Below are 57,671 nucleotides of genomic sequence, written 5' to 3' on the forward strand. Positions count from 1 at the left end.
GCCATTGTTTATCGCCTTGGTGTAGCGACGCGCTTGCGGCAAACAAGATCCGTGAAAAATTGCGTCTTTCATCAATCACTAATTCTTTATCTTTCATAGTTTGTTAGTGCTCACCCCAGTCAATATGCCTAAGCATATGTCATATTCAGGTCGCTGTAAAAGCCCGGCAGTTTTTTGTGCAATAAAGCAACGCAGATCGCACATTTCACCTTTTCCTCATATGCAAATATGAAAAAGTATGAATAATTCAGTTAAGCAAAATAAGAGATGTTGAACATGGCCTATAGTGTGCTCGTTGTCGATGATGAAGCAGTGATTCGTGCGCGATTGAAAGGATATTTTGAAAAAGAAGGTTACCGCGTTGTCGAGGCGGCCGATGGCGAGCAGATGTGGCATGAGTTTAATCGTCAACATATTGATTTAATTATGTTGGACATTAATCTGCCTGGGGTGGATGGCTTAAGTTTAACTCGTGAGTTACGTAGCCGCTCCCATGTGGGGATTATCTTGGTCTCTGGCCGTGATGAATCAATTGATAAAATCGTTGGTCTCGAGATGGGCGCCGATGATTATGTGACTAAGCCCTTCGAGCTGCGGGAGCTATTGGTTAGGGTTAAAAATCTACTGTGGCGGATTTCTCTGGTAAAACAAGCCGAACAAGCGCTGGTGCAGGAATTATCCGAGCCCGACGATGTGATGAGTTTTGAAGGTTATCGGCTTGAATTAAACAGCCGTAAGTTGCGCCAAGGGGAGGAGATAATCAAGCTCACTAAGGCCGAGTTTGAGTTGTTAACCGCCTTTGCTTTGCATCCGCAGCAGGTACTTTCCCGCGAGCGCTTAATGCAGCAAACCAGTCATCGCAATCAGGATGTGAATGACAGAACCATAGATGTCATCATCCGCCGCCTACGTAATAAGCTTAATCCCGAACTCTTTGTTACTGTCCATGGTGAGGGTTATTTATTTGCCGCTAAGGTGGAGGACTAGGGTAAAGATTAAGGCCGTACTTGATATAAAGGATAAAAATCCGCTTCAGCGAGGCTAACGCTAAGATCCGATAGGGTATTTGGTGAAGTCGTGCGCTCAACGATAGCAGGACCTATATCGCCAAAAGGCGCAGCGCCTTCGAGCTGTTTTACCGTGACATCGATGGCGAGTTTGCCCTGTAACACGACCAAGTCATCATTGCTGTATACCACTTTTTGGCGTTTCAAGCCGCGTAGAATCGCAGGAGATAAGTAACTGCTCACCAGCTTAATGTCTTGCGTCAGCTGTTTTTGTTTGAGGGTGCTGACGGCGGCTTCTATCGCCACGGCACTGCCGAGAATATAGTTGGGGCGCTGGGCTTTAAGCAGTATCTGTAATTGGTCGCGGTAGAGATTGCGATTGTTATCGGCATGCTGAATCGCACTGATACTGACATTGCTGCCCTCGAGGGCATGGCGAATGCCTTGTTCGACTAAATCTGTGCCGCCTAGGTTTTCAGGGCCCGCTAAGAGGGCCAAGGTGGTCGGCTGGGTTGGGGAATGCGCCTTGGCATCTGCCTTTATAAAATTGCCCGCGCTCAGTCCCATTTGATACCAGTTAACACCGATATGGGTCTGCACTTGCTCTGCATTGAGTTTATTGACTAGGGCGAGCACGGGTTTGGTTAACGGCTCAGAAAACTGTTCGAGCAGATTGGGACTCACGGCGCCGAGCAAAATCGCGTCGTAATCACCCTTCATACAGGCGCTTAATTGCTCGAGCTGTTTATCTTGATGGTAGTAGCTGCCTGCTTCGAACAGGTCCAGCGACACACCTAGGTGTTTCGCCTGTTGGATCAGGCCGTAGTTGATGCCAATCCAATAGGCATCTTTAAGATGAGGCACTAAGGCACAAATGCGCCAAGCCTGTTGTGCTTTACTCAGGGGATGATAATCAAGCGCCTGCGCCTGTTGAATTTTGGCATTAAAGGGATGGCGTTGCTCTAATGGCCAAGTTTGGCTGTTGGCGTCAGCAGTCGGTAAACATAACAGGCCAAAAGTGGTGAGTGTGAGCAAAGCTTGCCAAAATTTTCCCATTGTCTCGTATCATCCACAGTGATTATCTCGAAGGCATTGTAACAGAAGGAACAAGTGTGGCGCCTTTATCTTTATCGCGAAGTAGTTTAACCGGCAGACTCATGCTCGCCTTCGGCGTGCTTGGGGTATTGCTGTTGCTACTGGTTAGCTTAGGTAGCCTGAGTTTGCATTGGCTCAAACAGGCCGACAGTTACCTGTATGAAGAATCCTTACCCGCCTCTCAAGCCGCGCGCCAATTAGTGCAGGCCTCTAATGCCTTATCCGATGGCGTGACCCAGTTAGGCCAAGTGGAGGATGAGCGGCAGCGAGAGTTTATCGGCCGTAAGCTCAGCCTTGAAAGCGCCACAATGTTAAATAGCATCAAAGTGTTACTAACACTGGATGTGAACGAAGATAATCATTTATCCGTATTAGCAGGGCAAATCATCGAGCAATTAACCTTACTTGGTAAGAGTGTGGGCCAGCGCCTTACCTTGGGCGATGAGTTGCAGCTCAGGGCCCGCGAATTATCGGTTGCCGCAGGCCGAGCCTCTGAGCTATTGCAATCCGAATTAGCGGTTGTCGATTCGGCTATTTTGGCAAAACTCAGCCAAGCCTATCCGGATATTGCGGGGAATAAGCGCAGTGGCCAATTGCTCGATGATGTGATTGAGCGAGAGTTAGATGTGCAGGAGCAGCTCAACCGTGCGCTCAAGTTAGTACATCAAATTGCGCTGCTCAGTCAGTTATTTGAGGCATCCGAACTACAGTCTGAGCTGCAATTGAGTGTTCCCCGTTTATTGGCCACCTTTGCCAGTACTGCACCATCGCACCCCATGGCGCAGCATCATCCAACGCAAGGGATGGCTATCGAGCTGGCGACCACTGAGGCGCCAGTGGCAGAGGTGAGTATCGATTTAATGGCGCTCACCACTGTGGCTGAGCTTATCCGCGACCCCGGCAGGCTCAATGCCCTAAAAACGGAGCTGGCTATTCTTCTCCATACCCCAAAAATCATTAAATTACAGCGAGAACTGAGCCAAAGCCTGCAGCGCCAACAGCGGCAGCAGCAGGAGTTAGCGGAAAAACTCTATAGCCTCAATACGCGGGTGGACAGTGCACTTAATCAACAGCAGCAGCGGGCGGAGCTGGCGCGCAGTGATTATTTAATGCAGTTGTCTTACGCCCGCTTGGGGCTGTGGGGCACGGGCATATTAATGTTGGTTATCATCGCTGTTGTGGTTTATCGGGTGATCTATCGCGGCATTGCCTTGAGGTTAAATCAGGCGACCGAAGCCATGTCGCGCTTAAGTTTAGGGGACACCAATGTGAGCCTCGATGCCCACGGTGACGATGAGTTGACTGCCATGGCCAATGCCATCGAGGCATTTAAGCGAAAAACCGCCCACAACCTGAAATTACAGACGGATTTACGTCAGGTCGCCGATGAGCTGACCGAGCATAAAAAGGCCCTCGAACAAACCGTGGCCACCCGCACACAGGAATTGGCCGAAGCCAACCTGCGCCTCGATGCGGAGGCTAAAGGCCACGCTAAGGCAAGAATCGTTGCCGAGGAGGCGAGTCAGGCAAAATCCCAATTCCTGGCGACCATGAGCCATGAGATTCGCACTCCGCTCAACGGTTTACTCGGGACACTTACCTTACTCGGCCATAGCCAGCTACCGCCAGCGCAGCAACAGATGCTCGCGCTGTCGCAATACAGCGGCACGCTGCTGCAAACTGTGCTCAACGATATTCTCGATTTCTCCCGCCTCGAGCAGGGCAATTTAACCAATGAGCCGCGGCCAACGGATATCAACGCCCTGCTCGATGAAGTGCTGGCGATCATGGTGGCGGGCGCCAATCTCGCGGGATTGAGCCTAAGGCTGAATCGTCCCCAGTTTCCCGCGTGTATTCATATCGATGGCCCTAAGTTGAGGCAGGTGCTGTTTAACCTGATTGGTAACGGTATTAAATTCACCCCAGAAGGCGGCGTGAGTCTCAATGTCAGCGTACGAGGCGATAAGTTGGCCTTTGTGGTAGCTGATACCGGGGTGGGGATTGCGCCCGAGGTGCGCGAGCAATTATTTATGCCTTACTGCGTATTGCCTAATCAGGGGCGCAGTCGTGGGACGGGATTGGGGCTTGCCATCTGCAAACAGTTAGTTGAACTGATGGATACCGAGGGGCTGGGAATTTGGGTCAAGAGCGAACCTGGCAAGGGCAGTGAGTTTGGTTTTGAGCTGAGCTTTACCCAATGTGATAAGGCATTGGATACGCAAACTCAGGAGCAAAAACAGGTTAATCCCCTACGGGTGTTAGTGATTGAAGACAACAAGGTTAATGCCATGGTCGCGCAGGGATTTTTGGCGCATTTAGGCCACAGTTCCTGCTTGGCCATCAGTTGTCAGCAGGCGCTAGCGCATGTAAGTGGCGACAAGGCATTCGATGCCGTGATGCTAGATATCCAACTGAGTGATGGCTCTGGACTCACACTATTACCCCAGTTAAAGGCGTTATTCGCCAATGGCAAGGTGAAGTTTGCCGCCTTTACCGCGCAGATGCAGACAGAGGATCTTAGCCTGTATCGGGAGGCGGGGTTTGATACTGTATTAGCTAAACCCTTGAGCCTGCAAACCCTGACAGAATGGTTAGGTGTTGCGCGTGTGCCAACTTCAATGCCGACTTCACTAGGTGAATCATCGCCGCAATCGGCACAATCACTTCAATCGGCGAACAATGCCGAATCTACCAGCCAGAGCCATCAAGCCGAAACCTTGTTAGATCTTAACCAGTTACAGCAAGATATTGAGGTTTTAGGCGTGAAAGCCGTGAGTGATATGTTGACGCTCTATCGAACATCCAGTACTGAGCAAATGGAGCGACTCTCGGCGCTAAGCTCTGTGGCGCATTTCAGCGATGTTGGAAAACTATTGCACGCGCTTAAGGGCAGTAGTGCCAGCATGGGGCTAAAAGCACTGACCCAGTGCTGTCAGCAGTGGGAGAAAGCACTCAACACCACAGGGGAAAATGTATTGGATAGCAAAGCGGTGACTGAATTAACCGCCTGCTGGCAGGCGTCGATAACAGCGATTGAGCAGTGGCTCGCAATACAGGATTAGCGACAAAGTGTTAGCAACAAAGGATTAACGACAAGACGTTTGCACTAGGCGAGAGTCGTCCTGAGTCGTACATAAGCAAAACGTATTTCTGCCTAATCAATGCAAATCGAGTGATAAAAAAGCGGCTCCCATGGGAGCCGCATTTCGTTAACTTATTCCAGGACGAGACATGAGCCATTACCTTGAGCCTTAATGCGACTCAGGTTTAACGCTACTTAGGTTTAACGCTAATCGGGCTTTATGCTTATGGCGATTAATGCATTGCCTGTTCTAACTGCTGTTTATCTTGCTGCACCCAAGCTAAGGTGAGTGTGGCGAGGGCGCTGTAAAAGCCATTGCTGTGCTTGCTATCGCACTCAACGACCTTGGCGACAAACTTGGCTAACCATGAGTCGATACAAGCATTGAGGAAGTTTAACTGGGCGGCATCTTCACTGTGACAAGTTAAGTGTCCCATATAGGCGAGGATCACGGCTAAGTGATCGGCAGGCTCAGGGAAGTGACTCTGCACTTGCAGCTTGCTCTGGTGTAAAAACTCGCTCATTTGTTGATGCTGCTGCCCAAAGAGCAAGGGTTCTTCCTCGCGACTCAAGTACAGGCTGGCATAGGGCGAGGCACTGTGCTTCGTGCCTACTAGGAATAAACCGCAATAATCGGCGGCAAGTTCGAGCAAGGCTTCATCGCTCGTTAAGTCATTTAGCACCTTCTGTATGCTGGCCACTGGCGCACTAAACTCGGGCGCATAGCCCAGTTGTGTCCAGAATTGCTGCGCTTGCTCACTGGTGAGTTGCTTAAGGCGCTGCTCATCAATTTCACGGGCAAACAGAGAAGACAGTAGCTGATACACTAAGGCTCTGGCATGATTGATATCGACGTTGCTCATCGCATGTTCCTCAAGATTAACAGTGTCATGCACCTAGTTAACTAGGCGCATCGCCTTGTGGGCTCGGTTAGATTTCGACTTCGATAGGGCCATCGAAGGAGCTGACCTTAGGGACTTTGCCTTGGTATTTCTCAAACTCGACCAGACAAGTATAGGCTGAGCAGGCTTGAGCTAACTTAGAGGTGCCAATGTCTAAGGTCAGAGTATTTGGGTCACCATAGCTACACAGGGCACCGATTTCGGCGCCACCTTCGACGCTGCCATCTTTACCCACTGGGCCATACCATGCGCCTTCATGAATTCGCACTACGCCTTTAGGGAAGCGATCCGATACCACGGCGCCCGCTAACAGTTGGCCACGGTCGTTAAAGACGCGCACTATATCACCATCTTTAATGCCGCGCGCTTTGGCATCCACAGGGCTGATATAGATGGGTTCGCGACCATTAACTGTGTAGGTTTCGCGGTATTCCTTCGACTCACACATCTGTGAGTGCAGACGCTTATCCGGATGGCAAGACTGTAGCCACACAGGATATTTGTCTGAACCTGGGCCACCATGGCTACGCTCGGCTTTTTCCATCCAAATTGGATGGCCTTGGCAGTCGTCATAACCGAACTGTTCAATCTTACGGCTGAAGATTTCAATCAAGCCAGAAGGCGTGCCTAGTGGGTTGATTTCAGGATCGTTTCTAAAGTCGGCGTGGCGCGTCCATAGCTCGCCTTCACCAAAGTGCACATAACCTTGCTTCCAGAAGGTGGCAAAATCTGGCATCTCATACTTACCCGCGTTCGCGGCTTTACACTCGTTATAGAGGGTTTCTATCCACTCCATTTCGCTCATATTGCGGGTGTATTCTTTCTCTTTACCCATCAGCGCGGCAAAGCGAGTGAAGATTTCAAAGTCTGATAAGCTCTCAAATAGCGGCTCGACCATCTTCTGCATCGCCAAAATACCGCGGTTAGCATAGGCGCCGTATACGTCGATATCGTTGCGCTCATAGGTGGTGCAGGCGGGCAGCACTATGTCGGAGAAGCGGCAAGTCGCCGTCCAGTTCACATCGATAGTGACCACGCATTCCAGTTTATGGAAGGCTTGCTTCATGCGGTTGCGGTCTTGATGGTGGTTCCATGGGTTATTACCCGAGAAAATCATCATCTTAATATCGGGATACACCACTTTCGAACCGTTGGCATCAATGGTTTTGCCGGGCTCGAGAATCGCATCAATCCAACGGGCGACGGGAATGGTGCTACTTGCACCTTTAAAGTCTGTGCTATCAAACAGCGGTTTTTGATTCTCGTCTAAGTTACGTGGGAAAGCGCCGGGCGCCGCCGCATTTGTCGCTGGCACACCAATACTGGAGTAGTGGTGACCATAGCTGATGCCGCCGCCGGGTAAGCCAATTTGGCCTATCATGGTCGCGAGTACTGCGGCCATCCAGTAAGGTTGCTCACCGTGTTGTTGGCGCTGAATACACCAACCCATCATGATTTGGGTGCGGCCCTTAACTAAGGTTTTCGCCAGATCGCGGATGATGTGTGGCTCAACCCCACAGATTGGCGCTGCCCACTCTGGGGTTTTGGCGATACCATCTTTAGTGCCCATCACGTAAGGCACAAACTCTTCGAAGCCTAAGCTGTAGCCTTGGATGAATTTATCATCGTAAAGCTTTTGGGTGATCATCTCATGGGCGATGGCCAGCATCAGCGTCACGTCAGTCTGTGGGTTCACATATAACTGTTCACAGCCAAGGTAGGCCTGGGTTTTGGTAACCACAGGGTCGATGCTGATCACGCGGATCTTGCCCTGTTTTACCTTCTCTTTTAACTGCGCGAGGTACGCGAAGGCCTCATGGGTTTCGGCGTTCCAACCCACTTGCAGGTTTTTGTAAGGATCGTTCGACCACAGCACTATAGTGTTGCTGTTTTCTAAGATCAGCGGCCAAGAGGTGCCTTGGGCATATACTTCGGTTGAACCTAACACATAGGGCAGAATGGTTTGGCCGGCACCGGTGGAGTAGTCACCGATTTTCTTCACGTAGTTGCCGTGCATCCCCACCGCACGCTGCATATGGCTGGTGCTGGAATGCAGTTGCCCGGTGGCGCGCCAGCCGGTTTGCCCCGCGTGTAAGCCCGATGGACCGTACTTGGTTTGGACTTCATCGAGTGAGTGTTTAAACAGCTTTAATGCTTTATCCCAGGTCACACGAACGAAGCGGAAGTCCCCCCGTTGCTGGGTATTGCTCTTATGGCCTTTGAGTAGAAAGTCTAAGCGAACCATAGGGTAACGCACGCGGGATGGGTTGTAGACCATCCCGCGGATACCGTTAATCATATCCGTTGGATATTTATCTAAATCGAAGGCTTTGACTTCGGCAATCACACCGTTTTTACGTTTGATTTTAAAGGCGCCAAAGTGTGAGCCCGTGGTTAGCCACTCGTCTTCATTTAAGCCCGTGCTGGCTAGCGCGTTTAAGGGCGCTAACACTGAGCTGCCACCTAAAGCAACGAAAGAGGTTGAGGCTAAGCCTTTTAAAAAGTCTCTTCTGTTCATGGTATTACTCCCGAATTAGTGCTCTTTTTTCACGAAGGTTGACGAATGTTCCTGCAGGTATTTCTGCACTAGCGCTTGGGTGTCTTGGTCCATGTTCACGAAGGCCAACATGCCTTGGAACATGCCAGGCCAGGTATTGGCATCGAAATGCGCTTCATCTGGCTGGGTGTGGCACACGCTACAGCTTGAGCGGAACGTATCGCGGGCATAGCCCCAGAGTGGTTGTAGCTCGGTGAGCAGGTAATCCTTATCGGTCCAGATTTGGGCTTCAACCCGTTGCCATTTCAGGCCTGTCATAGGGTCTTCTTTCTCTTCAAAGGTTTGGATAACACCTTCGGTTTCGGCGGCATCTTTGCTTAACTGCGCCGACAGAATATTTACCCCAAAGTCCATGTAGATCACGCGGCCTGCGCCGATTTTCTTACGCCAGCCATCGATGCCAATTTTGATGCGCTTACCTTGGGTTTCGAGCACTTTGACTTTAGTGGCGACGTTTAAGGTACCGGCTTCAACGTCACCTTTTTCACTAAAGAACAGTGGCTTAGTCAGGGCGCTGTAGTAGGTTTGGTTAGTTTCGACTGAGCTGACGCCAGCGCCCACTTCGGCGATGAGTTCGGGTGCACGGGCCGTGCCCATGTCAGGTAAATGGTGGGCAATGCCTTTGTGGCAATCGATACAGCTTTGGTCGATTTCGGCGGCGCGTTTCATCTGTTTTTGCGCCAGTGGTGACATGCTTTCCCACTTCATCGAGTTGTAGTTGTGGCAGTTTTTACAGGCCAGAGAATTGTCGCGATCGAAACGTTTCCATTCGCGGCTCGCCATTTCGAGGCGCTTAGCTTCAAATTTTTCAGGGGTGTTGACCGTGTTGAATAACCAGCCCCAAACATCGTGGGAAGCTTCCATCTTACGGGCAATCTTACGGCTCCAGTTGTGGGGCACGTGACAGTCGGGGCAGGTGGCGCGCACGCCAGAGTGATTCGACCAATGCACTGTTTCCTGTAACTCTTGGTAAGGCTTGCTTTCCATACTGTGGCAGCTAATACAGAAGGCTTCGGTGTTGGTGGCTTCCAGTGCGGTGTTAAATCCGCCCCAGAAGATGATGCCCATGATAAAAGCACTGATGCTGACAGCGCCTAAGGTGAGAGCTTTTGTGGGTTTGTTTAGTGTGCGCCAGAGGTTGGTTAACCACTTCATAATAGCGTCCTCAAAGTATCAGTGAATTAGTGGCCGACAACGCCGCCGAAGGCTTGGATCATCCAAATGATGAAACCGTAGAGACTGATCCCCGCGACAGTCAGTGCGGGAAAGAGTATGAAAATGATGAATCCCAGCGCCTTTAACTCATTGCTGCGTGAGGACTTATCCGATGTTTGCATGGTGGGCTTTGTCATTGGGAAGAGCTCCGTTCGAAAGCGATTTTTGATGGGAGCACTATAAAGGGGAGATGTGAATGGACTTGCCTGTAGGGATGAATGGGCTTTGACAATATATGAAAAATTATGAAAATTTTAAAAAGCCGATGACTTTTTGTTTTACTGACAGAGAGTTAATCTAATTTCTGTGATCGAACTCGGCAGTTTGCTGTGCGGTTTAGGCGTTTTTTTAAACACTGATTTTGAATTTTTTCGCTAATTATTTACTGAAGTGCAGGCGAGGTCTTAGCTATCTGGCGGCGTTTACAGTATTATCCGCGCCCAACAAAGGCTGCGTTTGTCTCGTTAAAGCCATTTTAACGATGCAAAGCGTCACTGCTTGCAGATCATGGATTTTTCCCGATGTAGGAGAATGATGTGGATCTCTCACCCAAGTCATTGGATTTGGGGCTCTAATCTGCCGCAGCCAGCGTCGCCAATGGTTAAGCCAATTGGTATCGACCCTATTTTAAGAGATCACAAGGTATAACAAGATATGTCTGAGCAATTGAGTTCAACAGCCGTACCCTCTGGTTCGTTTCTGGACCGTTTTTTTTCAATTCAACAACGTGGTAGCACAGTTCGCCAAGAAGTGATTGCAGGGTTAACCACCTTCCTCGCTATGGTGTACTCAGTGATTGTGGTACCCAACATGTTAGGCAAAGCGGGATTCGATCCCGGCGCCGTGTTCGTCGCCACCTGTTTAATTGCCTCCTTTGGCTCACTGCTGATGGGACTCTGGGCGAATCTGCCTATGGCCATTGGTTGTGCGATTTCACTCACCGCCTTTACCGCCTTCGGTTTAGTGTTAGGTCAGGGCATGAGTATCCCAGTGACCTTAGGCGCCATCTTTTGGATGGGCGTGATTTTTACCGTTGTGAGTGTCACGGGCGTGCGTCAATGGGTGCTGGCTAACCTACCCAAGGGGATTGCCCATGGCACAGGTATAGGTATTGGCTTGTTTTTACTCTTAATTGCCACTAACAGTGTGCAGTTGATTGTGGCCAATGACGCGGGTCTGCCTGTGAAGTTAGGCGACATTAACAGCCTGCCCGTTATCGCCACCGTGCTGGGCTTAGCGGCCACTATTGGTTTAGAGCGTCGCGGTGTACCCGGCGGGATTTTATTGGTGATTATCGGCCTGTCCCTGTTCGGTTTAGTGTTTGACCCAAGCGTGAAATTCCAAGGTTTCTTCGCCGTACCTGATTTTACCTCTGAGCACTCGCTGATTGGCCAAATGGATATTATGGGCGCTTTAAATCCTGTGGTATTGCCGATTGTGCTGGCGCTGGTAATGACGGCGATTTTTGATGCCACGGGCACCATCCGTGCGGTCGCGGGTCAAGCCAATCTGCTGGATAAAGACGATAATATCGTCGGCGGTGGCAAGGCATTAACGTCAGATTCTGTCAGTAGCATGTTTGCGGGTATCGTCGGCGGCGCTCCTGCGGCGGTGTATATCGAATCGGCGGCGGGTACGGCGGCGGGCGGTAAGACGGGCTTAACCGCGACCATAGTGGGCGGATTGTTCCTGCTGATGGTGTTTTTAGCGCCGCTTAGCTATTTAGTGCCAGCCTATGCGACGGCGCCAGCGTTGATGTATGTGGGGCTCTTGATGCTCAGCAATGTGACTAAGCTGGACTTTAACGACAAGGTCGATGCGATGGCGGGCTTAACCTGCGCCGTGTTCATCATCCTCAGCTGTAACATTGTGACCGGTATTATGCTCGGCTTTGTGACCTTAGTGGTTGGCCGTATTTTTAGCGGTGAAATCCGTCAGCTTAAGTTAGGCGTGCTCGCCATTACACTGGGCCTGGTGGCCTTTTATATGGGTGGCTGGGCAATTTAAGCGATTAGCTTACAAAGCGAGTGTACTTAACACTCGCTTTTATTTACCTCATTGTGTTCACAATAGGCTCGCAGTAAATCCTTCCAAGTCACTATCCCCACCAGATCGCCATTATCGAGTACTGGCAAACAGCCAATATTGTGTTCCAGCAAGGTACGGCTGGCTACATCGAGCGACACATGGGGCGCAACGGTCACCGGATTACGGGTCATCACCTGATGGACGCGTTTTTGTAGGGTTTCGAGATCTTTCGAGGTTTCGGCGCTGCTGCCTAGATTCGGGCTGATGGCACGCAGCAAGTCGCGCTCCGACAACACGCCTTCGAGTTTATATTCATCCACCACCAGTAGATGGTGGAAGTTTGCCTGCTCGAAAATCTCCTTCGCCACGGTTAAACGATCGTCCATTTCGACCGTAACGACTCGGGTACGCATAATATCGGCGATAATGATCGGCATGATAAACCCTTCCAAGGATATGTATCCTTAATGCACTGTATTACAGATACTTATAACAGACCGATGTTTATTTAGCCAATATCTTAGACAGGATTATTCCTAATCCTGCTCGTCGGTTTCGTCCTCTGCCATCAAAGGGTTGCGTAAGTCTTCGGGTAAATGGGCGCCGATATAACGTTGGTACTTTTTCCCTTTGAGTTTATGGGTATCGACCAGAACCAAACCATCGACACAGTCGCCGAAATCGGCATCGATCCCGAAGGCGAGAAACTTCACTCCATCCTGCTTGCACAGCTCGCCATACTGCTTGTACAGGGTTGGCACAGCGGCGCCCATACTCGCCAGCATTTGTTTGAGTTGCTTAAAGTGGCTTTGGTAATCCTCGCCCGAATACAGGGCATCCAACAGCTCTTTACGCTGTTTGGATAGTCCAAAGGGCGACATAGACACCGCGAGCGGCTCTGCTGGCGCAAACTCCTTGGAGTAGAAATGCACTAACATCTCCCGCGCGCTGCCAGGCAGTTGATTACTGATAGAAACGGGACCAAACAGGTAGCGATATTCGGGATGTTTAGCGAGGAAGGCGCCAATACCAAACCAGAGATAGTCGAGACTGCGTTTGCCCCAATATTTGGGCTGCACAAAGCTGCGGCCAAGTTCTAAGCCTTGTTTGACAAACGGCATAAAGCCGTCGGCATATTGGAACAGAGATTGGCTGTAGAGGGCGTTGTCGCCGTAGCGGTTTAGCACTTGCTCGCCGCTGGCGAAACGATAGGCGCCGACAATTTCAAACTGTTCTTTATCCCACAGCACCAGATGTTGGTAGTAGGAATCGTATTTATCGATATCGCGGCGCTTGCCTGTGCCTTCGCCGACGGCACGAAAGGCGATTTCCCGCAGGCGACCAATTTCACGCATGATGGGATTGCTGTCCTGATGCTGATACAAATAAATCAGCTTGTTATCTTGGGTTTCACCGAGGAGTTCACATTGTTGCAGCGCGGCTTGCAGCTCTCGGCGCGACTCAGGGTGAGCGATAGCGCTTTGGGTGATAAACAGCGGATCTTTATCTTTGCCGATGCGATATAGATGATTCTTCAGCAGTTTTATCTTGGTTTTTAGCGGGAAATCCATCGAGCGCACGGCTTCATTCGGGATAAGCTCGCCGATGCGGATAGGCATATTGCGCTTGGCCTGTTTAAACATTTCCTTGACCAGTAGCAGTGTGGCTAAGGGTTTGTAAATCATTGAGGCACCGTAGAAGGTGGCCGAGTTTTTGGCATCCAAAAAGATTGGCAGCAGCGGCGCATTACAGGAAATCGCCATCTTTAAAAAGCCCGAATGCCACTGGGTATCGCGCACGCCGCTCGGGCGCAGGCGAGAGACTTCTCCTGACGGGAAAATCAGCACCGCGCCTTCATTACGTAAATGCTGGTGGATTTTTTCGAGGTGCTGTTTCGGCGTGCCGCCCGTCATATTGCGCACTGGCAGCAGGATAGAATGCAAAGGCTCGAGCGCCATCAGGAGCTCGTTCGCTACAACCTTGATATCGGGGCGAATTTCGCTTACCAGTTTAATCAGGGCGAGAGCATCGAGGGAGCCAATCGGATGATTGGCGAAGATTACCACTCGGCCCTCACAGGGAATATTTTCGACCTCGTTGGCGGGTACGGTAAAACTAAAATCAAAACTGGCGAGCACTTGCTCGACAAAATCGACCCCTTGCAGATAGGCAAATTGATTGGCGATATCGTTACATTGTTTTTCATTCAACAGGTAGCGCAGCATGGCCTTAGTCGGCTTGGCTAACCAAGGTTTGTCCTTGAGGGCGGGCAGGTTTTGCTCCACCACATTATCGACGGTAAAGATCATCGAACTGGCTTTTAAGGCGGGTAGTGGCATGGCCGCCGATCCAGTAGCTGTGTTTTGCGTTAAAGCATTGGCGCTTAATGTGTTAGGGCTTAATGACTCGGTGTTTGGGGTATGAGGAGTTAATTGATTCATGATTAGGCGACATCCCTTGGTTGGATTTCTGCTTGTTTGGGGCTGTGTGTGGCCGTTTGTGGAATAGGTTTTGGGGCGTTAACAGGCGCTTTAGGCGGCGTTTGCGCCAGAACAATACTGTTCAGAATATCGAGGTTTAAGCTTTGCTCGTTCCAGCGGCAGAGCTGTAATTCCCCGCTTAAGGTTTCGGTGATTAGGCTGCAGTTTTCGACCCAGTCGCCATCATTGGCGTAGATTATCTGGCGCTTATCCGGCGTGCTGTATTGGTTCTCTCGAGGGTGAATCGATAGCTCTGGCTGGTGGATATGGCCGCAGATCACGCCATCTACATCATAGTGCTGGGCATAATTCACCACGGCTTGGCGGAAACGGGCGATCGCCGTCTGCGCCTTGCCAACGCGGGATTTGATATAGCTGGCGAGAGACCAATACGGGTAGCCTAAACGTTCACGCAGGCGATGGAGATTGCGGTTGAGGAACAGCAACAAGTCGTAGAGATGATCGCCTAAGATGGCATAGAAGCGCCCAACGCAAACATCGGCATCGAACTGATCGCCATGTAGCATCAACAGTTTGTGACCGCCAATACCTTGATGAATATGTTGGCGAGCAATTTTGATATTCAGCAGCGTCAGTTCGGCATAGGGCTTGATTAACTCATCGTGGTTACCCGGCAGATACATCACCTGAGTGCCGTTTTGTGCCAGTTCAATCAGCTTTTGCAATACCTTATTGTGGCTCTCGGGCCAGTGCAGGCGGCGTTTGAGCGCCCATAAATCCACAATATCGCCGACCAGATACAAGTGCTGACAACGCACGGTATTTAATAGGCTTAACAGATAGTCGGCTTTGCAATCCTTACAACCTAGATGGATATCCGATAGCCAGAGGGCGTTGACTGTGATGGTTTGGTTATTTGCAGCGCTGGCAATATGTGATGTTGTGAAGGAAGTTGTGTTAACACTGGATGGAGCATTGTCGGAAGAGTTGGAAGGAGTGTTACGGGAAGAGTTGCGGGGAGTCTTAAGTGCGTCGATAAGCGTGCGATCAAGTCCCCTGTAATTAGCTCCAGTCATCTCATATTCACCCTATGCGGCTGTTGACTGCCTTAGAGATTAGTGACGGGCTTTGACTGAATGATGAAGCTTAAGTGACATGCAGATGACAACAGGGTTGATTAGGCTGGAGTTAACCCAACAAGATTCCGTTCTGGGTGCATTGACTGTCGATAGATTGAGTTAACTCATTTTTGCCCCAAAGTGTGTTTCGGCTCGTTATCTCAATCGAAAATACCTACTCTTGTTGCCATACAAATTCTCATCTAGTTACCTATGTTTGGCCCTACCAGAAATCGGCTAATAATGTATGGCTATACAGTCATTTTTAAATTTAGATACTTTGGTGTGATTTTAAGACAATATAAGTGCGCATTAATTCCATCTGTAGCAAATAAAATTCTATAAAATCAAATAACTATAGTGGCTGAGTTTTAGTTAATAGGTTTGGAAAACGCGCATGCGCGTTTTTCCAGATGGTGTATTTTATAAAAAGCTGATAACTTCTGCATAAACAGATAGTTAACTGTGCGCATTTTTACTGGTCTAACGTGATAAACGCGCATGCGCACTAATAAAATGTTAGCCATACTTTATGACAGCTCGCAGATTTTCGTTTAGCAACAAAAAGCTTCGTGGCATACCACGTCGTTTACGCGCACTCGCGCGTTGGAAAGAGTCGTTTTCAGGATATTTTCCACGCCAAATAACGTCAGAGGAAAAGTACTGGAACTATAAAATTCCTGTGTATCGAAATCTTGTTGAGGGCAAGCAAACCACCAAGAGCATACAAGCATTTTGTGCACAGCAACTGATAGATGCCGCATACCATATATACAAAGCAAAACCACAAGACGCTGAGTATTCTAGAGTCACATGCGTTATTTCACTGCCCTGTATGTTCTCTAGTGAGCTGTGTATTTATACAAGTGAACAATATTTCAAAGAACACACAACCGAACAAACTGGACGCTTCGGAAAAATTGAAAAAATCCAAGGAAAAAGTCTTGCTCAAGAATTTGGACTAGTAATACCGGAGGGCTTTAATGAGCTTGGAGTTTTGCGTACTGACGAAGATGATGATGGAAATCCATATGTTTCTGAGCAGTGGTATTTTGGCGAAGTCCATCAGTACGGCTAACAAGTGGTTAAAATCGTTCGCTTCGCTCACTGGGACGGGCTAAAGCCCGCCCCTTAACCAAACGTTAGACGTCCATTTTTCCAAAGCTTGTTTTTGTAATGCGTACACCCGTTACAACGCACGTTTACTTTCGAGGTTTTACCGATTTGAAATGTGCATTGCCTGAACTGACGCCCGTTATATTTGTGGCATTTTTCAACACCGCGTTCAGGTCGTTACATTGCAAACATTGGATTTATCGCGTTTCATCCGTTACGTCATCGTTGTTCACAAGGCAGCACGATTGCTTTCGGTGCTTTTTCGGGTTTAGTCTTGCGGTTGCTGTGCTTACGCCGCTTGACATCGAGGCACGTTGAAATCGTGGTTTTTCAGTTGTATTGCAAACATTAAATTTATTGCGTTTCGCCAGAGTCATTGCGCAATGCGTTACAAACAAGAAAGCGGTGCTTTAAATTATGCGTACATCCGAGCGTCTAACAAATGGTTCAAATCGCTCGCTGCGCTCGCTGGGACGGGCTAAAGCCCGCCCCTTAACCAAACGTTACGTTTCTTGAGATATGTCTGAACTCGAAGTAAACGGCCACTGGCCCAAAGTTGAAAACAATCAACTCCAAGAGCTGATCATTCAGGAATTCTGGTATGACGGTGTACTAGAAGAGCCTGTTAATGTCGCTTATTTAAAGGTTTCAAATCTGTGGTACAAACTTTACTTTGACTGTGGCATTGTGTTTTGGCGTCAAGGTCATGAAGGCTTAGAAGACGAACTTGCATCAAGAAACAAGGATACCGAATACCCTATAAAAGATTTAGCTGAAGAACTTGGTATAAAGGGTTCAGAGATTACCTCCTGTTCTGGCAAGGTGATACTTGAAGGCTCTGAAGTTGAGCTTAAAATCAAAGGCCATAAGGCATTAGTTTTTCAATGTATCAACGATGTCACTACTGTAAAAACGTAACAAACGCATTAAAAACGACGCCAAACACTCCAGTTGCTTTGTGTTTCCGCTTCGCTCCAACTTAACACAAAGCAACTTCCGTATTCGGCTCGTTTTATGCGGGCGTTAGCCCATAGAAATTTTCATCTGAGAATGACGAGTTAGAGTTAATAACCTAACTCATTTATGTCCCCAATACGAGTTACATATCAGCTTTAAAACAAACAGGCTGTACCGATGTTAAACGGGTGAACCATGGTGATTAGCGAGACGACCGTCCGCCCCATGGATGGGGCGATCGAGCATCCACGGATGGACTTGCTGCGTGTCGGTGAGAGAATGCCATGGCTCACCAAAAGACAGCACTTAAAGAATTAAACGGCCAAACTTTATCCTTCAGCAGTAGTATCCAGAAATTCTAAATGACTTCCTGTAAAACTGAGTTATATGGTGGCGAGTGGAGTTTGTACGACTAACCCACACTCAACGAAGTAATCAAAACTACCTGTTAGTGTATGAGTTTGTGTTTGAATCAGTATAAAAAAGGGGAGTCAGTTAATCTGACTCCCCTTGATATTTAAGGTGATGTTGCGCTTAGAACAGCAGGTGAGCCACGCCTGCAATGACTGGCAGAGTGACTAAGGTACGCAGTACGAACACGACAAAAAGTTCAACAAAATTCACTGGGATCTTACTGCCAATCAGCAGCGCGCCCACTTCACTCATGTAAATCAGCTGGGTTACTGATAAGGCGGCAATCACAAAGCGGGTCATATCCGATTCGATAGAGCTGGCTAAAATCGACGGGATAAACATATCAGCAAAGCCAACAACGATGGTTTTAGAGGCTTCGGTCGCTTCAGGGATATGCAGCAGTTCCAGTAACGGAATGAATGGCATACCTAAGTAATTGAAGATAGGCGTATGCTCGGCGATGATCAGCGCCGTAGTACCAATGGCCATTACCACTGGGATAATGCCAAATACCATGTCGATAACGTTTTTAACGCCTTCATTTAAAACGGCTTTCACACCACCAGCACTGGCAGCTTTCTCGAGTGCTTTATCAAAGCCCCAAGAGAGTGCGCCGTGTCCAGCGGGGATCATCTCATCATCGGGTTGACGTGGCGTATCGTCGATATAGTTATCTTTTTTCCACGACAGTGGTGGCAGCTTAGGCACAATCACGGCTGCCGCAAAACCCGCTAAACATACGGTCAGGTAGAAGGGGACAAACATTTGCTCCAACTTCACCTGTGAGATCACCACTAAGCTGAAGGTAATTGACACCGCCGAGAAGGTGGTTCCGATAACCGCGGCTTCCCTTTGGGTGTAAAAACGCGCTTCGTATTGCTTGCTGGTCAGCAAAATCCCAACGCTACCATCACCTAACCAAGAGGCCATACAGTCGATGGCGCTGCGACCAGGCAGGTTAAATACGGGGCGCATGACCTTGGTCAGCAGGGTGCCAAAAAGCTCTAATAGACCGAAGTTTAACAGCAGCGGCAGTAACATACCGGCGAAGATAAACACCGAGAAGAGTACCGGTAACAGGTCGTTCAGTACTAAGGCGCCAGTGCTTGAAGAGTTAATGGCTTCGGGGCCAATACCAAAGTAGGTCAGCACGATAAAGACGGCGCCGACGACGCGCGTCGCAAGCCAGAGTGGGCTGATGTTGAGTAAACCATTGAGGAAGTGATTGTTCAGCACAAATTTAGGTTTGAGTAACTTCGTCAGCACAGAGGCCAAGGCCATGGCGACAACAATCACAGTCACGATTAAGGTTAATACATCGCTTAACACGCTTTGCAGTGCTTTAGAGATGATTGCGATGGGAATAGTAATCGCATCGTTGTAGCTGATAGGGGTCATAAACAGCAGCAGACCGATCAGCGAAGGGACGATAAAGGTGAGTATCGTCTTAATGTTGCGGTTTTTATGTTCAGTAGCCAATGGTGTACACCTTAAAAGTACGAGTCGCACAAATAAACTTGAACAAATTGCCCCTCAAAGCCGCATGTTAGGCGGATGTTAGGTGCATTTTCATTCAACTCAAAATCGAGAAGGGGGAAGATTACTCGCTTAGCGCCGCTATGTAAAACGATTCGGAAATTTGTTTGAGATAAGCAGCAAAATAGCATAGTTATTTGAGGGGCTATCTGTGGTTTACCTTTTGATGTGACTGTATGCTATTGTTGTTTTTGCATTTAAAATCAGTGTATTATGTTTATTTGCTGCGATGGGTTTATCGAGTTGTGTTATTCTTGATGTTGTTAGCATCCTTACGCTTATTTGTATAAAACTTTCTCTTTAAATCTTGCCTTATGATCTTTAAGACGCTTTTTTAGCCATTGTTGGTTAAAAGACCTCATCAGTACCTGCTTGTTGTGAGCCAGTTAACATTCGCTGTTAAGGAGAGGTTAAAGCCGAGCCCCAAAAGGCACTGCTTGAGTAATTTGTGCGTTTTTATGCATTTTTGAATCGATATTTGCATATGATGTGTTGAAAAATGACTAAGCCAAGTATTCCATCAGTAATGACTAAAAAATCGTTTAGAGTGGAGAAATAAAATTTTACGCTAAAGAGGATGCAGCCCGCTTTAATTCTTTTTAATTCCATGTAAGTTAGTACTACTTTTGTTTAGCTAAATTTTCCATGACAGTTACAAAAATGAATCTGGCAGTTAGGAGTTCTGCACTCGCGACTAAATTTGGGTTTCTTGGTATTTTTGGTTTAGTGCTGGGGATTAGTGTAGCGGTGTTGGGCTTTGATTATTCTGAATCAAAATCTTTCAATTTTTTAAACCACACCCTAAGTGAGTTGGGCACTTACGGACATTCTTCTTTTGCGGTTATTCTTAATGGTGGTCTATTTTTTGGTAGCTTAAGTATTGTTTTTTATTGCTTATCTTCTTTGCAGAGCGCGAATAGCTTTTTAGGATATTTGTTTTTCACCAGTTTGGCCTTAACCTTTTTAGCCTTAGCTTGCGCGGGGTTATTTCCGGTCAATGTGTATCATCTGCATATCCTCGCCCTAAAGTGGTTTTTTTACTTTGGTAGTTTAAGTGCTATCTGCTATTTGCTCTGGGCTGGATTCTGCGGCTTGAGTATCCGACGCTGGACTGTCTTGTTAGCCTTGATCGTCCTCATTAGCATGCTGACATTTCTTTATGCACCGCAGCTGGAGTTAGGCCTTACGGAAGGTGACAGGCCCTTTTATCAAGAAATGGTGCTGCAATTGCCAAGGCCCGATTTATGGTGGCCTGCATTGTTAGAGTGGATTGCGCTTGGGAGTTTATTAAGTTGGACGGCGGCGCTACTGCTTACTCCACAGTCACTCGCTCAGGAGCCAGCTCCCGAGTGAGTGATTAAGCTGATAGCCCATAAAGCTATCAGCTTAAGGATTTTAGTAGCCTAAGGATTTCAGTCCTGCCTCGCCAAACCAGTAACCGTTACAGTGCTCATCGCTGCGAGTAAACTGAGCGTCTGTTGCCCTAGTCTTTAACGCCTCGACCAGTGCATCGGCCTTAGTGATACAGGCTAAGCTGCTGGGCGAAACCCGAAATACATCGACGCCCATCTTTATCATTTCATTGATTTCGCTGCGTAAATCGACACAGCTGGCCGACTGGGTTTGGATGCCGTTTAACCTGAGCAAAGGTTGCGCCTCCTGCGTCTGTGCCAGTAAGCCCTTGCTGTATTGGCGGCAAACGGTTTCGCAGCTGTCCTTCGACAAGTGTTGATGCCTAGCGGTAAAGCAGCGTGCAGAGTGGGCGAGTGGCAAATAGCCATGGCCAAGCACTTCGACTTCGAATGCAGGCTTGTTTTCTATCACTTGGCTTAGCCAAGTCTTCGACAGTTCAACTGGCATCACAAAGCGCTGCATACCAAAGCGCTGCAAAATATCTAAACTGGCGCGGTTGTAGTTATTGATGCTGGCGCCGCAGACAAAGGGCAGCTTGTGCTCCTTGGCGAGATACACGGCCGCCATGTCGTTGGCCTCAATGCTAAATTCGCCATTGTCGACTTGGCGTTTAAGCTCAGTGTATTCAGAGGGCGCTTCGATTAGGGCGAGCGTCGACAGCACCACCTCTTTACCCGCAGATTTAAGCATTTTGGCCAGTTCGAGATAGTCGCCAAACTTGAGTTCGCGTCGACGGCTACAAACGGCTTCACCCACATAAACTAATGGGATCTGACTATTGGCCACTTGCTGGTAAAAGTCGATGACCTGTTGTTTTTCCCAGCAATAGAGCAGTGGGCCGAGGGAAATTTTCATAATCGTTTCTTCTTCGTGGTTATTGCTAGGGCTATTGCCAGTCACGCTCGTAGGCGCCTAAGGTGGTAATTTGACCTTCGGAGACTTTTGCTAGAGCTTGCTCCCAATGGGCCTGCGTCTGGAATTTATCTGGCTGTTTAAGATAAGTATCAATCGCTTGACGCCAAACTTTAGTCACTTGCTCCACATAGGCTGGGCTGCGTTGACGCCCCTCAATCTTGAGTGACACTATGCCCGCCTTGGCAAGCTCAGGCAGCAAGCTAAGGGTATTTAAACTGGTGGGGGATTCGAGCAGATATTGCGGTTTATCATCGTCTTGGGTGAGATAACGGCCCTTACAGACCACAGGGTAACCCATTTGTTCATCGAGCCCAGACTTATCAATTAAGACTTCGTTGAGGCGAGTCAATCTGTCTTTCCCCTGTTCTTGCCAGCGCACGTGTTTTGCCGGAGAGCAAGAGCCGCCAGTGTTTGGCGATTGGCCGGTAACATAGGAGGATAAGTGGCAGCGGCCTTCGGCCATGATGCACAGGCTGCCAAAGGCAAAGACCTCTAAATCGACTGGGCTGACTTTCGCGAGGTCGCGCACTTGTTTCATCGACAGCACTCTGGGTAATACCACCCGCGCGATATTAAACGCCTCTTTATAAAAGCTCAGTGCGCCCAAGTTGGTGGCGCTCGCCTGTACCGATAAATGCAGCGGAATATGCGGATATTGCCTATGGGCATAGTCGAGCAGTGACAGATCGGCGACAATTAAGGCATCGACGCCAATGCTGGCCGCCAAGTCGATGGCTTGATACCAGCGGTGTTCCTCATTCGGCTTTGGAAAGGTATTCAAAGTGAGGAAGATTTTCTTGCCCCGCTGATGGGTGAGCGTGGCGGCTTCCTGTAATTTTGCGGGGGTGAAGTTTAAGCCCGCGAACGAACGTGCATTGGTATCATCCTTTAACCCAAGGTAGACAGCATCGGCTCCGGCCTGCAGCGCCGACTTTAGCGAGGCCAGGTTTCCTGCTGGACACAACAACTCCATAATGGTGCTCCCGATAAAATAACAGGGGCAGAGTGTAGGGAAGATTGATTGGCGGTGAATTGATTTAAAACAGGTTTAAGATCATAAAATCTCGGTAAACTGGGAGATATAGTGTTTTTTATCCTTAGGTAACTGATTATGTCCGCTGTTTTTTCAGCAAACCTTGCAAAACAACTGCTTGAACTCACCCCAAAGCTTATCCGCTTACCACTCTCCAAAGTGCCCTTTAGCCTCAAGGCCAAGGTGCTAAGCCAACTCCTAACGCAGCTGCTAGCGCCACAGGCCGAAGACGGCGAGTTAGATTTCTTGGCGGGCAAGTGGGTTGCGATTCGAGTCGAAGATTTAAAGCTGTATTTTGAAGTGAGTTTCGATGGCCGCTGGCAGGTGCGTGAGCTGACCGATGCCCAGGTTAGCTTTAGTGCCAATTCCGCCGAGCTTTTATTGGTCGCTGCGGCAAAAGAAGACCCTGATACGCTGTTTTTCCAACGCAAGCTGAGTATCGAAGGTGATACTGAGTTAGGGCTTGAGGTGAAAAACCTGCTGCTGAGTATCGAATTTGCCAGCCTGCCGACACCCATCCGCTTAAGCGTTGAAAAGCTGGCCGACGCCATTGTGCGTTTGCAGCTTGAGGCAAAACCGACGGTGATTTTGGCTAAATCCCCAAGCTTAAGCTGATGCGAACGTGGTTGTAATCAAGTGATAAACAAAGCCCCGCTGATATTGCGAGGCTTTTTGTTTAGCTCGGACGGCTAGCGCTCACTCAAATTTTTTGCGTGAGTATGGCAAATTTGACCAACAACTCGTCGTGGGACTCGACGCGGTTAGGGTCGGGGTCAATACAATCAATCGGACAGACGGAGACGCAGGTCGGCTTATCATAGTGGCCTACGCATTCAGTGCAGCGGTCTGGGTCGATTTCATAGATTTCTTCCCCCATGGTGATGGCCTGATTCGGGCATTCAGGTTCACACATGTCGCAATTGATGCAGCTGTCGTCGATCAGTAATGCCATGCCTTAGCCTGCTTCGTGTGGGTTGCGGGTATCCTGACCTTGGGGCAGGTTACGCAGTAAAATGCCGTGGTTCAGATCAACTTCTTTCGGCACGGGCAAGTAAACGGTATGGCCCGAACCTAATCCCGCTTCAATCGATTCGGCTTTGCGGTTCTCGAGTTGTTCGATGGTGAGGCTGATATTGCCCTGTGGCGTCATTAATTCAACACTATCGCCGACAGAGAATTTGTTCTTCACTTCGATTTCGGCAAGGCCTGCCAGATTGCGTTTACCGGTTAATTCACCCACAAATTGTTGGGTATCGCTGACCGAGTAGCCATAGTCGTAGTTTTGATATTCATCATGTACGTGGCGACGTAAGAAACCTTCGGTGTAGCCGCGGTGCGCTAAGCCTTCGAGCTGGTTCATCAAGCTGCGATCGAAGCTCTTGCCTGAGGCGGCATCGTCGATGGCCTGACGGTATAGCTGTGCGGTACGGGCCACATAGTAGAACGACTTAGTACGGCCTTCGATCTTCAGCGAGTCGATGCCCATTTTGGCCAAACGCTCAACGTGTTGAATTGCGCGCAGGTCCTTAGAGTTCATGATATAAGTGCCATGCTCATCTTCAAACGCTGGCATATATTCGCCGGGGCGATTGGCTTCTTGCAGTAGGAAGATTTGGTCGGTCGCAGGACCTGCGCCTAAGGTTGGCGTCTCGATTTGCACTGCATTGGGAGTGGCAATGATATCGCCCGAGTCAGTTTGCTGCGCTTCGTGCACATCGTATTTCCAGCGGCAGGCGTTAGTGCAAGTACCTTGGTTTGGATCGCGCTTATTAATGTAACCCGACAGCAAACAGCGACCCGAGTAGGCCATACACAGGGCGCCGTGGACAAACACTTCTAACTCTATATCGGGGCAGCGTTGGCGGATTTCTTCGATTTCATCCAAGGATAATTCACGGGATAAAATCACCCGTTTAATGCCTTGGGTCTGCCAGAATTTGACCGACGCCCAGTTAATGGCGTTGGCTTGCACCGATAAATGCACCACTTGCTCAGGGAAGGCCTCACGCACCATCATGATTAGGCCTGGATCTGACATGATCAGCGCATCGGGCTTCATCGCCACCACGGGCTCCATATCTTTGATATAGGTTTTGAGCTTAGCGTTGTGGGGAGCAATGTTACTCACCACATAAAGCTTTTTACCCAGCGCATGGGCTTCTTCGATACCTGTGGCTAGGTTTTCCATTTTAAAGTCATTATTACGAACCCTTAGGCTGTATCTCGGCTGGCCGGCATACACGGCATCTGCACCATAGGCAAAAGCGTAACGCATGTTTTTCAGCGTCCCAGCGGGAGATAACAACTCAGGTTTGAACATAATGACTCTCGAATTGGTTGGTAGATGGAGGCGCAGTGCGCGGGGGCGGCATTTTACACAATCAAAGTAGGGTTATGCAAATCACCTCGCCTAAGATTAGGTATAGTTCGCATTTTACGAATATACCTAGAAGCCTTATGATGGCGTTGGCTTTTGCATTGAAGTTGATGAGGGATTAATGGTATCTAACTTTGCTCATTTTTAGGTTTTTCAATCGACTATAACTTAAACGCTAACGGCAAAGCTAAGGGGGATTTGGATGAAATTGATAACAGAGTCATACAAATAATTAACCTCTGTCGCTTTTTTCTACCCATCAAATGATAGCCAACTGGTATACTCCAATGACGATAGATTTATGTTTGCAGATTGATGGGAGATAAGATGTCTACTGAACATCTACTGTTAGTCGGATTACTTAAAAAATTAAAAGATGATGCGTTAGTATTGCCGACCTTGCCTGAAGTGGCCATGCGAGTGCAGGAAGTGGTGAGCCGCTCCGATGCGAGCCTAAAGCAAGTTGCCGATGTGATTGGCCAAGATGCCGCTATCTCGGCACGTATCATCAAAGTCGCTAATAGTGCGTTATATAGCCGAGGGATCCCCGCCGAAAGCATTAATAATGCGGTATCCCGTATTGGCTTGATTCAAATTAAAAGTATTGCTACCTCTGTTGCCATGGAGCAGCTGTTTATTTCCACCAATGAAATGGTGTGGGAAGTGATGGATGAAGTATGGCGCACTTCTATCGATGTGACTGCTGCCGCTTGCGCTATGTTACAGATTTACAATAAGCGTCACCCAGGCTTACTCAATTTAGATACGCTCACGCTTGCGGGTCTTGTGCATAATATTGGAGCCTTGCCAGTATTGACTGAGGCGGAAGCCCATCCTGAGTTGTTTACCAGTATTGAACAATTGCGCTCTTTAGTTCGTAAAATGCAAGGTCCGCTTGGACGTGCGGTATTAAAGAGTTGGGATTTTGCCCCTGAGGTGATGGAAGTGGTTGAGCGCTGGGCTGATTTACCTTATCTGCCTGACCATGTGACCTACTTAGATTTCATTCGTGCCGCGGCATTTTATACCGGAGAATTACGTGCAGGCGCCGAACTTGAACAAAGGTTAGAGGTCTTTGCAAGTCGGGGATTACCCGTTTCGGCAAATGATTTAGCTAGTGATGAATTTATGGATAAATTCCATTCAATTAAAGAAAGTTACCAGTAGTCGTTGGGCCAAAAGGGAAGCCAATCCTTGCTGAGTGATAAGTGGGATAGCGAGTAAGCTTACGCGGTAAATAGAGGCCTGAATATGGTTGTTTTAGGGGGTATAGGTATAGTACTTATTATCGTTTTGATAGCGGTGCTGTACCTTTTACAGACGAGATATAAAACCTTGCGTCAACAAAGGCAATTTTTGGCGCAATTATGCCCTCAGCTCGAACAGCAAAAAAGTGATCGTCGCCCCCTTAATATTCCCATTGTGCCGCAGGAGTTTGCGCCGCTGTACCATTCCTTAAATGAGATGCTTGCTGCACTACCAGCGGGCATGGGTAAGGATAAACTCACAGGTTTAAATAATCGTGTTGGGCTTAAACGCGCGCTTGCTTCATTAATGCCGATTACCCAAGGAACCTTGGTACTGATTGATATCTATCGTTTTCGGTATGTAAATGATCTATTTGGCTTTGTGTTTGGGGATATTCTGCTTAAACAATTTGCGGATAGATTAACCAGCTTGAGCTTAAAGCCTAAATTGATTGCGCGTCTAAACGGCGATGAGTTTTTTCTCTACTACGAGCAAAGTTTGTCGCAGGAGCAATTGCTGCACTTACGTGGTCGTTTGCAGGTGCCATTTAAAATTAATAATACGCCAGTCAGTGTGCGTTTGCAGATTGGTTGTGTGCAGTTAGCTAAGCATCATACTGATGTGAGCAATATGCTTAGAAGACTCGACTTGGCATTGAAAAAAGCAAGAACAACCCGAATTGCGATTGCCTGTTACAGTGATAATGACGATATCCGCCAATTGCGAGAGCTTAAAATTATCGACAGTCTTCCCAGTAGCTTGCAGCGCAATCATCTATATATGGTGTATCAACCTAAGTTGGACGTGCAAACCGGAGTCTGTACCCAAGTCGAGGCGCTGATCCGTTGGGAGCATGAAGAATTAGGCTTGATCTCACCGGGTGAATTTATACCGCTTGCTGAATGTGCGGGAATGATAGATTTAGTTAGCCATTGGGCGTTAGAGCAGGTGTTACAGCAGCAAGTTAAATGGCGTGCTGCCGGAATGCATGTTTGTGTTGCATTAAACTTGTCAACTCGGGATCTGGATAGTGACACCTTACCGCAGGATATTGCCGCCCGTCTCGAGCATTATAAATTACCACCAGAATGCTTAATGATTGAAATCACTGAAAGCACCCTGATGGCAGATTTAAATAAGGCCGTCGATACCTTAGCGCAAATTCGTCAGCTAGGAATAAAACTGGCTATTGATGATTTTGGCACAGGTCATTCATCCCTTGCTTATCTTAAGCACTTACCCGCCAATGAAGTGAAGATTGATAAAGCGTTTTTAGCCGATCTTGAGCCGAATCAACCCTCTGAATACATCCTTGAGGCTAGTATCAATATCGCCAAAAAGTTAGGGTACGAGGTGACAGTCGAAGGTGTTGAAACTCAAGATATTCTAAGCCTTTTAATCAAAATGGGTGTTGACCGTATTCAAGGGCTATGTTTCGCCAAACCGATGAGAGCCGTAGAGCTTGAAATGCATTGGAACAGATTCGGTCCGAAGCAAGCAGTGCTTCGCGCTAATGGTTCACATTCCTAGACTTAGCTTCACATCCCTAGGCTTAATTGGGCGATTAACTCTGCTGGCATGGGCGCAAGTTGTCGTGCCTGATTCATACAGACCATTTCAATGGTGGCGGTGACCGCCGGTTTTTTACCATTCGGGCGCCAAATTTCCTGATGCCAGACGGTGCGGTACTTACTCTCAAAGTAGAACTTAGTGCGAATATCGATGATATCGGCAAACTCTACGCCTTCGTGGCACAACATATCGCTGCGATACACCGCAAACCCCAATTGCTGCTGTTGCCAGAGGTCGCGTAAGCGCTCGGCGCCAATCACGTGCTCACGGGCGCGCTCGAAGTACTTTAAAAAATTTGGGTGATACACCACGCCAGAAAAATCCGTATCTTCGTAGTAAATTTGCACAGGAAAAGAATAAGTCGGGCTAAATTGCGGCATAGCGTTTTCGATATCAAGTATGTTGGTTGAGCGCAGTCTAGCGGTTTATCGGTTTGAACAAAACCCAATATATTGGCGAAATCCTGCGGTTTGATTGAAATGCCATTGATTAGCAAAGTAAAAAGCCATATCCGCCGAAACGGATATGGCTTTTTTGTAGGGTAACCGATGGGTTAGCGAATGATCATTTGATCGCGCTCAGGTCCCACTGACACCATGCTCACGCGTACGCCCATCAGGGCTTCGATGCGTTCAACATAGTGTTGTGCAGCCTTTGGCAGGCTTTCAAAGGTGCGACAGCCAGTAATGTCTTCGCTCCAGCTTTCCATTTGCTCGTACACTGGGCTTAATGCAGCCGTTTGTGGCCAAATTGGGTTCTCAGTGTGCTCACCGTCGTAGGCTACACAAATCTTGAGATCTTTCATGCCTGTCAAACAGTCAATCTTGGTCAGGGCGATTTCAGTTGCGGCTTGCAGCTCAACACCATTGCGAGTAGCAACAGCATCGAAGTAACCCATATCACGTGGACGACCCGTGGTTGCACCAAATTCGTTAGCGTTTTTACGGAAATCATCCTGCTCTTCCATCGCAGTGACTAAGGTGCCAGTACCAACGGATGAGCTGAAGGCTTTAGCTACGGCAATCACGCGCTCTGGGCGCAGAGCCGGTAAACCACTACCTAGACCTGCGAAAGCCGCTGTAACGTTAGAAGAGGTCGTGTAAGGATACTCACCGTAAATCAAGTCACGACCCGCGCCTAATTGCGCTTCAAATAACAAGTTAGCATCTTGTTTTTGTAAGGCTTTTAATGGCTCGGTGACGTTGCAAATAAATGGACGCCATGGCGCGGTCACCTCTAATAACCACTGAGTCATTTCTTCTGCTGTTTGGTTGAAGTCACAGCTTGGGTACAGTGCTTTTAACTGTGGCAGCTTCCAGTCGAGCATAAATTGAATGCGTTCTTTCAGCACTTCCGGTTGCTTTAGCCAGCCAACCAGAATGCCTTTTTTCATCACGCGATCGCCATAGGCAGGGGCGATACCTTGACGAGTTGAACCGTAGGCCAGATCGCCTAAACGTTGTTCTTCTAAGGTATCTTCCAGCGCGTGGATTGGTAAGCAAAGGGTTGCGCGGTCAGAAATACATAACTTAACTTCAATGCCAGCCGCTTCGACTTCGGCGATTTCAACACTGAGTTTTTCAGGGCTGATTACCATGCCAGGGCCAAGTACTGCAACGCAGTTTGGATTGAAAATACCGCTAGGTAATTGGTGTAATTTAAAGGTGCCAAAGTCGTTCACGACCGTATGGCCTGCGTTGTTACCGCCTTGGAAGCGGACACTCGCTGCAGCATCTGCGGCTAAATAATCTACGATGCGGCCTTTGCCTTCATCACCCCAATTTGCACCCACAACTACGATAGACGGCATAACATCATCTCCACAGGAATTAAGCGGTTATGCTAGACCTGCTTAATGAATAAGAGAAATTAATTATAGTTATCGTCGTGATAAGAAAATCATATATCATTAGATGAACAGAATTGATGGATAGAGATGAATGTGATGCTCGAACTTCATTGGTTAAAGACTTTCGTGACCTTGGCTGAATGTAAGCACTTTGGTAAAGCGGCGGCTGCGCTGCATATGACTCAGCCCAATGTCAGCTTGCATATCAAGCAATTGGAGCAAAATACCCGAGTTAAGCTGATTGAGCGCAATCCGTTTAGGTTAACTCAGGCGGGGTTTCGTTTGCTTGAGAGTAGCCAGAAGACCTTGATGGAACTGCAAGTGTGTCAGGCGGATCTGAATGCTATCAACGATCTAAGCCAAGGCACGCTAACTATTGCGGCCAGCGATATTATTTCGCGTTTGCTGCTCATTCAGCCATTTCAGTTATTTAAAGCGGAATTTCCTGGGATTGATTTTTCCCTGCTTAATACGACGTCGTTTCAAGCCTCGGAACTGGTCACTAATGCCGAGGCGGATTTAGGCTTTGTGATTGCGCAAAAGGAGAGTCAGCCGCTGCATTTTACCGAGTTGCAGCAAATCAAGTGGTGTGCGCTTGGGGATAATTTAGAGCTGTGGCAACAGAGTAAAGGAAGTGACGATATGCCACTGGCGGAGCGTCCGACGTTAATTCTGCTCGGGCATGATACTCGCACCCGCGAACTGCTGGATCCCGCATTGCCCTCATTAAATCTGCCAAGGTATAGGATTATGGAAGTCGGCAGTGTGGACGCACAAATCGACTGGGCCGAGGCGGGTTTTGGGGTGGCGATTGTGCCTGAGTTTTCGATTTACACTAAGAAGCATTTAAAGAGTAAAGTCACGCCTCTGCCGCAATTCCCGAGCACCAGTTTGGGTTATATTGTGCGGCAGAATCAGATTTTATCGAAAGCGATAAAGCAGTTATTGCATTGGGTGAACCAAGAAATTATCCGTACCCAGGGTATGTAATACCAATCGTATTAAATATCTGAACTGATTAGATATTTAATGTGATTGGTATAATGTGCGAACTAAGTTTTGATTGTTAATGTGGGGATTATTTTGCACTGAGCAGTAGCTGATATTGGCCGTTGGCTTTAAGCGCAGACAAACCTTGATCAAGTGCTTTAGCCAATAAGATTGCTTTAGGATTTTCTTTAGAGAAAGCTAAGTAAATATTACTGGTATGGTTATCAAATGCGGGGATGACTTCATCATTCACGCCCATTTTTTGTAGATTTTCTTGGGCGACTAAGTCGAACATGACGGCGGCATCAATTCTGCCGATTAACAACAGGTTAATTAACTGTTGCTGAGTGGCGACGGTAACAATATTTAATTGGCGTTGTTTAACCAATTCAGGAAACTCGTCACCATATTCATAGCTTTTTATCACACCTACAATACTACCCTTGGGTATTTTCCATTTGTTTTCAGCAAGTAAAGAGCGTTGCTTTCGTTGATAGAAAGATGCTTTAGCGACAAATAACGGCATTTCCCCAAAGACGAAACGTTGCTCTGTACTCGCTTCTCGGGTGACATTAAATACTCCATCTACAGCACCTTTTTCGGCCATCATCAATGCGCGACTATAGGGTACGACTAAACTGTTGACCTCGATTTGAGATTGCTTAAAGGCTGCTTCGATGAGTCGATGTGAAATCCCTTGCCCAAGCTGGTTTGCAAATGGGGGCCAACTGTCTTCTGCGGCTAAGGTGATAATCTTTGGCTGGTTAGGTTTTGGAAAATTGAGGCTTTCATTGGCGATAGCAGAATGGCTGATACTGAGTAAGCAGAATAATGAAGTGCTAAGTAATAATGCCAGCGGTGTATTGAATTGCTGCTGGATTTTACCGATTGCTCCACTATAAGCACACATTTTATTTCCATATTAGCCTATTCCTAATGGGGGATTTATAACATAAGTCTTTATAATGAGGCTAATTATTTTATGTTTAGAGTGCTGTAGTGTGTGATATAGCACTAAGTAAACTTGATACTCGCCAAGTAAACCTCAATACGCCTTAGATACAGCAACGTCCACCAGTGGGAAAATCGTTTTTAGGACAGTAATAGTTTTATTTGTCTATTCTGCTTAACCTTTTGGTCGTATTTAGTGCAAGATGAGCTCAGCCAAATTTTGGTAGATTATTAGCTATAGCAATCTTTAAGGACAGCCAATGGAATATCCTCTCGTGAGCACTCAATGGCTCGAAGAGCACCTCACCTCGCCAGATCTCGTGTTACTCGATGCCTGCATGACCGTGGTGTTGGGCAAAGAGCCGATCCTCTATTCCGAACCAGTTTGCATTCCGCGCTCAAGACGCTTTGATGTCGAAACGGATTTTTGCGATACAACCTCTTCTCAAATCCACGCCTTACCAAAGTTTGAACAGTTTGTAGAAGGCATTGCCAAACTCGGAATAGAGCCGCAAAGCGTGGTTGTTATCTATGATAATCAAGGGATTTATTCTTCTCCGCGCGCCTGGTGGATATTCAAGGTGATGGGATTTCGCCGTGTGTATGTGCTCGATGGGGGCTTACCTCAATGGATGGCTGAAGACAGGGTCACCTCATCCCGCTATCAGGATGAAGGGATAGATTATGGTGCAAGCGATAGTGAAGAACTGACAGCCGTTTTGGAATATCAGCCTGCCAAGGTGATGAATGCCGAGGCCGTGTTTGGCAAGCTTGATGATAGCGACAGCGCGATTATCGATGCCCGCGGCGCTGCCCGCTTTTTAGGCCAAGTGAGTGAGCCGCGCCCTGGTGTGCGTAGTGGGCATATTCCCCATTCGGTTAATTTGCCTTTTACAGAGGTGCTCGATGGCTTCAAAATCAAAAGCTCGGCCGAATTACAAGCCCTATTTCAAGGGCTTGCTGGTGATAAAACGTTAAGGATTTTCAGCTGTGGTTCGGGGATTACTGCTTGTATCTTAATCTTAGCTTCGATCGCTTCTGGCCATGCCGATGCTGCACTCTACGATGGCTCATGGGCGGACTGGGGCAGTCGAATCGATTTACCCATAGCGCAATAAGCGCTGATAGCTGGAGTGCTGAGCAAGATAACTATGACGTGCTGCAAAAATAACCCTGAAACGTCAACACGCCCTAGCAGCACTCCATTGGCAGTGATATATCCTTTGACTTATCAAGGAGTTTGCCATGATAACCCGGTTGTTCGATAAGCTGATTTTCGGCTTTATCTTAGTGATGGCGCTGCAACTTCCCCAATTAGCCGACCATTATCAGCAATTTTTGGCAGGGCTTTATACCAATCACATTAAATATCTAATCAGTTCAGAGTCTCACAGGCATCTCAATCCAAGGCGCATTGACGAAGAAATGGTTATTCCCTTTTAAGTCAATGTAACACGGGAGTGAGATGCCTGTGAGGCTCCCGAAGGGCGGTGTTGAACGGGCTTTATACTGCGTTTAAGGCTTTCGACAGAGCGCCACTATGCCTTCAAGCCTTCGCCTTGTCAAAAGCCCGTTTAACTCCCGCTGAATGAACAGATATTTAATACGATTGGTATTATACTTCGACTCAATGGCAAGTTGAGGGCTATGAGGCCACGGCGAAGGAATATCACTACGGCGATGTGGAAACCATGATTGCCCGCCATTTACAAAACGAGGAGCCTAGCGTCAGGGCGGATGCCGAGCAAAAGCGCCAGACGCTAGCCTTGTATCAAGCACTGCAGCAAGGAATGCAGACCTTTGCGCAGGGGAATCTCTTCGAGAAAACCGCCTATATGTTCAACCCTGCTCGTTTTGAATATTTACAGCAAACCATAGTTAACTTTAAGCCTGGCATTCCGTTAACCACCAGCGGGATTGGCTTTGGCGTGTTGGTGGCCTTAGTAGTCCATTATCTTGGCTCGCTGCCCTTTATTCTGTGGGCAAGGCGGCGTAACGCAAGTAGTACCCTTTAGTGTCGTTGGATATTGTGCTCGCTTATCCAACGACAGGACAAACCTTAGAATAAATCCTTAAACCTGTGGTACAGCATACCCGCCGCCAGCATTGGTGAGCGGAATGTGGGGCCGCCGGGGAAGGTCATATGCTTGATTTTGGCGAACACATCAAAATATCCCGCCTGCTGACAAATAGCTTCGGCAAGCAGTTTGGCAGCCATATGGGTGGCATTTACGCCATGTCCTGCGTAGGCTTGGGCGTAAAAAATATTGCTCGCATCGGGGAGACGACCGATTTGGGGCATACGGTTGGCGCCAATGCCTATCATGCCGCCCCATTCGTAATCGATGCGTACGCCTTTTAACTGTGGGAATACCTTCTCAAGATTCGGTCTGAGCGCTGCCTCAATATCCTTTGGATCTTTGCCTGAATAAGTACAAAGTCCGCCGAAGAGTAAGCGTCTATCCGCCGATAAGTGGAAGTAATCTAAGGCGATTCTCATATCTGCAAAGGCCATGTTTTGCGGGATAATGCTTTGGCATTGCGCTTCTGTCAGTGGCTCGGTTGCAAGCAGATAACTCCCTGCAGGAAGCACCTTACCGCCGATGTAGCTATTCAACTTATGGCCAATGTAGGCGTTACCTGCGAGTACAAGATATTGGCAAGTCACTTCGCCCTTCGCCGTTAATACTCGTGGTTTATCGCCAGGAATAATCTTCTCTGCGGCGCTGTATTCAAATAATTGAGCGCCCAAGTCACGGGCTACACGGGCCTCGCCCAAGGCTAAGTTAAGTGGATGTAAATGGCCACTGCCCATATCCACTAGGGCGCCCTGATAAAATTCAGAGCCGATAACTTCACTGAGTCGGGATTGGGTAAGCAGTTTTATTTCATGCTGATATCCAAGACGCTTAAGACTGTCGAATTCTTCTTGAAGTTCAAGCATATGTCGAGGCTTTACCGCAAGATCGCAATAGCCCATCTGTAAGTCGCAATCGATATGATGGGTCTGTATCCGATTTCTAACTATCTCCACGGCTTCAAAGCCCATTTGCTGGATTGCGCTGACGCCTTCTTGTCCTATTTCGTTGATAAATTGCGCGGGGTCATGGCCTATACCGCGGATCAGCTCTCCGCCATTGCGCCCTGAAGCGCCCCAGCCAATGCGTTTTGCCTCAAGCAACACCACACTTAAGCCTCGCTGTCTTAGTTCAATCGCCGTGTTGATACCGCTAAAGCCGCCGCCCACAATACAGACATCGGCACTTATCTTACCTTCCAGTTGAGGGTGAGCAAAAATTTCTTTAGCAGTATCAAGATAATAAGACTGGGGATATTGTTCACTATGAACAGGGGATTTCGTGGCCATTAGGGCTCCAAAAAATTGTTTTTATTGTAAATTGGGCTTGTCTCAGTATACTCATCACACTTTTATGATACTGCTAAAAAGTGTTCGTTTTATTTAACACATTTTTTAGATAGAATACAACGGAAGCGTGTAAACTCACGCTTTGGGGCTAAAATGTGTTTAGGATGGTGTTTATCCTGAACAACCTGTTCTTCATCTATCGGGATGACCGATCCTTTGGGGAGATGTGAAATTTGGATATTGGAGCCAGTCTCAGAACTGTTCGAAAAATGAAAGGCTTATCCCAGCGTGAGCTGGCTAAGCGTGCTGGTGTGACTAACAGTACGATTTCAATGATCGAAAAAAACAGTGTTAGCCCATCCGTCAGTTCTTTGAAAAAAGTATTGTCGGGTATCCCTATGTCTTTAGTGGATTTTTTCTCAATTGAAGCCTCGATTGAGAGCGAGCAAAAAGTAGTTTACCGCTCCGATGAACTCCTCGATATAGGTACTGGGCCTTTAGAATTTAAGTTAATTGGCCGCGACTTTCCCAATCGTGCCATGTCGGTGATGAGTGAAACCTATCCGCCGGGTTCGGACACGGGCGAGGAAATGCTGAAACACGAAGGTGAAGAGGCGGCCATGGTGATCGAAGGCAAATTCGAACTGACCGTTGGTGATGAGGTATATATCTTAGAAGCGGGTGATAGTTACTACTTTAACAGTGAGTTACCCCATAGATTTCGTAACCCTTTCGATGAACCCTGTCGACTGGTCAGTGCAACAACTCCTGCAAACTTCTAATCAGTACAGCGCTGCCCTAGATTAGGGGGCGCTATCTCTGAATTTTCTCAACATTAATCTCATTCAAAGCCGGCTTTGAATTGCAATATATTGCCCAAAGTGTAAATAATTTTATTCAAATTGAGTTGGGTTATCTGACTTAAGTCTTGTCTTATTTTTGTTCAATCGATAGGGTTTACCGTGGGCTTATCCCGTTAAAACTGCTCTATCCCTCCTAATATCCTGTATTAACTCTCAAAATTACTTCTTAAGCCTAAAGGCTCATTAACAAGTGTTTAACCTCTTGCTTGAGGTTAAAATTCGGTGTACTGTGTGAAAAAATGAACATTAAAACTTAACATGTTCATTATGCAGTCATTCAAGGTGAAGGTGAGTTATGTCTGTCGAGTTGCCCCTTATTGGTGTTATTGCGTGTAATCAACAATTGGGAGCGCATCCCTTTAATATCGTTGGCGAAAAATACCTCTTAGGTGTCGTGAATGGTGCTAAGGGCTGGCCCTTAGTGATCCCCTCATTAGGTGCTGAACAACCTATAGCGGCGATTCTGGCCCGTCTTGATGGCATTCTTTTTACTGGCTCGCCTTCGAATGTTGAACCCCATCTGTATGCGGGTAAACCGAGTGAAGCCGGTACTCATCATGATCCCAAACGCGATGCGACCACCTTACCGCTTATCCGTGCGGCCATTGCGGCGGGTGTGCCTGTGCTTGGGATTTGTCGTGGCTTTCAAGAGATGAACGTGGCTTTTGGTGGCAGTTTGCACCAGAAGTTACACGAAGTGGGTGGTTTTATTGAACACAGAGAAGATAAAGAGGCCTCATTAGAGGTGCAATATGGGCCATCCCACAGTATCACTGTGGAGCCTGGGGGGGTCATTTACGAGGCCTGGGGCCGTAACTCGGCAGAGGTAAACTCTGTACATACTCAGGGCGTGGAGCGCCTTGGGATTGGGTTGCGGCCAGAAGCTTATGCTCCAGACGGTCTAGTGGAGGCCTTCTCCGTTATAGACGCAAATGAATTCGCTCTCGGTGTGCAATGGCATCCTGAATGGAAGGTTAGTGAAAATCCATTTTTCCTTTCTATATTCAATGCTTTTGGTGATGCGTGCCGTCGTAGGGCTACAACTCGAGTGAAATAAAATGAATAAGCTAATCGCTTTTTTAAAAGAACGAAAAATCACAGAAGTCGAATGTGTTATCAGCGATATGACAGGTATCGCCCGCGGAAAAATTGCCCCAGTGGATAAGTTCCTCGACGAAAAAGGCATGCGCTTGCCCGAAAGCGTATTGCTTCAAACTGTGACCGGTGACTTTGTCGACGATGATATTTATTACAGCTTACTCGACGATGCGGATATCGATTTTGTCTGTGTCCCCGATGAAAATGCCGTGTTTATGCTGCCTTGGACCATTGAAGCGACGGCGCAAGTGATCCACGATTGCTACGACAGAATGGGTAATCCGATTGAATTATCGCCGCGTAACGTGTTGAAGAAAGTGCTTTCGCTATACGAGCAAAAAGGCTGGGAGCCTGTGATTGCGCCTGAGATGGAGTTTTATCTGACCAGCCGTAGCGATGACCACGATTTACCCCTTAAGCCACCTATTGGTCGTTCAGGCAGGCCAGAAGCGGGGCGTCAGTCTTTCTCGATTGATGCAGCCAACGAATACGATCCGCTTTTTGAAGACATGTATGACTGGTGCGAGCTGCAAGGTTTAGATATCGATACGCTGATCCACGAAGACGGCCCAGCGCAAATGGAGATTAACTTTAGCCACGGTAACCCGTTATCACTTGCAGATCAGGTATTTGTATTTAAACGAACCCTGCGTGAGGCGGCATTAAAGCATGATGTGTGTGCTACCTTTATGGCAAAACCTGTAACTGATGAGCCAGGCAGTGCTATGCACATTCATCAAAGCGTCATTAATAAAGAGACGGGTAAAAATATCTTTACTAATGAAGATGGTACCCAAAGCTCGTTATTCTTAAGTTACATTGCAGGCTTACAAAAGTTTATTCCTGAACTCCTGCCCTTGATGGCGCCAAACGCCAACTCGTTCCGTCGTTTCTTACCTGGCACTTCTGCGCCAGTTAACTTGGAATGGGGGGTTGAGAACAGAACCTGCGGTCTGCGTATTCCTGAGTCTTCACCGCAAAATCGCCGCATCGAAAACCGTATTCCGGGAGCGGATGCTAACTGCTATTTAGCTATCGCAGCGAGCTTACTCTGTGGCTACATCGGCATGGTTGAAGGGTTAAAGCCTTCGACGCCAGTGCAGGGTAAATCGAACGAAAGCCGTAGCAACAATCCACATTGCTTGCCATTAACCTTAGAAGAAGCATTGGCTGCGATGGAAGAGAGTGATGCCTGTAAGGAATATTTAGGTGAATCCTTCACCACCGGCTTTGTGGCGGTTAAGCAGGCCGAGCTTGAAAATTTCCGCCGTGTTGTGAGTTCGTGGGAGCGGGAGTTCCTGTTACTCAGTGTGTAATTTGCACTGTTTTTGTTCAAATCTGTCAGGCGATTAACGGATTTTAAGTCCAGATAGCGTGAATATTTGAACAATCACTAAAAATTCTCTGCACCATCTTGGTTAGTTTGCTTAACTTTGGTGCAGAGTTATTTTAGGTTTTAATCTTGGTGTGGACTTTATTACAAAGTCATTGCTCCTTAACATTCCATTCAAGGAATCAAAGACTGTGATGATTTTGTTGGTAATGAGCGAATGCATCAAATTGCTTAAAATAAGCATTTTATAACACACTGTAAGTTAAGGTTAAAAAGAGTTTTACTGAGATGGTTTCAGCGGTTTTTCTAGGGGCTTGAGGCATTTGTCTTAATGTTGCAAGATGTAGGGCGTACAAATATCTAGTCTATTTTTATGCTTGTTAATGCAAGTGTAGAAATCGGCAAATTTGGCATGAAATCTGATACTCCCATCAATTGCAGCCACCTAGAGATGAAGGCATTATGGTGCTGTAGAGACTGCCGATGCGGTTTTTAAGGTGTAGCATTGGTCGAGAATAACAACAATAACCGAGCAGATGGTCGGTGACACAATTTCAGAATTGTTAAAGGCAATTCTGCTACCCGAGAAAGGAGAAAGCATGAAGCTATTTAATAAGATGACGACTTTGGCTTTAGTAACCGCGGGCGCCCTCGCAAGCGTTGCAGCCCAAGCTGAAGAAGTAGTGCGCGTATATAACTGGTCTGATTATATCGCGGAAGATACCTTAGAAAACTTCAAGAAAGAAACGGGCATTCGGGTGATTTACGATGTGTTTGATAGTAACGAAGTGCTGGAAGCCAAGTTACTGTCTGGCCGCAGCGGTTACGACATCGTGGTTCCATCTAACCATTTCCTTGCTAAACAAATTAAGGCTGGCGCATTTAAGCCGCTTGATCGCTCTAAACTCACTAACTTTAAAAACCTCAACGCTGATCTAATGAAACAGTTAGAGAAGGCTGATCCGGGTAACCAATATGCCGTGCCTTATCTATGGGGGACCAATGGTATCGGTTATAACATCGATAAAGTGAAAGCCGCAGTAGGTGAAGATGCACCGTTTGATTCTATGGAGCTGATCTTTAACCCAAAATATGCTGAAAAAATCTCTAAGTGTGGCTTTGCTATGCTGGATTCGGCAGATGATATGGTGCCACAGGCGATGATCTACTTAGGTCTTAACCCTAACAGCACGAAAGCCGAAGACTATGAAAAAGCCGGTGAATTACTCGAAAAAATCCGTCCTTACGTGACTTATTTCCACTCATCACGCTATATCTCTGATCTTGCGAACGGCGATATCTGTGTGGCATATGGTTTCTCTGGTGACGTATTCCAAGCTGCGGCCCGTGCCGATGAAGCGGGTAACGGTAACAAGATTGGTTACTCCATCCCGAAAGAGGGCGCGAACCTGTGGTTCGATATGTTAGCTATCCCTGCGGATGCGGCTAACGTGGAAAATGCTCACAAACTTATCAACTACTTACTTCGCCCTGAAGTGATTGCGCCTATCTCTAACTATGTGGCTTATGCTAACCCTAACGACCCAGCACAGCCTTTAGTTGATGAAGCGATTCGCAATGACCCTGCGATTTATCCACCAAAAGAAGTGCTAGATAAATTGTATATTGGCGAAATCCGTCCATTGAAAATCCAACGCGTATTAACCCGCGTCTGGACCAAAGTGAAGTCTGGCCAATAATCGAGGTGGGGCAAGCTTTGCTTGCCCCATTTGATAGTACAAACAACTGGCTATACGCCGTTAAAAATAAGCCGACAGATTTAACCTCTATTCATTAATTCATTGTGTAAATCCTAAGTTTTGAAGGCACTCCTGTCTCAACACTCGGGTGGAGAAGTACTATGGCAAGCACTCTGGGCGTCACCAATAAACCCACTACAAAGACGCAAGAAAAAGTCCTGCTTAAGATTGAGCGGGTCAGTAAATTATTCGACGATGTACGCGCGGTTGACGACGTATCATTGACTATTAATAAGGGTGAGATTTTTGCTTTGCTTGGGGGCTCTGGCTCGGGTAAATCAACCTTGCTACGTATGCTCGCAGGATTTGAAAGACCCACTACCGGTAGGATTTATCTGGATGGCGAAGATATTACCGATCTTCCTCCCTACGAACGTCCTATCAATATGATGTTCCAATCCTATGCGCTCTTCCCCCATATGACGGTCGCACAAAATATCGCCTTCGGTTTAAAGCAAGATAAATTGCCTAAAGCGGAAATTGAGCAAAGGGTGCAAGAAATGCTCAAGCTGGTGCATATGGAGCAATATGGTAAACGTAAGCCACACCAGCTTTCCGGTGGTCAGCGCCAACGGGTGGCATTAGCTCGCTCCCTCGCGAAACGTCCTAAATTATTACTGCTCGATGAGCCCATGGGCGCGCTAGATAAAAAGCTGCGCACTCAAATGCAGTTAGAAGTAGTTGAAATTCTTGAGCGTGTTGGCGTGACCTGTGTAATGGTGACCCATGATCAGGAAGAAGCTATGACCATGGCGGGCCGAATTTCGATTATGAGCGACGGTTGGATTGCCCAAACCGGCTCACCTATGGACATTTACGAGAGTCCCAACAGCCGCATGATTGCCGAATTTATCGGTTCAGTGAATCTCTTTGGCGGCGAGATTGAAGTGGACGAAGTCGACCACCTTATCATTAAACCCAATGATTTAGCTCAGTCTTTCTATGTGGGTTACGGGGTAACGACCAGTGCTGAAGAAAAGCATGTGTGGTTAGCGGTACGTCCCGAAAAAACCATTATCAGCCGTGAGCAACCTGAGGGCGAGTACAACTGGGCCAAGGGCATAGTGCATGACATCGCCTACTTAGGTGGCATTTCTGTGTATTACATTCGCCTCGAAAACGGCCAAATAGTGCAATGCAGTATGACCAACCGTGAACGCCGTGCCGACCATGCGACATGGGATGATGAAGTGTTCATCAGCTGGGAGGACACCAGTGGCGTGGTGTTAAGATCATGAAGATAAAGTCAAAACTAAAATGGCTTAAGGGACGTTTCTGGACGATTAGCTTCCCCTACGCTTGGTTGTTGTTGTTCTTCGCCTTGCCCTTTGCCATTGTTCTTAAGATCAGTTTTTCGACGGCGGCGATTTCGATTCCACCCTATGAGGCGACCTTCCAATATGCGGATGATGTATTAAACATCTTCCTGCATTTAGGTAACTATTTGATGTTGCTAGATGATTCGCTGTATTACACCGCGTATCTCAGCTCATTAAAAATGGCGCTCATTTCGACCATTGGCTGTTTGATCATTGGTTATCCCATGGCCTATGCCATTGCCCGTGCGCCAGCAAGGTTGCAAACCGTGCTGCTGCTATTGGTGATGCTACCTTCTTGGACCTCGTTCTTAATCCGCGTTTATGCCTGGATGGGGATCTTAAGTAACACGGGGATTATTAATAACACATTGATGTGGTTAGGAATCATTTCTGAGCCATTGCAAATCCTTAACACCAATATCGCCGTCTATATCGGGATTATCTACGCCTATTTGCCCTTTATGATTTTGCCGCTGTACGCGACCTTAGTGAAGTTAGATATGAGCTTGATTGAGGCCGCATCTGACTTAGGGTCGAGCCGTTTAAATACCTTCTGGAAAATCACTTTCCCATTATCGAAGAGCGGAGTGATTGCAGGTTCTATGTTGGTATTTATTCCGGCGGTAGGGGAGTTTGTGATCCCTGAGCTGCTTGGCGGCCCAGATTCTCTGATGATAGGTAAAGTACTGTGGCAGGAATTCTTCAATAACCGTGACTGGCCAGTGGCCTCATCACTGGCGATTGTGATGCTGGCACTCTTGATTATTCCTATTACCTTATTCCATCGCTATCAGGCACGTAGTTTGGAGAAAGACCTATGAAAAAGCTGAGTTTTTCTTCGGTGATGCTGTGGTTCGGCTTGTTCTTCTTGTACGCGCCTATGCTGATCCTAGTGATTTATTCGTTTAACGAATCTAAGTTAGTGACAGTGTGGGGAGGGTTTTCACCTAAATGGTACGGCGAGTTATTTGCCGATCAGCAGATTCTCGATGCGGTTTGGACCAGCCTTCGGATTGCCTTTTACAGCTCAACCATGGCGGTGATTATCGGCACTATGGCCGCCTTTGTGATGACGCGGTTTAAGCGCTCCTGGGCCAAGCTCACTTTGTCGAACATGATCACTGCGCCTTTGGTTATGCCTGAGGTGATCACGGGTCTGTCGTTGCTGCTGCTGTTTGTGCATATGGCGGATCTCTTAGGTTGGCCGAAAGAGCGTGGCATGGTGACAGTTTGGATTGCCCATTCGACCTTCTGCGCGGCCTATGTGGCTGTGGTAGTGTCGTCAAGATTGCGTGAGTTAGACATGTCAATCGAAGAGGCGGCAATGGATTTAGGCGCAACGCCGCTTAAGACCTTCTTCCTGATCACTGTGCCTATGATTTCACCGGCATTAGTCGCGGGTTGGTTGTTATCCTTTAGTCTGTCACTCGATGACTTAGTGATCGCAAGCTTTGCCTCAGGCCCAGGTGCAACCACCTTACCTATGGTGGTGTTTTCCTCGGTGCGCTTGGGGGTATCGCCTAAGATCAACGCCTTGGCAACACTTATCATTCTATGTGTGTCGTTAATCGCTTTCTTGTCTTGGTATATGGCAAGGCGCGCCGAAAAACGTGAGCGTATGCCGCTGAACTAATACGCTAGGATGCAGTTATTAGTGGTAAGCACCTAGTCAAAAGTGCTTAACGACAAAAGGATGACTTTGATTGCCAAGGTCATCCTTCTCTCTGCCCTCCAAGTCTTCTTATCTGTACCTCCACTCAATTTCAAATCCGATTAAGGCAGGAAGGTTACTTTGTTTGAAATATCAAACATCGTGTAAATTATTGTGCTTTTATGGCTAGTGTTTCCCGATTTGAAGGTGTAGGATGTGATAGTTGTTTAAAATAATGAACATAAAAATCAAGGGAACATCATGTCAGCCATACCTCACACTGGATCATATTATGCGGCATCGGCCAACGATAAGGTTGAGCGCGCGCGTTTACAGGAATCGATTGAAGCCGATGTTTGTGTGATTGGCGCGGGGTACACAGGCCTGTCTGCCGCACTGCATTTACTCGAATCGGGTTTTAGTGTGGTGGTACTCGAAGCGGCGCGGATTGGCTGGGGAGCATCGGGACGTAATGGCGGACAAATCGTCAACAGCTATAGCCGTGACATTGATACCATTGAAAAAACCGTTGGCAAAGAACAAGCCAAGCTTTTTGGGCAAATGGCCTTCGAGGGCGGACGTATCATCCGTGAACGTATCGCTAAGTACAATATTGATTGCGATCTAAAAGATGGCGGCGTATTTGCGGCGATGAACGAAAAGCAGATGGGCCATTTACGCCATCAAAAGCAGTTATGGGAAAGCCATGGTCATGTTGGCAAGCTTGAGATGCTCGATGCAAACAGCATTCGTTCTGTGGTAAATACTGAGCGCTATGTCGGCGGTATGTTGGATAAGAGCGGCGGCCATATTCACCCGCTGAATTTAGCCTTGGGTGAAGCCCGCGCGGTAGAATCCCTCGGTGGAAAAATTTTTGAAGACTCAGCGGTTTTGCAGGTCGACGAAGGCGATAGCCCTGTGGTACACACCGCTAAGGGCAGCGTAAAAGCTAAGTTTGTGGTGGTGGCGGGTAACGCTTACCTCGGTAAACTCATGCCTGAATTGCAAGCCAAGTCTATGCCCTGCGGTACCCAAGTGATCACCACTGAACCCTTAGACGAAGAGCTGGCAGCAAGCCTGTTACCTCAAGACTACTGCGTCGAAGATTGTAACTATCTGCTCGATTATTTTAGGCTGTCTGGCGATAAGCGCCTGATCTACGGCGGTGGTGTAGTGTATGGTGCCCGCGATCCCGCGGATATCGAATCTCTGATTATCCCGAATATGCTCAAAACCTTCCCGCAGTTAAAAGGGGTTAAGGTTGATTACGCCTGGACGGGTAACTTTTTATTGACCTTATCGCGTTTACCACAGGTCGGCCGTATTGGTAAAAATATCTATTATTCACAGGGTTGTAGTGGCCATGGCGTCACTTATACCCACTTGGCAGGCAAGTTAATCGCCGAAATGCTCAATGGTCAGGCTACGCGTTTCGATGCTTTTGCGGCGCTGCCCCATTATCCCTTCCCTGGCGGTCACGCCTTACGTGTGCCTTTTAGTGCGCTGGGGGCATGGTATTACAGTCTAAGAGATAAATTAGGTATCTAATTTATTTAATTTTTTATACGAGGTAAGGCATTACCTCGCAGCGAGAGGAATTTCCTGTGTTGTTAAAAGACCCGAGTCTGCTGCGTCAGCAATGTTATATCAATGGTAAGTGGTGCGATGCACAGTCAAAAGAAACCGTCGCTATCGCCAATCCTGCGACGGGCGCGGTGATCGCCAGTGTCCCTGTGATGGGGCAAGCCGAAACTCAAGCGGCGATTGCGGCAGCCGAAGAGGCATTGCCCGCATGGCGAGCACTTACTGCAAAAGAGCGTGGTGCCAAGCTGCGTCGCTGGTTTGAATTACTCAATGAAAACAGTGATGACTTAGCGTTAATGATGACCACTGAGCAGGGCAAACCCCTTGCCGAAGCTAAGGGTGAAGTCACCTACGCCGCCTCCTTTATCGAATGGTTCGCCGAAGAAGCAAAACGCGTCTATGGCGATACGATTCCTGGGCATCAGGGCGATAAACGTATCATGGTGATCAAGCAGCCCGTGGGCGTGACTGCGGCCATTACTCCCTGGAACTTCCCTGCGGCGATGATCACTCGTAAAGCCGCGCCAGCACTGGCTGCCGGTTGTACTATGGTGGTGAAACCTGCCCCGCAAACGCCTTTTACCGCATTAGCCTTGGCCGTGCTTGCCGAGCGCGCTGGGATCCCCGCTGGGGTATTCAGCGTGATCACTGGCGATGCCATCGGCATTGGTAATGAGATGTGTAGCAATCCAGTCGTGCGTAAGTTGTCTTTCACCGGCTCGACCCAAGTGGGCATTAAGTTGATGGAACAATGCGCGCCGACACTGAAGAAATTATCTTTAGAATTAGGCGGTAACGCGCCATTTATCGTATTCGACGATGCCAATATTGATGCGGCGGTCGAAGGCGCCATGATCGCTAAGTATCGCAATGCGGGGCAAACCTGTGTCTGCGCTAACCGCATTTATGTTCAGGCGGGCGTCTATGACGAATTTGCCCGCAAGCTCAGTATTGCCGTGGGTAAATTAAAGGTGGGTGAGGGCATTGGTGAGGGCGTAACTACTGGACCGCTTATCAATCGCGCGGCGGTCGAAAAAGTCCAGAGCCATCTCGAGGATGCGCTCAGTAAAGGGGCGACTGTGGTTGCGGGCGGTAAGCCCCATAGCTTAGGTGGCAACTTCTTCGAACCCACGGTACTGACACATGTTGATAGCAGTATGCGTGTCGCCCGTGAAGAAACCTTTGGCCCACTGGCGCCGCTGTTTAAGTTTACCGATGTGGACGATGTGATTAAACAAGCCAATGATACCGAGTTTGGCTTAGCGGCTTATTTTTATGGCCGTGATATTTCACTCGTATGGAAAGTGGCCGAGGCATTGGAATACGGCATGGTGGGCGTCAACACTGGGTTGATTTCCACCGAAGTCGCGCCGTTTGGCGGAATGAAATCCTCGGGGCTCGGTCGAGAAGGTTCTAAGTTCGGCATCGAAGAATATTTAGAAATCAAATATATCTGCATGTCTGTTTAAGCATCAGTTTGGAATAGACCGCCAGTGGTAGCCCTTTGGGCATAGGCATTGTTATCGACCTTTGTGTATAGCCAAGTTAGGCACGCGAGCAAGGAATACTAAATGAGCACAACCAATGATTCATTGATGGCACGTCGCCAAGCCGCAGTCGCAGGCGGTGTTGGTCAAATTCATCCTGTTTTTACTGCTCGCGCCGAAAACGCGACCGTGTGGGATGTGGAAGGTCGAGAGTTTATCGACTTTGCGGGTGGTATTGCGGTGCTTAACACTGGGCATTTACATCCTAAGGTTAAGGCGGCCGTTGCGGCGCAGCTTGAGGATTTCTCCCACACCTGTTTTATGGTGCTTGGCTACGAAAGTTATATTCAAGTCTGTGAAAAACTAAATCAGTTAGTGCCGGGTGATTTTGCTAAGAAAACGGCCTTATTCACCAGCGGCTCAGAAGCCGTTGAAAACGCGGTTAAAGTTGCTCGTGCATACACTAAGCGGGCGGGTGTGATTGCCTTTACCTCGGGTTACCATGGTCGCACTATGGCGGCGCTGGCATTAACGGGAAAGGTCGCGCCTTACAGTAAAGGCATGGGATTAATGTCGGCCAATGTGTTCCGCGCCGAGTTTCCCTGTGCGCTGCACGGCGTATCCGATGATGATGCGATGGCCTCTATCGAACGCATCTTTAAAAATGATGCCGAGCCGAGCGATATCGCGGCCATCATCCTCGAGCCTGTGCAGGGTGAGGGCGGATTCTATGCCGCATCGCCAGCCTTTATGCAACGTTTACGTGCGCTTTGCGACCGCGAAGGCATTATGCTGATCGCCGATGAAGTGCAAACGGGTGCGGGTCGTACTGGGACCTTCTTCGCTATGGAGCAAATGGGCGTGAGCGCCGATATCACCACCTTTGCGAAATCCATTGCCGGTGGCTTCCCACTCTCAGGTATTACAGGTAAAGCTGAAGTCATGGATGCCATCGGTCCCGGTGGCCTTGGCGGCACCTACGGTGGTAATCCGCTGGCCTGTGCGGCGGCGCTCGCCGTACTCGAAGTATTTGAAGAGGAAAAGCTGCTTGAACGTGCCAATGCAATTGGCGAGCGGATTAAGTCGGCGCTAAATACTATGCAGGTTGAACATCCACAAATTGCTGATGTGCGTGGTCTAGGGGCGATGATCGCTATTGAATTGATGGAAGAGGGCAAACCCGCGCCTCAGTACTGTGCCCAAATTTTAGCTGAGGCAAGAAACCGAGGTTTGATCCTCCTCTCCTGCGGCACCTACGGTAACGTGCTGCGTATATTGGTGCCATTGACAGTACCAGACGAGCAGCTTGCTGCGGGGCTGGGCATTCTTAAGGCCAGCTTCGATGCCGTGTTAAAAGGTTAATAGATATAAAAAATCCCGCTTAGGCGGGATTTTTTATGGCGTGGTTTAACGCTTAAGTGCCTTTAATCTCCATTAGGATTTGCAGTGCGCGTTCGCGTTTTTGCTGATCATACAAATCGTTAGTAAAGATAAACTCATCGACACCTAGCTCCTTCACTATCATCTCTAAGCTGTGCTTAATGGTGGTGGGGCCACCGGTGACGGATAAGCCTAAGAAGTTATCGACATAGGTTTTTTCCTGCTCGCTCCACAGGCCATCCATGCTGTCCTCGGGCGGTTTTAACCAAAGCGGTTCACCACGGATCAGCGCAAGCACCCGTTGCTTGGAGGTGGTGCTTAAGTATTCAGCTTCGGCGTCTGTCTCGGCGGCGATAAGTGGCAGGCCAAGCATGACATAGGGCTTATCCAACACCTTAGATGGCTTAAAGTCGCGGCGGTAAATCTCAATCGCATCGTAGAGGAACCTTGGCGCAAAATGCCCTGCAAAGACATAGGGTAAGCCGCGCTGGGCTGCAAGCTGGGCGCTAAAGAGGCTAGAGCCAAGTAGCCAAATCGGCACATGGGTGCCTTCGCCGGGAATCGCTCTTACGGGATGATGGCCATTGTAGTCGCCGAGTAAGGTTTGTAACTCGCTCACCTCGGCGGGAAATTGCTCCGCGCGGCTCATATCGCGGTTAAGGGCGCGGCTGGTGATTTGATCGCTGCCCGGGGCGCGGCCAAGCCCTAAATCGATACGCCCCGGATAAAGACTCTCGAGCGTACCAAACTGTTCGGCAACCACTAAGGGTGCATGATTGGGCAGCATAATCCCACCCGCGCCGACGCGAATGCGTTTAGTATTCTCGGCAATATAGCCAATTAATACCGATGTCGCGGCGCTGGCGATACCGGGCATATTGTGGTGCTCGGCAAACCAGAATCGGTTAAAACCTAACTCATCGGCCACCTTAGCGTATTGTAGGCTGGCGCGCAGCGTGTCTCCGATGCTCGCGCCTTGGCGTACGGGGGCGAGCTCTAAGAGTGAAAAGGGAACATCCGCTAGGGGAGATTTTGTTACTGCCTGCGATGGGGCGGCAGATGTCGAAGTCGATGATGTAGCCATAAATTAAGCGCCTCTTTGCGTGAGTCAGCTCTGTGGCAGCTGCTTTATCTTGTCTCCCTCGGATGAATGTGGTGGACGCTAAAGCGATTGCTCTGTCGGTGCTGATGGAGTCTTACCCTAGGATATGGTGTCGTATCAATGATAAACAAGCTTAATGCTTGAACTTAACACCACCCTAAAATTGGAACCGAACATCTTAGTTTTGCAAACAGGGGTGAAAGCCTTATCCCATGCCGATGCATGGAAAGTCAGCACAGAAAGTTCAGATTGTTTGGTGCTGAGCTGTAACCTAAAGGTATAAAAAAACTGCCGCAAGCGCGGCTTGTCGGCAGTTTTTAGCGCTCACATGTATGTGAGTGGGAGGATTATTGCTCGGCTTTCACATCACGTAGTGAGGCCGCCGCGTTATCTTCAATGCTGTTATGGGCGTGATGACTTTCGGTCAAACGGCGCATCAGCGGTAATACGGCTAAGGCGATAATGGTACAAAATACAGCAGCAATACCTAATTTATTAAATAAATTGGTATAAACGGGCAGCGTTTGCAGCGGGTCGACTAAGTCCTGTGGCACGCTGGCAAAGTTCGCCACAACGCCGCCTAAATACTGGGAAATACCCGATGCCACGAAATAGGCGCCCATCATAAAGCCGCCCATGCGTGCAGGTACATAGCGGGCGATCATGGCTAAGCCTAGACCACTCACTAGCAGCTCGCCCAGTGAGTAAGAGGCATAACCCCAAATCATCACCCAAGAAGAGGTTTTACCTTCAACGGCAAATTGGCCTGCAAAACCGTAGATAAAGAAGCCAATCGCGACAACCGCAAAACCTAAGGCGAACTTAGCTGCAATCGAAAAGTCCTTATTATTGCGGCCAGCCCATGAATAACTCCAAGCCAAAACAGGGCTTAACACCATGATCCAGATTGGGTTTAGTGCTTGGAACTGTGCAGGTGACCAAGTCCATAAATGGGTACCAAAAACTTGGAAATCCCAGTCGACGTTACGCAGCGCAAACAGGGCCAGTGAGGTCGACATTTGTTGATAGAAGATAAAGAAGAAAACGGTTTGCACTGTGAGGATTAGCGCTGCGATAAGGCCGGCACGCTCACTTGGCTCACTGGTACGAATTAAGTGGAAGAAAATCCCTAATACCGCCACACCCGCGGCATACACGAATACTCGGGCAACATCTTCATATTCAAGAATAATGGCTGAAGCAACAACGGAAAGCGCCGCTAATACTAAAACGATAGCCAAGTTCTTCTTGTTGACTGGGCGAGTATCAGGCTCAGACCCATAATTGGCGAGACTCTTGTGCATCAGGGCATAGTTACCTAAGCCGACGATTAAGCCCACACAGCACACGGCAAAGGCGGCATGCCAGCCAAATTCGTTACCGTATTGCGCATTAACATAGTCCTTAATCCAAGGCGTTAACAACATAGAGAAGGTCGAACCTACGTTTACCGCCATGTAGTAGATGGTAAAGGCGCTGTCAATTTTAGAATCATCACCTTCGTAGATCTTACGGACTAAGTTACCGGCATTGGGTTTAAACAGGCCATTACCGACCACAATCACCCCGAGGGCGGAGAACATAAACCAAGTGTTTTCGGTTGGCACTGTCATCAATGCATAACCTACCGACAAAATCCCTGCACCGAGCAGCATAGTGCGTTTGGTGCCGAGAATTTTATCCCCAACCCAACCGCCGATGGCCGGCGACACGTAAATCAGCGCCGCACAGGCACTCCAAACTAAGTTTGCACGGGAGTCATCAAAGCCAAGACGCTGCACCATAAAGTACACGATCAGCGCCTGCATGCCGTAATAACCAAAACGTTCCCACAATTCGATAAGTGACACTGTCATAAACGAATGTGTCTTGCTTACCTGATTGGTACCAAGAGTCATAAAGCTTGCTTCCGTTATTGTTGTTTTGTGTTTAGGGACAAGAGTATAAGGTGATAGTCCGTTCAAACCAATGCCACAACGCCAAAGAATAGACTTTGTTACAAATGAAATGGGTGTTTTTAATCTGGAATTAATTTTTGTAAAAAAGTGCGGCTCGCTAATCCTTACGGTTTGTGAGTTTGGTCATGTTTGCGTTCAGCGATTTGGGATAAATATCAAATTACCGCCTATTGGGATAAAGGTCGCAATTGGCCTGAATCTGTCAGTGAAAAGTTTTACTTATAGTTAACAATTCACTATCTTAAAGACTGGTAATCCCGACGCAGAGTGCTATTTTTTAAATTAGTCAGCAAAAATAAAAATGAACTAGATCAAAATTATTAGGCTCTTGACCTTCTATTTGGAGTTTACTCGATGAAGCATTTGTCCATCAGTACTAAGTTGTTGTGGATCACTTCCGCCTTATTTCTATCCATTGTCGCGATTCTTTCCATCAGCCTATGGTGGACCCTTTCGGAGCAAAATGCTGAACTTTCCCATCAGGTGCAGGAAACATTACAAACCGAGACCCACGATAAGCTTGAAGCGCGGGCAGGTGAGTATGGTGAAATGGTGGCGGGATTTATCAATGAAGCCTATCGAATCCCATATTCTTTTGCCGGCATACTTGAAAGCACCGCTGAAGAATTACCACTCAAACGTGACCGTTTGGAGCTGGCGGTGGCGGCGGTATTAAAGAAAAACACGCAAGTTTCATCAATGTATGCTCAGTTTGACGCTAACGGTTACGATGGCTTAGATAGCGAATTTTTAAACGTGAATGTGAGCCACAGCGTTGCTTCCTCGGGGGCATTGGAAGTGTACTACACTCGCAACGATGACGGCACGGTTGAGCATAACCAAGTTGATGATTCTGCCGAAAAATATTTAACAACACTCAATGAATTTGGTATCCGAGATGCTGAGTGGTACCTGTGTGCCAAGGAAACGCTTAAACCCTGCTTGATGGAACCCTATCTCTACGAAATTACTCCCGGCAACACAGCGTTAATGACTTCGTTGACGGTTCCTGTACTTAAGCATAAACAATTTATTGGTGTAGTTGGGGTGGATCTCAACTTGCCAGTATTCCAAGTGTTAATTGATAAACTGTCGAAAAGCCTTTACGACGGTCAAGCAAAAGTCACCTTGCTGAGTACTCGAGGTTTAGTGGTTGCTGCGAGTCATTACAGCAAAAAAGCCCGCCCGTTGGCAGAATCTATTGATCCTAAGCTCGCCTCACAGATAATCGGATTACACAAAAATGGCGGTTACATGGAGAACGATAATGAAATTATCGTAGCCTATCCCATCAATATTCCCTTAGCTAAAGCCGAGTGGTCGTTAGCAATACAAGTACCTAAATCCATGGCGCTTAAGAGCTCTATTGAGCTGAATGACAAAATGGATGAAATGGCAACATCCCTTGGCAGCATCTTGTTGATTGTAGGATTAGCGGTTTCGATACTTGCAGTTGTAACCATTAGCATTGTGATCCGCAGTGTAATCGCTCCGCTTAAAGTGATCCAAGGACGCGTTGAGAATTTAGCAAGTGCTGATGGCGACTTAACTCAATCCATAGAAGTGGACGCACATGCTGAGCTTATTGCGTTAGGTAAAGGCTTTAACTCCTTTATCCATAAGCTAAAAGATTTAATCTCAGAGTTGAAAGCGCTTGCTGGTCAAACGCAGGAAGAAAGTCTCTCTTCTGCGCAAATTGCGGAATTAACCCGCGACAGCGTCCATCGTCAGTACGGCGAAATTGAAAGTGTAGTCACTGCCGTTAATGAGATGAGTGCAACAGCGTTGGAAGTGGCAAAAGCTTCTGAGCAAACGGCATCAGAAACCGAAGCTATGTCGCGTAATATTCGCTTGAGTGAAGAGAGTCTAACGAAAGCGATGGACTATGTGACCACCATGTCGCAGGAGTCAATGCAGGCTAAAGTGGCCGTGAGTAAAGTGGCCGAGAGCAGTACGAATATCAGCCGTATTCTCGAAGTCATTAGCTCGATTGCCGCGCAAACAAACTTACTTGCCCTAAACGCTGCGATTGAGGCTGCCCGTGCCGGTGAGCAAGGTCGGGGGTTTGCCGTGGTAGCGGATGAGGTGAGGGCACTCGCCTCTAAAACCCAAAGTTCAACGGATGATATTAGCGTGTTAATTGATGCGCTCCAAAAAGAAGTACACAGCGCCTCAGGCATTATTGATAAAGGTGCTGAACGTGCACAAATGGCGGTATCACAAACGGAACAAGCACTGACATCACTTAACTCTATGGTGAGTCAAATTGAAGAGATCTCGGCGCAAGTGACCCATATCGCCGCTGCGGCAGAGGAACAAAGTGCCGTGACAGAAGAAGTTAATCGGAATATTACGGGTATTTCCGACTCAGCATCTGAACTTGCACGTCTTGCTGGTGAAGCACAGCAAAGTAGCGCTGTTCTTGCAGACCTTGTTAAGCAACAACATCAGCAATTAGGTAAGCTAAAAACCTAATAACCAACAGTCGATTGTTAAAGAATGTAATAGGCGCCGATTAAATGTCGGCGCCTATTTTTATGTCAATTTCATTCCACTAAATCAATCTCTTTAACCCTATAGTCATTAACTCACTATGTTAATTACAAAGAATTCCGTTGCGGTATAGATGAAGGGCAAGCTAGCTAGATTTTTTGGGTTATACAGCAAAATTGTGGGAATAGGCTTATGTATTAATGTCTGCTGGGGGATTGCCTATCCATCGACAGTATCGAAGACCATCAATCGACATAGTGAATTCCGTTAAATGAAAAAGGCGTAGCGGTGATTAACCTGCTACGCCTTATCGGAATTTGGTGGCCCCTCACGGACTTGAACCGTGGACCTAACGATTATGAGTCGTGTGCTCTAACCAACTGAGCTAAGGGGCCGACTAAAGGCAATCGTCATTACCTAAAGCGAGTGGCAGTATACTAAGCTTGTTTGCGCTTGTCACCCGTGTTTTTTGATGAAATTCACCGAATTGATTCAAGTGGTTATCTGTTAATCAACTGTGGTTTTGGCTTAGAGATTTAGCGTTGCCTGAATGGGAAAGAAATTTTTAACCATTTGATTTTGAAAGAGAGCTTAGCAATGGATATTCAGAGGGAATTTTAGGGGGTGTTAATGGGGGGCAATAAAAAGCCCCGCGAGGCGGGGCTTAGAATCGATGCTTCGGTTGACTATTCGTCTAAGAAGGACTTTAAGATTTCCGAGCGTGAAGGGTGGCGCAGTTTACGCAGGGCTTTCGCCTCGATTTGACGGATACGCTCACGGGTTACGTCAAATTGTTTGCCCACTTCTTCCAGCGTGTGGTCGGTATTCATATCGATACCAAAACGCATACGCAGTACTTTCGCTTCACGGGCCGTTAAGCCTGCTAATACCTCATGGGTGGCGCTCTTCAGGCTTTCGCTGGTGGCGCTGTCCAGTGGTAATTCGAGGGTGGTATCCTCGATAAAATCACCTAAATGCGAATCTTCATCGTCACCGATTGGGGTTTCCATGGAGATAGGTTCTTTAGCGATTTTCAGTACCTTACGGATCTTATCTTCCGGCATCATCATACGCTCTGCCAGTTCTTCAGGTGAGGGCTCACGACCCATTTCCTGCAGCATTTGGCGAGAGATACGGTTCAGCTTGTTGATGGTTTCGATCATATGTACTGGAATACGGATCGTACGGGCTTGGTCCGCGATTGAGCGGGTGATTGCCTGACGGATCCACCAAGTCGCATAGGTCGAGAACTTGTAACCACGACGGTATTCGAACTTATCTACAGCCTTCATCAGACCGATGTTACCTTCTTGGATAAGATCCAAGAATTGCAGACCACGGTTGGTGTATTTCTTCGCGATAGAAATTACCAGACGTAAGTTTGCCTCAACCATTTCTTTCTTCGCACGGCGAGCCTTGGCTTCACCGATTGACATGCGACGGTTGATGTCTTTAATGGCGGCAATGACTAAGCCTGTTTCTTCTTCGATGGCGGCCAGCTTGCTACGGCAACGCTGAACGTCTTCTTCAACCATTCTTAAGCCTTCGGCATAAGGCTTGTTTGAGTTCTTTTCTGCGTCGAACCAATCGAGATTGGTTTCGTTACCGGTGAAGAATTTAACAAAGTTCTTCTTCGGCATTTTAGCCTGCTCGACACAGAGCTTCATCAGTAGACGCTCTTGAACGCGCACGCGGTCCATCATAGAGCGCATGCCCTTAACTAAGCGATCGAATTGCTTAGGTACGAGGCGGAATTCTTTGAAAATCTCGCCGATTTCAAACAGAGCTTGAATCGACTCAGGATGTTCACGACCTTTAGCATCGATGATTTTTAGCGCATTTTCGTAGGCGGTTCTTAATTGGCTAAAGCGTTCACGCGCTTCTTCAGGATCGGGACCCTTGTTGCCATCGTCATCGCCTTCGCCATCACCGTCTTCATCTTCGTCGTCTTCATCGTCATCTTCATCATCGAGGTCTTCTTCCGATAATTCAGAACCGATATGAGTCGCGGTTGGACCTAGGTCTTCTTCGTCCGGGTTAACAAATCCAGAGATAATATCAGACAGGCGCAGTTCGTCGGCTTCGTACTGGTCGTACTGCTCAAGGATCATGGCGATCGCTTGTGGGTATTCGGCGACAGAGCTTTGAACTGTGTTGATGCCTTCTTCGATGCGTTTGGCGATAACGATTTCGCCTTCACGGGTCAGCAGTTCAACGGTACCCATTTCGCGCATGTACATACGCACTGGGTCTGTGGTGCGGCCTAGCTCACTTTCTACAGTAGCAAGGGCAGCTGCGGCTTCTTCCGCTGCATCTTCGTCTGTGTTGTCTTCCGACATCATCATGTCATCGGCATCTGGTGCTTCTTCGAACACCCGAATACCCATGTCATTTATCATCTGGATAATATCTTCGATCTGGTCAGAATCGACCATGTCTGCAGGTAAGTGATCGTTCACTTCTGCATAGGTTAAGTAACCTTGCTCTTTACCTTTGGCAAGCAACAGCTTGAGTTGCGACTGCGGAGTATGATCCATAGATATCATCCAAGTTGGGAAACTGTTACAACGACGGACAGTTAGCTTGTGCTAAGTGCCGCGCAAATCGTCAATTATAGCCATGTGCACTTACCTGTGCTAGTCACTGGGATACTGATTGAGGACATTTTTGCCTCAGTTTAGTCCTTTCATGACCGAGATCAGCTTCTGCAGCTGGATCTTCTCTTCCTTAGTATGGGTCTGTTTTAGACTCAATTCCTGATATCGTTGCTCAATATATTGATTGTTCAACCAAACCAGGGTCTGTTTAAACTTCTCGAGCAGGTTTTCATCCGCCACTTGATGGTCCCATTGGGCTAATTTATGCAGCGTCCCGCTGTGGGGGCTGTCTCTGAATTGCTCAAGTAGTTGTGCGCTGTTTAACCTATTCTCTCGTGTTAATTCCAACAGCAATGGCAGCAAGTCGATGCCTGGCATTTGCAGATGGTTTAATGCCGGTTGTGGGGATAATCCCACGCCCAGCTCGGGATGCTGTACTAACAAGGCGATGGCAAGTCGCAATGGCGTACCGCGTCCTTTGAGTCCCGTTGATGCTGTGGGCTTAGTTTGTTTGACACTAAAACCCAGTTTTTTCTTCATATCGTCTGAGCTGTTCATTCCTAACTTGTGAGCTAAGTTCTCAAGCAGTAGGTTTTGAAGCACAGTATCTTGAATTTTTTCAATTAGGCCAAAGGCTTGTTTGGCTAAGTTACCTTTATCGGTACCAAATTTTGTCGCTAATGTATCAAACAAAAATTCGGGCAGGGTGATGGCGCTTTCCATCATTTGCTCGAAGGCGTCTTTACCAATCTTACGAACCATTGAATCCGGATCTTCAGATTGGGGTAAAAACATAAAACGCACTTTGTCCCCTGGTTTGAGTAGGGGCAAAGCGGTTTCTAAGGCGCGCCAGGCGGCCTCATTACCGGCTCTATCGCCGTCATAACAACAAATCACTTCCTTGGCACTACGCAGCAACAATTGGAATTGTTCAGCCGTCGTCGAAGTGCCAAGGGAGGCGACCGCGTAATCTACGCCATATTGGGCGAGGGCGACCACATCCATATAGCCTTCGACAATCAGTACCTTATCGGGATCGCGATGACGTTGCTTTAACTCGTATAGGCCGTAGAGCTCATTGCCCTTATGAAATATGGGCGTTTCTGGCGAATTCAAGTACTTGGGGGTGCCATCTCCCAATACTCTGCCACCAAATCCAATCACACGACCACGGCGGTCGCGAATAGGGAACATCAGGCGGTCACGGAATCTGTCGTATCTTTTACCGCTGTCATTGCTGATCAGCATGCCTGCGGTCAGGAGTTTATCCTGTGCATCTTGACTGTGTCGGTAGCGGCTTAATAAGCCATCCCAACCGTCGGGCGCAAAACCAATCCCAAAATGCTCAACAATATCATCGGATAATCCGCGATAGGCGAGGTAGTCGATGACTTTTTGCTTGTCTTGGTGTTGTCTTAACTGAGTTTGAAAAAAGCGGCTCGCTTCTTCCATTAATTGGTATAGATCACGGCTTAAGCCATCGTCTTGGCGTTTTCCCGTGCCTTGTTCCCTTGGGACTTCTAAGCCCAGTTGTCCGGCAAGTTCTTCTATGGCATCGACAAAGTCGAGTCTGTCATACTCCATCACAAAATCGATGGCATTGCCGTGGGCACCGCAGCCAAAACAATGATAAAACTGTTTATCGCGGCTAACGGTAAACGAAGGTGATTTTTCGCTATGAAAAGGACAACAGGCCGAGTAGTTTTTACCCGCCTTTTTCAAGGGCACCTTACGGTCGATAAGCTCGACAATGTCGGTGCGAGCGATTAGCTCATTGATAAAATCACGAGGTATTGCCATTGAGTGCTTAAAATCTCGCCTTGCGCGAATTTAAACAAACAAGCCGCGCATAGGCACGGCTTG

Annotated in this window: 45 protein-coding genes, 1 tRNA gene and 1 pseudogene (1 of these 47 only partly in view); 24 read left to right on the plus strand and 23 right to left on the minus strand. The window is 47.9% G+C overall.

All coding sequences use genetic code 11. The features are described from left to right. On the minus strand, positions 1–76 hold the 5' end (the start) of the coding sequence (locus EYR25_RS04335) for a PilZ domain-containing protein (protein WP_039977896.1). 296 nt of this gene lie to the left of the window's left edge; only the first 76 of its 372 coding nucleotides appear in the window; its start codon is at positions 74–76; its stop codon lies off the left edge, out of view. 200 nt (positions 77–276) lie between these two features. Between EYR25_RS04335 and torR the strand changes: the two genes are divergently transcribed. Then, positions 277–987 carry a two-component system response regulator TorR gene (torR, locus tag EYR25_RS04340; protein ID WP_086903690.1) on the plus strand — a complete coding sequence of 237 codons (711 nt, stop codon included), beginning with the start codon at positions 277–279 and terminating at the stop codon, positions 985–987. Positions 988–995: 8 nt separating this feature from the next. Here torR and torT read toward each other — a convergent pair whose 3' ends face one another. Further along, on the minus strand, positions 996–2,063 hold the full coding sequence (torT, locus tag EYR25_RS04345; protein ID WP_133178648.1) for a TMAO reductase system periplasmic protein TorT: 1,068 nt from the start codon (positions 2,061–2,063) through the stop codon (positions 996–998). 56 nt (positions 2,064–2,119) lie between these two features. Here torT and torS point away from each other — a divergent pair, with 56 nt between their 5' ends. Then, positions 2,120–5,164, plus strand: a complete 3,045-nt coding sequence (gene torS, locus EYR25_RS04350; protein ID WP_133178649.1) for a TMAO reductase system sensor histidine kinase/response regulator TorS — start codon at positions 2,120–2,122, stop codon at positions 5,162–5,164. Between the two features lie 253 nt (positions 5,165–5,417). On the opposite strand, the gene torD is transcribed toward torS, so the two are convergent. The 4 genes from torD to torE all read right to left on the minus strand — a co-directional run bounded on the left by torD (position 5,418) and on the right by torE (position 9,995). Further along, positions 5,418–6,047: a molecular chaperone TorD gene (gene torD, locus EYR25_RS04355; RefSeq protein ID WP_133178650.1), complete on the minus strand. Its 630-nt coding sequence runs from the start codon at positions 6,045–6,047 to the stop codon at positions 5,418–5,420. 67 nt (positions 6,048–6,114) lie between these two features. Continuing rightward, entirely contained in the window at positions 6,115–8,604 is a 2,490-nt protein-coding gene (gene torA, locus EYR25_RS04360; RefSeq protein ID WP_133178651.1) for a trimethylamine-N-oxide reductase TorA, read from the minus strand. 15 nt (positions 8,605–8,619) lie between these two features. Further along, positions 8,620–9,798: a pentaheme c-type cytochrome TorC gene (gene torC, locus EYR25_RS04365; RefSeq protein WP_133178652.1), complete on the minus strand. Its 1,179-nt coding sequence runs from the start codon at positions 9,796–9,798 to the stop codon at positions 8,620–8,622. A gap of 26 nt (positions 9,799–9,824) precedes the next feature. Then, positions 9,825–9,995 carry a trimethylamine N-oxide reductase system protein TorE gene (gene torE / locus EYR25_RS04370; RefSeq protein WP_011621844.1) on the minus strand — a complete coding sequence of 57 codons (171 nt, stop codon included), beginning with the start codon at positions 9,993–9,995 and terminating at the stop codon, positions 9,825–9,827. 517 nt (positions 9,996–10,512) lie between these two features. On the opposite strand from torE, the gene EYR25_RS04375 reads away from it, so the two are divergent. Further along, the gene (locus tag EYR25_RS04375) at positions 10,513–11,865 is read left to right on the plus strand and encodes an NCS2 family permease (RefSeq protein ID WP_086903685.1); all 1,353 of its coding nucleotides are present in this window, start codon (positions 10,513–10,515) and stop codon (positions 11,863–11,865) included. A gap of 26 nt (positions 11,866–11,891) precedes the next feature. Here EYR25_RS04375 and EYR25_RS04380 read toward each other — a convergent pair whose 3' ends face one another. From EYR25_RS04380 to EYR25_RS04390, 3 genes are all read right to left on the minus strand, one after another. Continuing rightward, positions 11,892–12,323: a CBS domain-containing protein gene (locus tag EYR25_RS04380; RefSeq protein WP_133178653.1), complete on the minus strand. Its 432-nt coding sequence runs from the start codon at positions 12,321–12,323 to the stop codon at positions 11,892–11,894. A gap of 99 nt (positions 12,324–12,422) precedes the next feature. Further along, positions 12,423–14,195, minus strand: a complete 1,773-nt coding sequence (olsF, locus tag EYR25_RS04385; RefSeq protein WP_481882988.1) for a bifunctional ornithine lipid synthase OlsF — start codon at positions 14,193–14,195, stop codon at positions 12,423–12,425. A gap of 134 nt (positions 14,196–14,329) precedes the next feature. After that, a complete protein-coding gene (locus tag EYR25_RS04390; protein ID WP_133178654.1) occupies positions 14,330–15,403 on the minus strand; it encodes a UDP-2,3-diacylglucosamine diphosphatase in 1,074 nt (357 codons plus the stop codon). 574 nt (positions 15,404–15,977) lie between these two features. Between EYR25_RS04390 and EYR25_RS04395 the strand changes: the two genes are divergently transcribed. Beyond that, a complete protein-coding gene (locus EYR25_RS04395; protein ID WP_133178655.1) occupies positions 15,978–16,523 on the plus strand; it encodes a DUF3916 domain-containing protein in 546 nt (181 codons plus the stop codon). Positions 16,524–17,080: 557 nt separating this feature from the next. Next, positions 17,081–17,479 carry a hypothetical protein gene (locus EYR25_RS04400; protein WP_133178656.1) on the plus strand — a complete coding sequence of 133 codons (399 nt, stop codon included), beginning with the start codon at positions 17,081–17,083 and terminating at the stop codon, positions 17,477–17,479. A gap of 573 nt (positions 17,480–18,052) precedes the next feature. Here EYR25_RS04400 and EYR25_RS04405 read toward each other — a convergent pair. Next, a complete protein-coding gene (locus tag EYR25_RS04405; protein ID WP_023266715.1) occupies positions 18,053–19,411 on the minus strand; it encodes a YjiH family protein in 1,359 nt (452 codons plus the stop codon). A gap of 702 nt (positions 19,412–20,113) precedes the next feature. Here EYR25_RS04405 and EYR25_RS04410 point away from each other — a divergent pair. Beyond that, entirely contained in the window at positions 20,114–20,821 is a 708-nt protein-coding gene (locus EYR25_RS04410) for a DUF998 domain-containing protein (RefSeq protein ID WP_133178657.1), read from the plus strand. A 42-nt stretch (positions 20,822–20,863) separates the two neighbouring features. Here the strand turns inward: EYR25_RS04410 and EYR25_RS04415 are convergent, their stop codons facing one another. Further along, positions 20,864–21,736 (minus strand): U32 family peptidase, encoded by an 873-nt coding sequence (locus tag EYR25_RS04415; protein ID WP_133178658.1) that lies wholly within the window; start codon positions 21,734–21,736, stop codon positions 20,864–20,866. Between the two features lie 31 nt (positions 21,737–21,767). Beyond that, positions 21,768–22,769, minus strand: a complete 1,002-nt coding sequence (ubiU, locus tag EYR25_RS04420; protein ID WP_133178659.1) for a ubiquinone anaerobic biosynthesis protein UbiU — start codon at positions 22,767–22,769, stop codon at positions 21,768–21,770. 138 nt (positions 22,770–22,907) lie between these two features. On the opposite strand from ubiU, the gene ubiT reads away from it, so the two are divergent. Further along, a complete protein-coding gene (gene ubiT, locus EYR25_RS04425; protein WP_133178660.1) occupies positions 22,908–23,444 on the plus strand; it encodes a ubiquinone anaerobic biosynthesis accessory factor UbiT in 537 nt (178 codons plus the stop codon). Positions 23,445–23,529: 85 nt separating this feature from the next. Here the strand turns inward: ubiT and EYR25_RS04430 are convergent, their stop codons facing one another. Together EYR25_RS04430 and trhP are read right to left on the minus strand one after the other, a co-directional pair. After that, on the minus strand, positions 23,530–23,781 hold the full coding sequence (locus EYR25_RS04430) for a YfhL family 4Fe-4S dicluster ferredoxin (RefSeq protein WP_011621854.1): 252 nt from the start codon (positions 23,779–23,781) through the stop codon (positions 23,530–23,532). 3 nt (positions 23,782–23,784) lie between these two features. Continuing rightward, positions 23,785–25,149, minus strand: a complete 1,365-nt coding sequence (gene trhP, locus EYR25_RS04435) for a prephenate-dependent tRNA uridine(34) hydroxylase TrhP (RefSeq protein ID WP_133178661.1) — start codon at positions 25,147–25,149, stop codon at positions 23,785–23,787. A 384-nt stretch (positions 25,150–25,533) separates the two neighbouring features. Here trhP and EYR25_RS04440 point away from each other — a divergent pair, with 384 nt between their 5' ends. Both EYR25_RS04440 and EYR25_RS04445 read left to right on the plus strand, forming a co-directional pair. Continuing rightward, a complete protein-coding gene (locus EYR25_RS04440; RefSeq protein ID WP_039977917.1) occupies positions 25,534–26,373 on the plus strand; it encodes an HDOD domain-containing protein in 840 nt (279 codons plus the stop codon). A gap of 84 nt (positions 26,374–26,457) precedes the next feature. Continuing rightward, positions 26,458–27,984: a putative bifunctional diguanylate cyclase/phosphodiesterase gene (locus EYR25_RS04445; RefSeq protein ID WP_133178662.1), complete on the plus strand. Its 1,527-nt coding sequence runs from the start codon at positions 26,458–26,460 to the stop codon at positions 27,982–27,984. A gap of 8 nt (positions 27,985–27,992) precedes the next feature. Here the strand turns inward: EYR25_RS04445 and EYR25_RS04450 are convergent, their stop codons facing one another. After that, on the minus strand, positions 27,993–28,406 hold the full coding sequence (locus tag EYR25_RS04450) for a thioesterase family protein (protein WP_023266723.1): 414 nt from the start codon (positions 28,404–28,406) through the stop codon (positions 27,993–27,995). Between the two features lie 173 nt (positions 28,407–28,579). Then, positions 28,580–29,836 carry an adenylosuccinate synthase gene (locus EYR25_RS04455; RefSeq protein WP_023266724.1) on the minus strand — a complete coding sequence of 419 codons (1,257 nt, stop codon included), beginning with the start codon at positions 29,834–29,836 and terminating at the stop codon, positions 28,580–28,582. 135 nt (positions 29,837–29,971) lie between these two features. Between EYR25_RS04455 and EYR25_RS04460 the strand changes: the two genes are divergently transcribed. Further along, entirely contained in the window at positions 29,972–30,865 is an 894-nt protein-coding gene (locus tag EYR25_RS04460; RefSeq protein ID WP_133182739.1) for a LysR family transcriptional regulator, read from the plus strand. An 88-nt stretch (positions 30,866–30,953) separates the two neighbouring features. Here the strand turns inward: EYR25_RS04460 and EYR25_RS04465 are convergent, their stop codons facing one another. Next, positions 30,954–31,775 (minus strand): substrate-binding periplasmic protein, encoded by an 822-nt coding sequence (locus EYR25_RS04465; RefSeq protein WP_133178663.1) that lies wholly within the window; start codon positions 31,773–31,775, stop codon positions 30,954–30,956. A 301-nt stretch (positions 31,776–32,076) separates the two neighbouring features. Between EYR25_RS04465 and EYR25_RS04470 the strand changes: the two genes are divergently transcribed. The 3 genes and pseudogenes from EYR25_RS04470 to EYR25_RS04480 form a co-directional block, all read left to right on the plus strand. Then, on the plus strand, positions 32,077–32,934 hold the full coding sequence (locus EYR25_RS04470; protein WP_133178664.1) for a sulfurtransferase: 858 nt from the start codon (positions 32,077–32,079) through the stop codon (positions 32,932–32,934). Positions 32,935–33,061: 127 nt separating this feature from the next. Then, positions 33,062–33,259 (plus strand): DUF2937 family protein, encoded by a 198-nt coding sequence (locus tag EYR25_RS21535; RefSeq protein ID WP_425057197.1) that lies wholly within the window; start codon positions 33,062–33,064, stop codon positions 33,257–33,259. Positions 33,260–33,432: 173 nt separating this feature from the next. Next, positions 33,433–33,831 (plus strand): annotated as a pseudogene (locus EYR25_RS04480) (DUF2937 family protein); the annotation flags it as partial. Positions 33,832–33,875: 44 nt separating this feature from the next. Here EYR25_RS04480 and EYR25_RS04485 read toward each other — a convergent pair. Further along, a complete protein-coding gene (locus EYR25_RS04485; protein WP_133178665.1) occupies positions 33,876–35,183 on the minus strand; it encodes an NAD(P)/FAD-dependent oxidoreductase in 1,308 nt (435 codons plus the stop codon). Positions 35,184–35,416: 233 nt separating this feature from the next. Here EYR25_RS04485 and EYR25_RS04490 point away from each other — a divergent pair, with 233 nt between their 5' ends. From EYR25_RS04490 to gabT, 10 genes are all read left to right on the plus strand, one after another. Next, positions 35,417–35,965: a cupin domain-containing protein gene (locus EYR25_RS04490; RefSeq protein WP_039977919.1), complete on the plus strand. Its 549-nt coding sequence runs from the start codon at positions 35,417–35,419 to the stop codon at positions 35,963–35,965. Positions 35,966–36,341: 376 nt separating this feature from the next. Next, a complete protein-coding gene (locus EYR25_RS04495) occupies positions 36,342–37,103 on the plus strand; it encodes a gamma-glutamyl-gamma-aminobutyrate hydrolase family protein (RefSeq protein WP_023266731.1) in 762 nt (253 codons plus the stop codon). Between the two features lies 1 nt (position 37,104). Beyond that, the gene (locus tag EYR25_RS04500) at positions 37,105–38,460 is read left to right on the plus strand and encodes a glutamine synthetase family protein (protein WP_133178666.1); all 1,356 of its coding nucleotides are present in this window, start codon (positions 37,105–37,107) and stop codon (positions 38,458–38,460) included. A gap of 616 nt (positions 38,461–39,076) precedes the next feature. Next, entirely contained in the window at positions 39,077–40,177 is a 1,101-nt protein-coding gene (locus tag EYR25_RS04505; RefSeq protein ID WP_039977920.1) for a polyamine ABC transporter substrate-binding protein, read from the plus strand. A gap of 161 nt (positions 40,178–40,338) precedes the next feature. Beyond that, positions 40,339–41,475, plus strand: coding sequence for a polyamine ABC transporter ATP-binding protein (gene potA / locus EYR25_RS04510; protein WP_023266734.1), 1,137 nt, complete (start codon positions 40,339–40,341; stop codon positions 41,473–41,475). Then, the gene (locus tag EYR25_RS04515; protein ID WP_023266735.1) at positions 41,472–42,377 is read left to right on the plus strand and encodes an ABC transporter permease subunit; all 906 of its coding nucleotides are present in this window, start codon (positions 41,472–41,474) and stop codon (positions 42,375–42,377) included. The genes potA and EYR25_RS04515 overlap by 4 nt, the downstream gene beginning before the upstream one ends. After that, positions 42,374–43,189 (plus strand): ABC transporter permease subunit, encoded by an 816-nt coding sequence (locus EYR25_RS04520; protein ID WP_011623664.1) that lies wholly within the window; start codon positions 42,374–42,376, stop codon positions 43,187–43,189. The genes EYR25_RS04515 and EYR25_RS04520 overlap by 4 nt, the downstream gene beginning before the upstream one ends. A gap of 279 nt (positions 43,190–43,468) precedes the next feature. Continuing rightward, on the plus strand, positions 43,469–44,755 hold the full coding sequence (locus EYR25_RS04525; protein ID WP_133178667.1) for an NAD(P)/FAD-dependent oxidoreductase: 1,287 nt from the start codon (positions 43,469–43,471) through the stop codon (positions 44,753–44,755). Between the two features lie 56 nt (positions 44,756–44,811). Continuing rightward, positions 44,812–46,260 carry an NADP-dependent succinate-semialdehyde dehydrogenase gene (gene gabD, locus EYR25_RS04530; RefSeq protein WP_133178668.1) on the plus strand — a complete coding sequence of 483 codons (1,449 nt, stop codon included), beginning with the start codon at positions 44,812–44,814 and terminating at the stop codon, positions 46,258–46,260. A 102-nt stretch (positions 46,261–46,362) separates the two neighbouring features. After that, positions 46,363–47,640 carry a 4-aminobutyrate--2-oxoglutarate transaminase gene (gene gabT / locus EYR25_RS04535; RefSeq protein ID WP_023266738.1) on the plus strand — a complete coding sequence of 426 codons (1,278 nt, stop codon included), beginning with the start codon at positions 46,363–46,365 and terminating at the stop codon, positions 47,638–47,640. 52 nt (positions 47,641–47,692) lie between these two features. Here gabT and EYR25_RS04540 read toward each other — a convergent pair whose 3' ends face one another. Together EYR25_RS04540 and EYR25_RS04545 are read right to left on the minus strand one after the other, a co-directional pair. After that, on the minus strand, positions 47,693–48,742 hold the full coding sequence (locus EYR25_RS04540) for an LLM class flavin-dependent oxidoreductase (protein ID WP_133178669.1): 1,050 nt from the start codon (positions 48,740–48,742) through the stop codon (positions 47,693–47,695). 365 nt (positions 48,743–49,107) lie between these two features. Continuing rightward, positions 49,108–50,658: a peptide MFS transporter gene (locus EYR25_RS04545; RefSeq protein ID WP_133178670.1), complete on the minus strand. Its 1,551-nt coding sequence runs from the start codon at positions 50,656–50,658 to the stop codon at positions 49,108–49,110. Positions 50,659–51,072: 414 nt separating this feature from the next. On the opposite strand from EYR25_RS04545, the gene EYR25_RS04550 reads away from it, so the two are divergent. Beyond that, positions 51,073–53,193 (plus strand): methyl-accepting chemotaxis protein, encoded by a 2,121-nt coding sequence (locus EYR25_RS04550; RefSeq protein ID WP_023266741.1) that lies wholly within the window; start codon positions 51,073–51,075, stop codon positions 53,191–53,193. A 336-nt stretch (positions 53,194–53,529) separates the two neighbouring features. Here EYR25_RS04550 and EYR25_RS04555 read toward each other — a convergent pair. The 3 genes from EYR25_RS04555 to dnaG form a co-directional block, all read right to left on the minus strand. Beyond that, positions 53,530–53,606 (minus strand) — tRNA-Ile (locus tag EYR25_RS04555). 291 nt (positions 53,607–53,897) lie between these two features. Further along, complete coding sequence (gene rpoD, locus EYR25_RS04560) at positions 53,898–55,748, minus strand: RNA polymerase sigma factor RpoD (RefSeq protein ID WP_023266743.1); 1,851 nt, start codon at positions 55,746–55,748, stop codon at positions 53,898–53,900. Between the two features lie 135 nt (positions 55,749–55,883). Next, positions 55,884–57,608 carry a DNA primase gene (dnaG, locus tag EYR25_RS04565; RefSeq protein ID WP_133178671.1) on the minus strand — a complete coding sequence of 575 codons (1,725 nt, stop codon included), beginning with the start codon at positions 57,606–57,608 and terminating at the stop codon, positions 55,884–55,886. Positions 57,609–57,671: the final 63 nt, after the last annotated feature.

The sequence above is a fragment of the Shewanella decolorationis genome (genome assembly GCF_004354305.1).
Lineage (GTDB): Bacteria > Pseudomonadota > Gammaproteobacteria > Enterobacterales > Shewanellaceae > Shewanella > Shewanella decolorationis.

Coding starts and splice junctions, on each gene's coding strand:
- torR (WP_086903690.1), top strand. CDS start 277: ATGGCCTATAGTGTGCTCGTTGTCGATGATGAAGCAGTGATTCGTGCG.
- torT (WP_133178648.1), bottom strand. CDS start 2,063: ATGGGAAAATTTTGGCAAGCTTTGCTCACACTCACCACTTTTGGCCTG.
- torD (WP_133178650.1), bottom strand. CDS start 6,047: ATGAGCAACGTCGATATCAATCATGCCAGAGCCTTAGTGTATCAGCTA.
- torA (WP_133178651.1), bottom strand. CDS start 8,604: ATGAACAGAAGAGACTTTTTAAAAGGCTTAGCCTCAACCTCTTTCGTT.
- torC (WP_133178652.1), bottom strand. CDS start 9,798: ATGAAGTGGTTAACCAACCTCTGGCGCACACTAAACAAACCCACAAAA.
- torE (WP_011621844.1), bottom strand. CDS start 9,995: ATGACAAAGCCCACCATGCAAACATCGGATAAGTCCTCACGCAGCAAT.
- EYR25_RS04375 (WP_086903685.1), top strand. CDS start 10,513: ATGTCTGAGCAATTGAGTTCAACAGCCGTACCCTCTGGTTCGTTTCTG.
- EYR25_RS04380 (WP_133178653.1), bottom strand. CDS start 12,323: ATGCCGATCATTATCGCCGATATTATGCGTACCCGAGTCGTTACGGTC.
- olsF (WP_481882988.1), bottom strand. CDS start 14,195: ATGATCTTTACCGTCGATAATGTGGTGGAGCAAAACCTGCCCGCCCTC.
- EYR25_RS04390 (WP_133178654.1), bottom strand. CDS start 15,403: ATGACTGGAGCTAATTACAGGGGACTTGATCGCACGCTTATCGACGCA.
- EYR25_RS04395 (WP_133178655.1), top strand. CDS start 15,978: ATGACAGCTCGCAGATTTTCGTTTAGCAACAAAAAGCTTCGTGGCATA.
- EYR25_RS04400 (WP_133178656.1), top strand. CDS start 17,081: ATGTCTGAACTCGAAGTAAACGGCCACTGGCCCAAAGTTGAAAACAAT.
- EYR25_RS04410 (WP_133178657.1), top strand. CDS start 20,114: ATGACAGTTACAAAAATGAATCTGGCAGTTAGGAGTTCTGCACTCGCG.
- EYR25_RS04415 (WP_133178658.1), bottom strand. CDS start 21,736: ATGAAAATTTCCCTCGGCCCACTGCTCTATTGCTGGGAAAAACAACAG.
- ubiU (WP_133178659.1), bottom strand. CDS start 22,769: ATGGAGTTGTTGTGTCCAGCAGGAAACCTGGCCTCGCTAAAGTCGGCG.
- ubiT (WP_133178660.1), top strand. CDS start 22,908: ATGTCCGCTGTTTTTTCAGCAAACCTTGCAAAACAACTGCTTGAACTC.
- EYR25_RS04430 (WP_011621854.1), bottom strand. CDS start 23,781: ATGGCATTACTGATCGACGACAGCTGCATCAATTGCGACATGTGTGAA.
- trhP (WP_133178661.1), bottom strand. CDS start 25,149: ATGTTCAAACCTGAGTTGTTATCTCCCGCTGGGACGCTGAAAAACATG.
- EYR25_RS04440 (WP_039977917.1), top strand. CDS start 25,534: ATGTCTACTGAACATCTACTGTTAGTCGGATTACTTAAAAAATTAAAA.
- EYR25_RS04445 (WP_133178662.1), top strand. CDS start 26,458: ATGGTTGTTTTAGGGGGTATAGGTATAGTACTTATTATCGTTTTGATA.
- EYR25_RS04450 (WP_023266723.1), bottom strand. CDS start 28,406: ATGCCGCAATTTAGCCCGACTTATTCTTTTCCTGTGCAAATTTACTAC.
- EYR25_RS04455 (WP_023266724.1), bottom strand. CDS start 29,836: ATGCCGTCTATCGTAGTTGTGGGTGCAAATTGGGGTGATGAAGGCAAA.
- EYR25_RS04460 (WP_133182739.1), top strand. CDS start 29,972: ATGCTCGAACTTCATTGGTTAAAGACTTTCGTGACCTTGGCTGAATGT.
- EYR25_RS04465 (WP_133178663.1), bottom strand. CDS start 31,775: ATGTGTGCTTATAGTGGAGCAATCGGTAAAATCCAGCAGCAATTCAAT.
- EYR25_RS04470 (WP_133178664.1), top strand. CDS start 32,077: ATGGAATATCCTCTCGTGAGCACTCAATGGCTCGAAGAGCACCTCACC.
- EYR25_RS21535 (WP_425057197.1), top strand. CDS start 33,062: ATGATAACCCGGTTGTTCGATAAGCTGATTTTCGGCTTTATCTTAGTG.
- EYR25_RS04485 (WP_133178665.1), bottom strand. CDS start 35,183: ATGGCCACGAAATCCCCTGTTCATAGTGAACAATATCCCCAGTCTTAT.
- EYR25_RS04495 (WP_023266731.1), top strand. CDS start 36,342: ATGTCTGTCGAGTTGCCCCTTATTGGTGTTATTGCGTGTAATCAACAA.
- EYR25_RS04500 (WP_133178666.1), top strand. CDS start 37,105: ATGAATAAGCTAATCGCTTTTTTAAAAGAACGAAAAATCACAGAAGTC.
- EYR25_RS04505 (WP_039977920.1), top strand. CDS start 39,077: ATGAAGCTATTTAATAAGATGACGACTTTGGCTTTAGTAACCGCGGGC.
- potA (WP_023266734.1), top strand. CDS start 40,339: ATGGCAAGCACTCTGGGCGTCACCAATAAACCCACTACAAAGACGCAA.
- EYR25_RS04515 (WP_023266735.1), top strand. CDS start 41,472: ATGAAGATAAAGTCAAAACTAAAATGGCTTAAGGGACGTTTCTGGACG.
- EYR25_RS04520 (WP_011623664.1), top strand. CDS start 42,374: ATGAAAAAGCTGAGTTTTTCTTCGGTGATGCTGTGGTTCGGCTTGTTC.
- EYR25_RS04525 (WP_133178667.1), top strand. CDS start 43,469: ATGTCAGCCATACCTCACACTGGATCATATTATGCGGCATCGGCCAAC.
- gabT (WP_023266738.1), top strand. CDS start 46,363: ATGAGCACAACCAATGATTCATTGATGGCACGTCGCCAAGCCGCAGTC.
- EYR25_RS04540 (WP_133178669.1), bottom strand. CDS start 48,742: ATGGCTACATCATCGACTTCGACATCTGCCGCCCCATCGCAGGCAGTA.
- EYR25_RS04545 (WP_133178670.1), bottom strand. CDS start 50,658: ATGACTCTTGGTACCAATCAGGTAAGCAAGACACATTCGTTTATGACA.
- EYR25_RS04550 (WP_023266741.1), top strand. CDS start 51,073: ATGAAGCATTTGTCCATCAGTACTAAGTTGTTGTGGATCACTTCCGCC.
- rpoD (WP_023266743.1), bottom strand. CDS start 55,748: ATGGATCATACTCCGCAGTCGCAACTCAAGCTGTTGCTTGCCAAAGGT.
- dnaG (WP_133178671.1), bottom strand. CDS start 57,608: ATGGCAATACCTCGTGATTTTATCAATGAGCTAATCGCTCGCACCGAC.